Annotated in this window: 54 protein-coding genes (2 of these 54 running past the window's edge); 21 read left to right on the top strand and 33 right to left on the bottom strand. The window is 74.8% G+C overall.

What is annotated here, in order from left to right:
- Positions 1-1,332, top strand: the 3' portion of a protein-coding gene (locus OU787_RS06975; RefSeq protein WP_268658861.1) for a DEAD/DEAH box helicase. It extends 465 nt beyond the left edge of the window; 1,332 of the gene's 1,797 nt are visible here — the last part of the coding sequence; the start codon falls outside the window, past its left edge; the stop codon is at positions 1,330-1,332.
- 160 nt (positions 1,333-1,492) lie between these two features.
- Here the strand turns inward: OU787_RS06975 and OU787_RS06970 are convergent, their stop codons facing one another.
- The gene (locus OU787_RS06970) at positions 1,493-1,945 is read right to left on the bottom strand and encodes a MarR family winged helix-turn-helix transcriptional regulator (protein WP_030460123.1); all 453 of its coding nucleotides are present in this window, start codon (positions 1,943-1,945) and stop codon (positions 1,493-1,495) included.
- A gap of 109 nt (positions 1,946-2,054) precedes the next feature.
- Between OU787_RS06970 and OU787_RS06965 the strand changes: the two genes are divergently transcribed.
- The 4 genes from OU787_RS06965 (at position 2,055) to OU787_RS06950 (ending at position 5,377) form a co-directional block, all read left to right on the top strand.
- The gene (locus tag OU787_RS06965) at positions 2,055-2,567 is read left to right on the top strand and encodes a hypothetical protein (RefSeq protein WP_268658860.1); all 513 of its coding nucleotides are present in this window, start codon (positions 2,055-2,057) and stop codon (positions 2,565-2,567) included.
- Positions 2,568-2,715: 148 nt separating this feature from the next.
- On the top strand, positions 2,716-3,549 hold the full coding sequence (locus OU787_RS06960; protein ID WP_268658859.1) for a CPBP family intramembrane glutamic endopeptidase: 834 nt from the start codon (positions 2,716-2,718) through the stop codon (positions 3,547-3,549).
- Positions 3,546-4,721 carry a sensor histidine kinase gene (locus OU787_RS06955; RefSeq protein ID WP_268658858.1) on the top strand — a complete coding sequence of 392 codons (1,176 nt, stop codon included), beginning with the start codon at positions 3,546-3,548 and terminating at the stop codon, positions 4,719-4,721. Before OU787_RS06960 ends, OU787_RS06955 begins: the two co-directional genes overlap by 4 nt.
- The gene (locus tag OU787_RS06950; protein WP_030460127.1) at positions 4,718-5,377 is read left to right on the top strand and encodes a response regulator; all 660 of its coding nucleotides are present in this window, start codon (positions 4,718-4,720) and stop codon (positions 5,375-5,377) included. The genes OU787_RS06955 and OU787_RS06950 overlap by 4 nt, the downstream gene beginning before the upstream one ends.
- A gap of 12 nt (positions 5,378-5,389) precedes the next feature.
- On the opposite strand, the gene OU787_RS06945 is transcribed toward OU787_RS06950, so the two are convergent.
- From OU787_RS06945 to OU787_RS34535, 11 genes are all read right to left on the bottom strand, one after another.
- On the bottom strand, positions 5,390-6,118 hold the full coding sequence (locus OU787_RS06945) for a sirohydrochlorin chelatase (RefSeq protein WP_268661823.1): 729 nt from the start codon (positions 6,116-6,118) through the stop codon (positions 5,390-5,392).
- Between the two features lie 241 nt (positions 6,119-6,359).
- A complete protein-coding gene (locus tag OU787_RS06940) occupies positions 6,360-7,265 on the bottom strand; it encodes an ABC transporter permease (protein WP_268658857.1) in 906 nt (301 codons plus the stop codon).
- The gene (locus tag OU787_RS06935) at positions 7,252-8,055 is read right to left on the bottom strand and encodes an ABC transporter ATP-binding protein (protein ID WP_030460130.1); all 804 of its coding nucleotides are present in this window, start codon (positions 8,053-8,055) and stop codon (positions 7,252-7,254) included. Before OU787_RS06935 ends, OU787_RS06940 begins: the two co-directional genes overlap by 14 nt.
- Positions 8,056-8,183: 128 nt before the next feature.
- On the bottom strand, positions 8,184-9,353 hold the full coding sequence (locus OU787_RS06930) for an aliphatic sulfonate ABC transporter substrate-binding protein (RefSeq protein WP_268658856.1): 1,170 nt from the start codon (positions 9,351-9,353) through the stop codon (positions 8,184-8,186).
- Positions 9,354-9,579: 226 nt separating this feature from the next.
- A complete protein-coding gene (locus tag OU787_RS06925) occupies positions 9,580-10,899 on the bottom strand; it encodes a sulfate adenylyltransferase subunit 1 (RefSeq protein WP_030460132.1) in 1,320 nt (439 codons plus the stop codon).
- 3 nt (positions 10,900-10,902) lie between these two features.
- The gene (cysD, locus tag OU787_RS06920; protein WP_030460133.1) at positions 10,903-11,841 is read right to left on the bottom strand and encodes a sulfate adenylyltransferase subunit CysD; all 939 of its coding nucleotides are present in this window, start codon (positions 11,839-11,841) and stop codon (positions 10,903-10,905) included.
- Positions 11,838-12,404, bottom strand: coding sequence for an adenylyl-sulfate kinase (gene cysC / locus OU787_RS06915; RefSeq protein ID WP_030460134.1), 567 nt, complete (start codon positions 12,402-12,404; stop codon positions 11,838-11,840). Before cysC ends, cysD begins: the two co-directional genes overlap by 4 nt.
- 49 nt (positions 12,405-12,453) lie before the next feature.
- Positions 12,454-13,152: a phosphoadenylyl-sulfate reductase gene (locus OU787_RS06910; protein ID WP_030460135.1), complete on the bottom strand. Its 699-nt coding sequence runs from the start codon at positions 13,150-13,152 to the stop codon at positions 12,454-12,456.
- Positions 13,136-13,312 carry a hypothetical protein gene (locus tag OU787_RS06905; protein WP_198544995.1) on the bottom strand — a complete coding sequence of 59 codons (177 nt, stop codon included), beginning with the start codon at positions 13,310-13,312 and terminating at the stop codon, positions 13,136-13,138. Before OU787_RS06905 ends, OU787_RS06910 begins: the two co-directional genes overlap by 17 nt.
- Positions 13,309-15,033 carry a nitrite/sulfite reductase gene (locus tag OU787_RS06900; RefSeq protein ID WP_327059357.1) on the bottom strand — a complete coding sequence of 575 codons (1,725 nt, stop codon included), beginning with the start codon at positions 15,031-15,033 and terminating at the stop codon, positions 13,309-13,311. The genes OU787_RS06905 and OU787_RS06900 overlap by 4 nt, the downstream gene beginning before the upstream one ends.
- Before the next feature lie 180 nt (positions 15,034-15,213).
- On the bottom strand, positions 15,214-15,297 hold the full coding sequence (locus OU787_RS34535; RefSeq protein WP_318264789.1) for a putative leader peptide: 84 nt from the start codon (positions 15,295-15,297) through the stop codon (positions 15,214-15,216).
- A 172-nt stretch (positions 15,298-15,469) separates the two neighbouring features.
- On the opposite strand from OU787_RS34535, the gene OU787_RS06895 reads away from it, so the two are divergent.
- Positions 15,470-16,687, top strand: coding sequence for a YihY/virulence factor BrkB family protein (locus OU787_RS06895; RefSeq protein ID WP_030460137.1), 1,218 nt, complete (start codon positions 15,470-15,472; stop codon positions 16,685-16,687).
- Between the two features lie 37 nt (positions 16,688-16,724).
- Here the strand turns inward: OU787_RS06895 and OU787_RS06890 are convergent, their stop codons facing one another.
- Positions 16,725-17,060 carry a hypothetical protein gene (locus tag OU787_RS06890; RefSeq protein WP_268658855.1) on the bottom strand — a complete coding sequence of 112 codons (336 nt, stop codon included), beginning with the start codon at positions 17,058-17,060 and terminating at the stop codon, positions 16,725-16,727.
- On the bottom strand, positions 17,051-18,397 hold the full coding sequence (locus tag OU787_RS06885; protein ID WP_268658854.1) for a hypothetical protein: 1,347 nt from the start codon (positions 18,395-18,397) through the stop codon (positions 17,051-17,053). Before OU787_RS06885 ends, OU787_RS06890 begins: the two co-directional genes overlap by 10 nt.
- A gap of 470 nt (positions 18,398-18,867) precedes the next feature.
- Between OU787_RS06885 and rsgA the strand changes: the two genes are divergently transcribed.
- Positions 18,868-19,968: a ribosome small subunit-dependent GTPase A gene (rsgA, locus tag OU787_RS06880; RefSeq protein WP_268661821.1), complete on the top strand. Its 1,101-nt coding sequence runs from the start codon at positions 18,868-18,870 to the stop codon at positions 19,966-19,968.
- A gap of 105 nt (positions 19,969-20,073) precedes the next feature.
- Here rsgA and OU787_RS06875 read toward each other — a convergent pair whose 3' ends face one another.
- Both OU787_RS06875 and OU787_RS06870 read right to left on the bottom strand, forming a co-directional pair.
- The gene (locus tag OU787_RS06875; RefSeq protein ID WP_268658853.1) at positions 20,074-20,211 is read right to left on the bottom strand and encodes a hypothetical protein; all 138 of its coding nucleotides are present in this window, start codon (positions 20,209-20,211) and stop codon (positions 20,074-20,076) included.
- A gap of 290 nt (positions 20,212-20,501) precedes the next feature.
- The gene (locus OU787_RS06870) at positions 20,502-23,582 is read right to left on the bottom strand and encodes an AfsR/SARP family transcriptional regulator (protein WP_268658852.1); all 3,081 of its coding nucleotides are present in this window, start codon (positions 23,580-23,582) and stop codon (positions 20,502-20,504) included.
- Positions 23,583-24,135: 553 nt separating this feature from the next.
- On the opposite strand from OU787_RS06870, the gene OU787_RS06865 reads away from it, so the two are divergent.
- Entirely contained in the window at positions 24,136-26,157 is a 2,022-nt protein-coding gene (locus OU787_RS06865; protein ID WP_268658851.1) for an ATP-binding protein, read from the top strand.
- Positions 26,158-26,164: 7 nt separating this feature from the next.
- On the opposite strand, the gene OU787_RS06860 is transcribed toward OU787_RS06865, so the two are convergent.
- The 3 genes from OU787_RS06860 to OU787_RS06850 all read right to left on the bottom strand — a co-directional run bounded on the left by OU787_RS06860 (position 26,165) and on the right by OU787_RS06850 (position 28,872).
- Positions 26,165-26,704, bottom strand: a complete 540-nt coding sequence (locus tag OU787_RS06860) for a methylated-DNA--[protein]-cysteine S-methyltransferase (protein ID WP_030460143.1) — start codon at positions 26,702-26,704, stop codon at positions 26,165-26,167.
- Positions 26,701-28,287, bottom strand: coding sequence for an AlkA N-terminal domain-containing protein (locus OU787_RS06855; RefSeq protein ID WP_327059356.1), 1,587 nt, complete (start codon positions 28,285-28,287; stop codon positions 26,701-26,703). Before OU787_RS06855 ends, OU787_RS06860 begins: the two co-directional genes overlap by 4 nt.
- Before the next feature lie 78 nt (positions 28,288-28,365).
- On the bottom strand, positions 28,366-28,872 hold the full coding sequence (locus tag OU787_RS06850) for a MarR family winged helix-turn-helix transcriptional regulator (RefSeq protein WP_030460145.1): 507 nt from the start codon (positions 28,870-28,872) through the stop codon (positions 28,366-28,368).
- 243 nt (positions 28,873-29,115) lie between these two features.
- Here OU787_RS06850 and OU787_RS06845 point away from each other — a divergent pair, with 243 nt between their 5' ends.
- Positions 29,116-30,543 carry an MFS transporter gene (locus OU787_RS06845; RefSeq protein ID WP_268658849.1) on the top strand — a complete coding sequence of 476 codons (1,428 nt, stop codon included), beginning with the start codon at positions 29,116-29,118 and terminating at the stop codon, positions 30,541-30,543.
- Between the two features lie 126 nt (positions 30,544-30,669).
- On the opposite strand, the gene OU787_RS06840 is transcribed toward OU787_RS06845, so the two are convergent.
- From OU787_RS06840 to OU787_RS06830, 3 genes are all read right to left on the bottom strand, one after another.
- Positions 30,670-31,395 (bottom strand): DUF305 domain-containing protein, encoded by a 726-nt coding sequence (locus OU787_RS06840; RefSeq protein WP_268658848.1) that lies wholly within the window; start codon positions 31,393-31,395, stop codon positions 30,670-30,672.
- Positions 31,392-32,123 carry a DUF3105 domain-containing protein gene (locus OU787_RS06835; protein WP_030460148.1) on the bottom strand — a complete coding sequence of 244 codons (732 nt, stop codon included), beginning with the start codon at positions 32,121-32,123 and terminating at the stop codon, positions 31,392-31,394. Before OU787_RS06835 ends, OU787_RS06840 begins: the two co-directional genes overlap by 4 nt.
- A gap of 112 nt (positions 32,124-32,235) precedes the next feature.
- Positions 32,236-32,745 carry a hypothetical protein gene (locus OU787_RS06830; RefSeq protein ID WP_268658847.1) on the bottom strand — a complete coding sequence of 170 codons (510 nt, stop codon included), beginning with the start codon at positions 32,743-32,745 and terminating at the stop codon, positions 32,236-32,238.
- Positions 32,746-33,057: 312 nt separating this feature from the next.
- Here OU787_RS06830 and OU787_RS06825 point away from each other — a divergent pair, with 312 nt between their 5' ends.
- A complete protein-coding gene (locus tag OU787_RS06825; RefSeq protein WP_268658846.1) occupies positions 33,058-34,599 on the top strand; it encodes a protein phosphatase 2C domain-containing protein in 1,542 nt (513 codons plus the stop codon).
- A 35-nt stretch (positions 34,600-34,634) separates the two neighbouring features.
- On the opposite strand, the gene OU787_RS06820 is transcribed toward OU787_RS06825, so the two are convergent.
- The 3 genes from OU787_RS06820 to OU787_RS06810 form a co-directional block, all read right to left on the bottom strand.
- Positions 34,635-35,240: a TetR/AcrR family transcriptional regulator gene (locus OU787_RS06820; RefSeq protein WP_268658845.1), complete on the bottom strand. Its 606-nt coding sequence runs from the start codon at positions 35,238-35,240 to the stop codon at positions 34,635-34,637.
- Between the two features lie 109 nt (positions 35,241-35,349).
- Complete coding sequence (locus tag OU787_RS06815; protein ID WP_157852334.1) at positions 35,350-35,511, bottom strand: hypothetical protein; 162 nt, start codon at positions 35,509-35,511, stop codon at positions 35,350-35,352.
- An 85-nt stretch (positions 35,512-35,596) separates the two neighbouring features.
- Complete coding sequence (locus OU787_RS06810; protein WP_030460152.1) at positions 35,597-36,355, bottom strand: GntR family transcriptional regulator; 759 nt, start codon at positions 36,353-36,355, stop codon at positions 35,597-35,599.
- Between the two features lie 103 nt (positions 36,356-36,458).
- Here OU787_RS06810 and OU787_RS06805 point away from each other — a divergent pair, with 103 nt between their 5' ends.
- Entirely contained in the window at positions 36,459-36,695 is a 237-nt protein-coding gene (locus OU787_RS06805) for a hypothetical protein (RefSeq protein WP_157852336.1), read from the top strand.
- Positions 36,692-36,976 (top strand): hypothetical protein, encoded by a 285-nt coding sequence (locus OU787_RS06800; protein ID WP_268658844.1) that lies wholly within the window; start codon positions 36,692-36,694, stop codon positions 36,974-36,976. The genes OU787_RS06805 and OU787_RS06800 overlap by 4 nt, the downstream gene beginning before the upstream one ends.
- A 17-nt stretch (positions 36,977-36,993) precedes the next feature.
- On the opposite strand, the gene OU787_RS06795 is transcribed toward OU787_RS06800, so the two are convergent.
- Genes OU787_RS06795 through OU787_RS06785 form a run of 3 tightly spaced genes read right to left on the bottom strand, consistent with a single transcriptional unit; the run spans position 36,994 to position 40,534 of the window.
- Positions 36,994-38,040 (bottom strand): agmatine deiminase family protein, encoded by a 1,047-nt coding sequence (locus tag OU787_RS06795; protein ID WP_268658843.1) that lies wholly within the window; start codon positions 38,038-38,040, stop codon positions 36,994-36,996.
- Positions 38,041-38,070: 30 nt separating this feature from the next.
- Complete coding sequence (locus tag OU787_RS06790; protein WP_268658842.1) at positions 38,071-39,792, bottom strand: urease subunit alpha; 1,722 nt, start codon at positions 39,790-39,792, stop codon at positions 38,071-38,073.
- Between the two features lie 31 nt (positions 39,793-39,823).
- On the bottom strand, positions 39,824-40,534 hold the full coding sequence (locus tag OU787_RS06785; protein WP_030460161.1) for an urease subunit gamma: 711 nt from the start codon (positions 40,532-40,534) through the stop codon (positions 39,824-39,826).
- Between the two features lie 321 nt (positions 40,535-40,855).
- On the opposite strand from OU787_RS06785, the gene OU787_RS06780 reads away from it, so the two are divergent.
- Positions 40,856-41,281, top strand: a complete 426-nt coding sequence (locus OU787_RS06780) for an ATP-binding protein (RefSeq protein ID WP_232794953.1) — start codon at positions 40,856-40,858, stop codon at positions 41,279-41,281.
- 273 nt (positions 41,282-41,554) lie between these two features.
- Positions 41,555-43,756 carry a SpoIIE family protein phosphatase gene (locus OU787_RS06775; RefSeq protein WP_268658841.1) on the top strand — a complete coding sequence of 734 codons (2,202 nt, stop codon included), beginning with the start codon at positions 41,555-41,557 and terminating at the stop codon, positions 43,754-43,756.
- Positions 43,757-43,796: 40 nt separating this feature from the next.
- Here the strand turns inward: OU787_RS06775 and OU787_RS06770 are convergent, their stop codons facing one another.
- From OU787_RS06770 to OU787_RS06750, 5 genes are all read right to left on the bottom strand, one after another.
- Positions 43,797-44,804: a DUF2637 domain-containing protein gene (locus tag OU787_RS06770; protein WP_268658840.1), complete on the bottom strand. Its 1,008-nt coding sequence runs from the start codon at positions 44,802-44,804 to the stop codon at positions 43,797-43,799.
- Positions 44,805-44,950: 146 nt separating this feature from the next.
- Positions 44,951-45,751, bottom strand: a complete 801-nt coding sequence (locus tag OU787_RS06765) for a (2Fe-2S)-binding protein (protein WP_268658839.1) — start codon at positions 45,749-45,751, stop codon at positions 44,951-44,953.
- 94 nt (positions 45,752-45,845) lie between these two features.
- Positions 45,846-46,625 carry a hypothetical protein gene (locus OU787_RS06760; protein ID WP_051817195.1) on the bottom strand — a complete coding sequence of 260 codons (780 nt, stop codon included), beginning with the start codon at positions 46,623-46,625 and terminating at the stop codon, positions 45,846-45,848.
- 254 nt (positions 46,626-46,879) lie between these two features.
- Positions 46,880-47,737, bottom strand: coding sequence for a hypothetical protein (locus tag OU787_RS06755; protein ID WP_232795049.1), 858 nt, complete (start codon positions 47,735-47,737; stop codon positions 46,880-46,882).
- 245 nt (positions 47,738-47,982) lie between these two features.
- The gene (locus tag OU787_RS06750; RefSeq protein WP_268658838.1) at positions 47,983-48,576 is read right to left on the bottom strand and encodes a nucleotidyltransferase family protein; all 594 of its coding nucleotides are present in this window, start codon (positions 48,574-48,576) and stop codon (positions 47,983-47,985) included.
- Between the two features lie 131 nt (positions 48,577-48,707).
- Between OU787_RS06750 and moaA the strand changes: the two genes are divergently transcribed.
- The 7 genes from moaA to OU787_RS06715 all read left to right on the top strand — a co-directional run.
- Positions 48,708-49,727, top strand: coding sequence for a GTP 3',8-cyclase MoaA (gene moaA / locus OU787_RS06745; RefSeq protein WP_268658837.1), 1,020 nt, complete (start codon positions 48,708-48,710; stop codon positions 49,725-49,727).
- A gap of 120 nt (positions 49,728-49,847) precedes the next feature.
- Entirely contained in the window at positions 49,848-51,875 is a 2,028-nt protein-coding gene (locus OU787_RS06740) for a S9 family peptidase (protein WP_268658836.1), read from the top strand.
- Positions 51,876-51,990: 115 nt separating this feature from the next.
- Positions 51,991-52,923: a heavy metal-binding domain-containing protein gene (locus OU787_RS06735; RefSeq protein WP_051817193.1), complete on the top strand. Its 933-nt coding sequence runs from the start codon at positions 51,991-51,993 to the stop codon at positions 52,921-52,923.
- 132 nt (positions 52,924-53,055) lie between these two features.
- The gene (locus tag OU787_RS06730; protein WP_030461526.1) at positions 53,056-53,886 is read left to right on the top strand and encodes a heavy metal-binding domain-containing protein; all 831 of its coding nucleotides are present in this window, start codon (positions 53,056-53,058) and stop codon (positions 53,884-53,886) included.
- A gap of 87 nt (positions 53,887-53,973) precedes the next feature.
- Positions 53,974-54,405 (top strand): hypothetical protein, encoded by a 432-nt coding sequence (locus tag OU787_RS06725; protein WP_268658835.1) that lies wholly within the window; start codon positions 53,974-53,976, stop codon positions 54,403-54,405.
- Positions 54,406-54,648: 243 nt separating this feature from the next.
- Entirely contained in the window at positions 54,649-55,410 is a 762-nt protein-coding gene (locus OU787_RS06720; RefSeq protein WP_268658834.1) for an HNH endonuclease family protein, read from the top strand.
- Positions 55,411-55,454: 44 nt separating this feature from the next.
- Positions 55,455-55,695, top strand: the 5' portion of a protein-coding gene (locus OU787_RS06715) for a nuclear transport factor 2 family protein (protein ID WP_268658833.1). It continues 137 nt past the right edge of the window; only the first 241 of its 378 coding nucleotides appear in the window; its start codon is at positions 55,455-55,457; its stop codon lies off the right edge, out of view.

Below are 55,695 nucleotides of genomic sequence, written 5' to 3'. Positions count from 1 at the left end.
GCGGGCAAGCGGGCCTCGGCCCGCCGCCCGCTGGCCCTGGTGCTGGTGCCCACCCGCGAGCTGGCCCAGCAGGTCACCGAGGCGCTCGCCCCGTACGCCGGGGTGCTGAACCTGCGGATCACCACCGTGGTCGGCGGCATGTCGATCACCCGGCAGTCCAACCAGGTCCGGCGCGGCACCGAGGTGCTGGTCGCCACCCCCGGCCGGCTGGACGACCTGATCCAGCGCGGCGACGTGTTCCTCGACGAGGTGGCGATCACCGTCCTCGACGAGGCCGACCAGATGGCCGACATGGGCTTCCTGCCGCAGGTCGTCAAGCTGCTGGAACAGGTCGCCGAGGGCGGGCAGCGGATGCTGTTCTCCGCCACCCTGGACCGCAACGTGGACCGGCTGGTCAACCGTTTCCTCACCGACCCGGTCACCCACTCGGTGGACCCGTCGGCCGGGGCGGTCACCACCATGGACCACCACCTGCTCCAGCTGGAGCCCGCCGACAAGGCCGAGACCACCGCCCGGATCGCCGCCCGCGACGGCCGGGTGATCATGTTCGTGCACACCAAGCACGGCGCGGACCGCCTCGCCAAGCAGCTGCGCGCCAACGGCGTGGTCGCCGCCGCGCTGCACGGCGGCAAGTCGCAGCCGCAGCGCAACCGGGTCCTCGACCAGTTCCGCGAGGGCGAGGTCACCGCGCTGATCGCCACCAACGTGGCCGCCCGCGGCATCCACATCGACGGCCTCGACCTGGTCGTCAACGTCGACCCGCCGATCGACCACAAGGACTACCTGCACCGCGGCGGCCGCACCGCCCGGGCCGGCGAGTCCGGCACCGTCGTCACCCTGGTGCTGCCCGAGCAGCGCCGCGAGGTCAACCGGCTGATGAGCATCGCCGGGATCCGCCCGACCGTCACCAAGGTCCGCCCCGGGGACGGCGAGCTGGGGCGCATCACCGGCGCCCGCACCCCGTCCGGCGTGGCCGTGGTCCTGCCGGTCCCGGCCTCGGCCGTCCCCGCCCAGCCGCCGGCCGCGGCCGCGACCGGCGGCACCGAGAACGCCGGCGGCGGACGCGGGCGGGGCCGCGGGCGCGGCGGCGCGAAGCCGGTGGACGGCGAGGGCCGCCGCCGCCCGGCGAAGCGGGCCGACGCCGGCCTGCCCAAGGATCTCGACATGAGCGGCAACCCGCGCCGCCCCCGCCCCAAGCAGCGCCCCGGCGCCGGGAGCCCGCAGATGGCGGCCGGCTTCATCGGCAAGTCCTCCGGGCGGGCGAAGCCGGGCTCCGGCTCGAAGAGCGGCGCCAACTACGGGACGGGGCGCCAGCGGCGCAAGGCCGACTAGGGCTGCCGCTGGGCTGCTGCACCGCCGGCGCGGGGCGGCCGGGTGCCCGGGTCCTTCGGGGCTCCGGAGGCCCGGCGGGTCTGCGCCGGCGGTTTTTTCGGGGCTGCGCCGCCGTTGCGCGGCGCCGGTCCGCCGGCTGTCGGGCGGGCTCTACCGGGGCTCAGGACCCGGGGGCGGAGAGGTGGCGGACGGCGGTGACCAGCGGGGCCAGTTCGGGGCGCTGCCCGGCGCTGTCGAGGGCCTCGGTGAGGGCCAGGTCGTTGGTCGGGCGGGCCTGTTCGAGGAGGGCGAGGCCGGCCGGGGTGACGTTGGTGTAGATGCCGCGGCGGTCGGTGGGGCAGAGGTAGCGGGCCAGCAGGCCGCGGTCCTCCAGCCTGGTGACCAGGCGGGTGGTGGCGCTCTGGCTGAGCACGACCGCGTCGGCGAGCTGGTTCATCCGGAAGTGGCCGCCGTCGCCGTCGTGCTGCGCGGAGAGCACGTCCAGGACGGAGAACTCGCGGACGCTGAGCTCGTGTTCGGCCTGGAGGGCGCGCTCGACGTGGGCCTCGATCCGGCCGTGCAGGGCGGTGAGGGCGCACCAGCCGTGCGCCAGTCCGGGGTCCGGTCGGGTCATGGCCCGTGCTCCCTTCGTCGTGGTCCTGTTGGGGACAAGCTTAGTCGAGGTACGCAAATTCCCGCGCCTGCAAGTATGTGGCGGGGGAGCCGGAGGAAGGACGGCCGCAGTGGAACAGGGAGCACGGCTGGACGCGCAGGAGGCCGCGCTGGACGCGCTGCTGGCGGCGCTCGGCACCGAGGTCCGGACCGAGCCGGACCCGCGCGTCGACGCGCTGGCCGCCCGGGCCCCCGGCTACCCGCAGTACCACCGGATCGGGCACAAGCGGCAGGCCGCGTACCGGCGGCTGGCCGGGGACCGGGCCGCGGTCCGGGCCCACTACGGGGCGGTGCTGGACGCGCTGCTGGCCGACGACGACCCCTCCTCGCCGCGCTGGCTGGCCCAGGTGCTGGCCGTCGCGGGCGGCAGCCGGCGGCTCCAGCAGGAACTGGTCGCGGCCCTGGAGACCGGCGACCCGCTGCGCCGGGTCTGCGCGGTCGGCGCCTGGCGCTGGGCGGACGCCCCGCACCCGGACCTGGCGCAGCGCTTCGAGACCGCCCGCCGGGCGGCGGCCCGGGCCGCCGCCGACCCGTGGGAGCGCGGGCGGCTGGACCCCGACTCCGGGGCCGCGGCGGGCAGTTGACGGGTCGACGGCCCGTCCTGTCCCCCGTGCGAGCTACCCGCAGGTGTCCCCCGGGAGGTGACGATTTCCGTTCGCCGGTTGCCTAACGTTCGATGCAGCCGCGGCGCCCGGGCCGCGGACCGGACCGCAACCGAAGAGGGAAGTCGTCATGAAACTGGTGTGGCAGATCCTGGCCGTGGTGCTGGCCTGCGCGATCGGCGGGCAGAGCGCCACCGCGGTCCAGGACAACCCGTGGCTCTCGCTCCTGGTGGGCGGCCTGGCGGCGGTGCTCGCGGTGGCCGTCTACCGGTGGGTCGTGGGGCGCACCGAGCAGCGCCCGGTCACCGAACTGGCCCCCGGAGGAGCGTCCCGGGCCCTGCTGCGGGGCCTGGTGATCGGGACGGCGATGTTCGGGTGCGTGATGGTGAACATCATCCTCCTCGGCGACTACCGGGTCCAAGGCTTCGGTTCGCTGAGCGGGCCGATCGGGCTGGTCGGCTTCATGGCGGGCGCCGCCGTCACGGAGGAGCTGATGTTCCGCGGCCTGCTCTTCCGGCTGGTGGAGCGCGGCCTCGGGACGTACGCCGCGCTGGCGCTGTCCGGCGTGCTGTTCGGCGCGGCCCACCTGTTCAACAAGGACGCCACCCTGGTGGGCGCCGCCGCCATCGCGATCGAGGCCGGCGGCATGCTCGCCGCCGGGTACGCCGCCACCCGCTCGCTGTGGCTGCCGATCGGCCTGCACTTCGGCTGGAACTTCGCGGAGTCCGGCATCTTCAGCACCGAGGTCTCCGGCAACGGCAGCACGCACGGGCTGCTGGACGCCGCGACGTCGGGCTCCGCGCTGGTCACCGGCGGCGAGTTCGGCCCGGAGGCCAGCGGGTACGCGGTGCTGTTCGGCGCGGTGATGACGGCCGTCTTCCTGCGGCTGGCCCACCGGCGCGGCCGCATCGTCCCCCGGCGGCAGGCCGGGCGCGTCAACGCGCTGGCTACACTCGCCCGGTGATGAGCCTTCAGCGCGTCGGCCGGACGTGGCGCGGACTCCACGTCACCCTGCGCGACCTCCCGCTCGGGGCCCTGCTGGTCGCCGCCTCGTTCGTCCCGGCGCTGCGCGGCAACGGGACGGAGCTCGGCGACCTGCCGACCCGCGCCTTCGACGCGCTCGCCGTCCTGGCCGTCGGGGCCGAGGGCCTCTCCCTCGTGCTGCGCCGGCGTCTACCGGCCGTCAGCCTGGCGCTGGTGGCGGCCGGCTTCGCCCTCGACCAGCTGCGCGGCTACCACTCGTTGGCCGGCACCGCCCTGCCGCTCGCGCTGATCAGCGCGGGCTCCCACCTGGAACGGCACCGGCGCGCCGCCGTGGTCCTCCTCTCCGCGGCGTACCCGCCGCTGGCGGTGGCGCTCACCCGGCTCGGCTCCGGCACCGAGACGCCGACCGGGTTCGCCACCTTCTACCTGGTGCTCGCGGCGGCCTGGGGGGCCGGGGCGTGGCTGCGCTCCACCCGGGCCGCGGAGGACGGGCGCCGCGAGGCCGTCGCCGCCGAGGTCCGGGCCGCCGAACGCGCCCGGATCGCACGGGAGTTGCACGACGTGGTGACCCACCACGTGACCGCGATGGTGATCCAGGCCGAGGCCGCCCGCTACCTGACCGCCGACCCCGGGCGGCTCGAACAGTCGCTGACCGCCGTCAGCGACACCGGCCGGCTCGCCATCGCCGACCTGCGCCACCTGCTGGACCTGCTCAACCCCGACCACGGCACCGGCCCGGCGGCGGGCGCGGAGCCCAGGACACCGGTGGTCGGCCGGGTCCGCACCCTGGTCGAGCAGACCCGCCGGGCCGGACAGCCCGTCGAGTTCACCGAACAGGGCACCCCGCCGGCCCCGGCCGGCAGCGCCGACCTGGTCGTCCACCGGGTGGTGCAGGAATCGCTCACCAACGCCCTCAAGTACGCTCACGGCAGCCGGACTTCGGTACGGATACGGTACGGCGGAGAGGGGATCACCGTGGAGGTCAGCACGGACGGCACCGGCACCCGGGCCGCCGTCGCCACCGGCGGCGGACGGGGCCTGGCGGGCCTGCGCGAGCGCGTCGACGTCCTGGGCGGCGAGTTCAGCGCCGGGCCGGAACCCGACGGCGGCTTCACCGTCCGGGCGCACCTCCCCGCCGGGGCCGCCGCGTGAGCGCGCCGATCCGGGTCCTGGTCTGCGACGACCAGCTGCTGGTCCGCACCGGCCTGGTCACCATCATCGGCGCCCAGCCCGACATGGAGGTCGCGGGCGAGTGCGGGGACGGGCGCACCGGCGTCGAACTCGCCCGCGCGCTACGGCCCGACGTCGTCGTGATGGACATCCGGATGCCGGTCCTCGACGGACTCGAAGCCACCCGCCTGCTGGCCGGCATCGCCGTGCCCGACCCGGTCAAGGTCCTCGTGGTGACCACGTTCAACCTCGACGAGTACGTGTACGAGGCCCTGCGCGTCGGCGCCAGCGGCTTCCTCCTCAAGGACGCGCCCCCGGACCGGCTGCTGCACGGCATCCGCACCGTGGCCGGCGGAGCGGCCCTCCTCGACCCCGACGTGACCCGCCGGCTCGTCGGGCACTACGCCGCCCGGATCCGCCCCGCCGGGGACCCCGCCCGGGACATCCCGCTCACCCCCCGCGAACTCGAGGTCCTCCGGCTCCTCGCGGACGGCCTCTCCAACAGCGAGATCGCCGCGGCCCTCGTCATCAGCCAGGAGACCGTCAAGACCTTCGTCTCCCGCATCCTCACCAAACTCCAGCTCCGCGACCGCGTCCAGGCCGTCGTCTACGCCTACCGGCACGGCCTGGCAGCCTGAGCCGACGCACCGTCAGGCGGTGCGGGCGGCGGTTGCGTCGGTGGTGGCCGCGGCTTCGGCGTGGCGGGTGAGGAGGAGGCGGGCCAGTTCGGGGGCGGCGCCGAGGACCGGGGCGAGGTGGTCGGTGGCGGCGGCCGTCGCGGCGGTGGCGATCCGGTCGGGGAGGAGGCCGGGGGCCAGGAGGTACGGGGCGACGGCGGTGGTGCGGACGGTCGGGACGGCGCGGAGCTCGGCCAGGGCGTCGGGGACGGTCGGGGTGGTCGCGGAGGCGTAGGCCGTGGTGACGGCGGCCCAGCCCCGGGTGCGGCGCCACTCGGCGGCCACCGCGCGGGTGGTGGCGTTGGCGGCCGGGTCGGAGGAGCCGGCGGCGGCCAGCACCACGCCGGTGCGGGCCCGGACGGCCGGGTCGGCGACGTCCAGGCCGGTTTCGGCGAGCCGGCGGTCCAGGGCGGCCAGCAGCAGCGGGGAGGGCCCGAGGACGTCCGCGACGGGGATCGGCGAGCCCGCGGCACGCAGGGCGGCCGGGATGTCGTGCTTGGCGTGGAACGCGCGGTTCAGCAGCAGCGGGACGGCGATCGCGCCGGTCAGGCGCGGGGCGACCTGGGCGATCCGCGGGGCGCAGTGGTCCAGGTAGGCGGTGGTGACGGGCAGGTGCGGGGCCAGGGCGCGGACGGCGTCGGCGAGGGCCTCGACGGTGGCGGCGTGGCGGGGGTCGCGGGAGCCGTGCGCGAGGAGGAGCAGCGGCGGGACGGGCGTACGGCACGCGGGGGCGGTACCCGGTTGCGGGTGGTGGCCTTCCGCTGCGCGCAGTTCCCCGCGCCCCTGGCGGGGCGCGGGAGCGCTGGTGGCGGGGGGAAGGGCCGCTGCTGCGGGCAGGGCCAGGTCGCTGCGCTCCTGGCGGGGCGGGGAGAGGGGATGCGGCCGGGCCCCGCGCCCCTGGTGGGGCGCGGGGGTGCTGCGTTCCGGGCTGGGGGTCATGCGGTCAGCGGGAGTTGACGAGGAGGCCGCGGCTGCGCAGGACGCGGCGCTCCAGCGGGGAGAAGAAGAGCAGGTCGATGGCGACGCCGACGAACAGGATCAGCAGGATGCCGAGCAGGACGCCGGACATGTTGGAGAACTCGCGCTGGTTCTCCAGGTAGCGGCCGAGGCCGAGGCCCAGGTCGGGGGAGGCGGCGATGAGTTCGGCGGCCATCAGGGAGCGCCAGGAGAAGGCCCAGCCCTGCTTGAGCCCGGCCAGGTAGCCGGGCAGCGCGGCGGGCAGCAGGACGTGGCGGGCGCCGCGCAGACCGGTCGCGCCGAGGGTCTGGCCGGCCCGCAGGTAGATCGGCGGGACCTGGTCGATGCCGCTGATCAGGCCGTTGGCGATGGACGGGACGGCGCCGAGCAGGATGACCGCGTACATGGCAGAGTTGGTGATGCCGAGCCAGATGATCGCGGCGGGCACCCAGGCCACCGAGGGCAGCGACTGCAGGCCGGAGAGGACCGGGCCGAGCGCGGCCCGCACCGGCTTGATCCGGGCGACGACCAGGCCGATCGGGGTGCCGATGACGACGGACAGCACGAAGCCGGACAGGCCGCGCCAGACGCTGGTCCAGATGATCGAGAACAGCGTTCCGGCGTACCAGAGTTCGGTGAGCGAGTGCCAGACGTCGGAGGGGCTGGGGAGCTTGTCGGGGGTGGTGAGTTCGAGGCTGTAGGCGAGCTGCCAGACGGCCAGGACCAGCACCGCGCCGAGGACGGGCGGCAGGACCTTCTGGCGCAGCACCGCGGAGAGCGGGGTGCGCTGCGCCTGGACGGTCTCCAGGGCGTCGAGGCCCGCCTCGACGCTCGCGTTGTCGGCGGACTCGTCCTTGGCGAGGGGAACGGCGGCGGTGTCAGTGCTGGACATGGCGGCGGATCTCCCCACGCAGTTCTTCGGTGATCTCGATGGACAGATCCGCGACCCCGGCGGACTCGATGCGGCGCGGCTGCGGCAGGTCGATGCGCCACTCCTTGGCGACCCGGCCGGGGCGGGAGGAGAGCAGCACGACGCGCTGGGCGAGGCGGACGGCCTCGCGGACGTTGTGAGTGACGAACAGGACCGCGAGCTGCTTCTCCGCCCAGATCCGGGTGATCTCGTCGTGCAGGACGTCGCGGGTGATGGCGTCGAGCGCGGCGAACGGCTCGTCCATCAGCAGCACCTGGGAGCCCTGGGCGAGCGAGCGGGCCAGGGCGACGCGCTGGCGCATGCCGCCGGACAGCTCGTGGACGCGCTTCTTGTACGAGCCGCCCAGGCGGACGAGTTCGAGCAGCCGCTCGGCCTCGGGGCGGCGCTGCTCCTTGGGGACGCCGGCCAGGCGCAGCGCGAGTTCGATGTTGCGGCCCGCGGTGAGCCAGGGGAACAGGGCGTGGTCCTGGAACATCAGGGCGGGGCGGCCGCCGGGCACCTCGATGGTGCCGGAGGTCGGCTTGTCCAGGCCGGCCACCAGGTTGAGCAGGGTGGACTTGCCGCAGCCGGAGGCGCCGAGCAGGGTGACGAACTCGCCGGGTGCGACGGTGAGGTTGATGTCCTCCAGCACCGGTGCGGCGGTGCCGGGGCGGCCGAAGGTCTTGTGCACGTGCGAGATTCGGACGGCGGTGTCGCCGTCCGGGCGGCCCGCGCCGGGGGCGTCGGGCGAGGTGGTCAGTGCCGTGGTCACGGGCACCTCCTGCGGGTGTGGTTCCGGGCAGGGAAGGGATCGGTGTCCGGGGTCCGGCCCCGCGCCCGCCCGGTGAGTGGGCATCGGGTGGGCGGGCGCGGGGCGCGGACCTCGGGGCCTGGGAGGACTTACTCGGTGCCCAGACCGGCGTCGGAGACGGCGGGCTGGTTCGCGTCCTTCAGCACCTTGTTGAGCAGGGTCAGGTCGTAGATCCCGTCCAGGTTGGCCCCCGCGCCGGCGGAACTGGATCGGGGCAGCTTGAGCAGCCCGGCGGTGACGGCGTGGTCGGCCTCGGCCTGCAGGGTGTTCGCCAGCGGGTCGTCGATGAAGTCGATGTCCTGCCAGGCCGGGTCGAGGATCGAGGCGTCCAGCGCGTTGCCGGCGTCGGCCTTGATCTGGGCGTTGGCGACGTCCTTGGCCTGGGCCGGGTTGGCCTTGATCCAGGCGTTGGTCTTCACCGAGCCGCGCAGCACGGCCTCCACCACGTCCGGGTGCTCCTTGAGGAACTTCTGCGAGACGATGATGTTGGTGATGACGAACTTCTTGTCCGGCCAGACGTCCTTCTCGTTGAGCAGGACCTTCGCGCCGAGGGTGACCAGCTTGGAGGCGGTCGGCTCGGGCACCCACGCGCCGTCGATGGAGCCGGACTTGTAGGCGTCGGGGGTGACCTTGTTGTCGGTGCGCAGCACCTTCACGTCGCCGTCGCCGGTCTGGGCGTCGACCTTGTAGCCCTTCCCCGCCAGGTAGTTGAGCAGGGCGACGTCCTGGGTGTTGCCGAGCTGCGGGGTGGCGATCTTCTTGCCCTTGAGGTCGTCCAGGGTCTTGATCTTGTCCGGGTTGACCACCAGCTTGACGCCGCCGGAGGCCGAACCGCTGATGATCTTCAGCGACTTGCCGCCGGACTGGGTGAAGCCGTTGATCGACGGGGAGGGGCCGATCCAGCCGATGTCGATCGAGCCCGCGTTCAGCGCCTCGATCTCGGCCGGGCCGGCGTTGAAGACCTGGGCCTTGATCTGGGTGCCGCCCAGCTCCTGCTGGATGATGCCCTGCTTGAGGCCGACCAGCGCGGTGCCGTGGGTGAGGTTGGCGAAGTAGCCGATCTTCACGGTGTCCGCGGACAGTTTGGCGCCGCTCGCGGCCGGGGCGGCGGAGGACTTGTCCTCGCTCTTGGAGCCGTAGCCGCAGGCCGACAGCAGGCCGGCGGTGGTCAGCACGGCGACGGCCGCCACGGCGGCGCGTCTGGTCCGGCCCGCGCGGGGGCGTGCGGAGGTATGGGTGAGCTCGGTGCTCGGTGCCATGAGAGGTGTCCCGTTCGAAGGAAGAGGAATGGTCGTGCCTGACCGGGGCCGGGCCGCCTCCGCCGTGCCTGCTGTGGGGAGGAACGGCGGCGTGCGGGCCCGGTGACAGAGGCTCAGCGCCCCTGTCCGCCCCCACATCGCGTCAGGCCGCCCTGGCCGCTGCCGAGGACGCCGCTGCCGATGCGGCCGCCTTCCTTGTCCATGCCCGAGAACGCCTCGCTGGGCATCAGACCCAGTCCTCCTCTTGGGAAGCGTCGGTGGTGCTGACGGTGTCGAACGCCTCGCCCGCCATGCCGGCGGTGAGCGTGGTGCCGTCGGACGGGTCGATCAGGACGAACGAGCCCGTGCGGCGGTTGTCGGTGTAGTCGTCGAGGGCCAGCGGCTCGGCGGTGCGCAGCACCACGTGGCCGATGTCGTTGACGTTCAGCCCCTCGGCGCCGGGGCGCCGCTCCAGGGTGTCGATGTCGATCCGGTAGTCGATCTCCTTGACGAGGGCGCGCACGGTGCGGGTGGTGTGCTTGAGCAGCACCTTCGCCCCGACGTGCAGCGGGCGCTCGTTGAGGTGGCAGACCGTGGCCCGGACGTCCTTGGTGGGGACGGGGGCGGGGGCGGCCGCGATCAGGTCGCCGCGGGAGATGTCGATGTCGTCCGCGAGGCGGACCGTCACCGACTGCGGGGCCCAGGCGATCTCGGTGCTCTCGCCGAGTGCGTCGATCGCCGCGACGGTGGTGGTGTGGCCGGAGGGCAGCACCGTCACCGGGTCGCCGACCCGCAGCACGCCGGAGGCCAGCTGGCCCGCGTAGCCGCGGTAGTCGTGGAACTCCTCGCTCTGCGGCCGGATCACGTACTGGACCGGGAAGCGGGCCGGCTCGGCGCTCGGGTCGGTGCCGACCGGCACCGTCTCCAGGTGCTCCAGCAGGGTCGGGCCGCCGTACCAGTCCATGTTCGCGGAGGGCTCGACCACGTTGTCGCCGGCCAGCGCCGAGATCGGCACCGCCACGACGTCCTTGACCCCGAGCGAGGCCGCGTACGCGGTGAACTCCTCGGCGATGGCGGCGAACACCGGCTCCGCGTACGCGACCAGGTCCATCTTGTTGACGGCCAGGACCACGTGCGGGACGCGCAGCAGGGCGGCGACCGCGGCGTGCCGGCGGGTCTGCTCGACCACGCCGTTGCGGGCGTCGACCAGGACCACGGCCAGCTCGGCGGTGGACGCGCCGGTCACCATGTTGCGGGTGTACTGCACGTGGCCGGGGGTGTCGGCGAGGATGAACCGGCGCCGGGCGGTGGCGAAGTAGCGGTACGCCACGTCGATGGTGATGCCCTGCTCGCGCTCGGCCCGCAGGCCGTCGGTGAGCAGCGCCAGGTCGGGGGCCTCCTGGCCGCGCCGGCGGGAGGCGTGCTCGACGGCCTCCAGCTGGTCGGCCAGCACCGACTTGGAGTCGTGCAGCAGCCGGCCCACCAGGGTGGACTTGCCGTCGTCGACGGAGCCCGCGGTGGCGAAGCGCAGCAGCGAGGTGGCGGTTGCTTCCTGGGTGGTGCTCATTGCTTAGAAGTACCCCTCGCGCTTGCGGTCTTCCATCGCGGCCTCGGACATCTTGTCGTCGGCGCGCGTCGCCCCTCGTTCGGTGAGGCGGGAGGCGGCGATCTCGGTGATCACGGCCTCGATGGTGTCGGCGTCGGAGTCGACCGCGCCGGTGCAGGACATGTCGCCCACGGTGCGGTAGCGCACCAGGCGGGTCTCGACCTGCTCGGTCTCCTTCGGGCCGCCCCACTCGCCGGCGGTCAGCCACATGCCGTCGCGCTTGAACACCTCGCGGCGGTGGGCGTAGTAGATCTCCGGGAGCTCGATGCCCTCGCGCTCGATGTACTGCCAGACGTCCAGCTCGGTCCAGTTGGACAGCGGGAAGACCCGGACGTGCTCGCCGACCGCGTGCCGGCCGTTGTACAGCGACCACAGCTCGGGGCGCTGGCGGCGCGGGTCCCAGGCGCCGAACTCGTCGCGCAGCGAGAAGACGCGCTCCTTGGCGCGGGCCTTCTCCTCGTCGCGGCGGCCGCCGCCGAACACGGCGTCGAACTTGTTGGACTCGATGCCGTCCAGCAGCGGGACGGTCTGCAGCGGGTTGCGCAGCCCGTCGGCGCGCTCGCGCAGCACGCCGCGGTCGATGAAGTCCTGGACCGAGGCGACGTGCAGCCGCAGGTTGTGCTTGGCGACCGCGCGGTCCCGGTAGGCCAGCACCTCGGGGAAGTTGTGCCCGGTGTCGACGTGCAGCAGGGCGAACGGCACCGGCGCGGGCGCGAACGCCTTCAGCGCCAGGTGCAGCATCACGATGGAGTCCTTGCCGCCGGAGAACAGGATCACCGGCCGCTCGAACTCGCCCGCGACCTCGCGGAAGATGTGCACCGACTCGGCCTCCAGGGCGTCCAGGTGCGACAGCGCGTACGGGCTGTCCTCGGCCTGGACCAGGCGCTGCGTGGTGACGGTCATGCCAGTCCCCTTTCGGTCAGGAAGGCGTGCAGTTCGGCGGCGGACTCGGCCACCGACCGGCCCTGCGTCTGCAGGCGCAGTTCCGGCTTCTCGGGGGCCTCGTACGGGTCGTCGACCCCGGTCAGGCCGGAGATCTCGCCGGCCGCCTGCTTGGCGTACAGGCCCTTGACGTCCCGCTCGGAGCAGAGCTCGACCGGGGTGGCGACGTGGATCTCCAGGAACTCGGTGCCGTTCGCGGCGTGCCGCTCGCGCACCGCGGCGCGGGAGTCGGCGAACGGGGCGATCACCGGGGCGAGCACCTTGACGCCGTTGGCCGCCAGCTTCTCGGCGACGAAGCCGATCCGGGTGACGTTGGTGTGCCGGTCCTCGCGGGTGAAGCCCAGGCCCTTGGAGAGGAACTCGCGGATCTCGTCACCGTCCAGCACCTCGACCCGGTGGCCCTCGGCGCGCAGCCGCTCGGCCAGCGCGAACGCGAGGGTGGTCTTGCCCGCGCTGGGCAGGCCGGTCAGCCACACGGTGGCGCCGCGCTCGCGGCCCGCGGCCAGAGTGTCGGCGGTGGTCACGGTGGTTACTCCTGAAGGTCGGTGACGGTGGTTCAGTGGGGGGTGCGGCTCAGAGGTGGATGCCGCACTCGGTCTTGCCGGAGCCCGCCCAGCGGCCGGCCCGGCCCTGTTCGCCCTCGCCGGGCTTGGCGGTGCAGGACAGCGGCGAGCAGCCGATCGAGGTGTAGCCCTCCCACAGCAGCGGGTTCAGCAGCACCCCGTTGGCCTGCACGTAGGCGTCCACGTCGTCCTGCGTCCAGCGGGCGATCGGGGCGATCTTCACCTTGCGGCGCTTGGCGTCCCAGGCCACCACCGGGGTGTTGGCGCGGGACGGCGACTCGTCGCGGCGCAGGCCGGTCGCCCAGGCGTCGTACGCGCCCAGGCCGCGGTTCAGCGGCTCGACCTTGCGCAGCGAGCAGCACAGGTCCGGGTCCCGGTCGTGCAGGTTCGGCCCGTACTGGGCGTCCTGCTCGGCGACGGTGAGCTTCGGGGTCAGCGTGATCACGTTGACCGGCATGGTCGCGGCGACCGCGTCCCGGGTGCCGATGGTCTCCGCGAAGTGGTAGCCGGTGTCCAGGAAGACCACGTCCACGCCGGGCAGCGCGGTGGAGGCCAGGTGGGCGACCACCGCGTCCTCCATCGAGGACGTCACGCAGAACCGCTTGCCGAAGGTGTCGGCGGCCCAGCGCAGCACTTCCTGCGCGGTGGCCTCCTCCAGCTCGCGGCCGGCCTCGACGGCTATCGCCTCGTAGTCAGTGGCGGTCGTCATGTCCGTTACCCCCGTCGGTCGTTGACAGCAGTCCGAGGAACTTCAGCTGGAAGCCCCGGCGGCAGGCCCGGCATTCCCACGCGCCGTGGCCGCTCTCGGACGGGCGCAGGTCCTCGTCCCCGCAGTACGGGCAGTAGAAGGGCGCCGCTCGCTCGCTCACGACAACTGCTCCTCGGTGGCCCGGACCGCCCACTGGGCGAACCGCTCGCCGTCCTGGCGGTCGGCCTGGTAACGGGTCAGCAGGCGCTCGACGTAGTCGGGCAGTTCGGCGCTGGTGACCTTCAGGCCGCGGATCTTGCGGCCGAAGCCGGCGTTCTCGAAGCCGAGCGCGCCGCCCAGGTGGATCTGGAAGCCCTCGACCTGCTCGCCGTTCTCGTCGGTGACCAGCTGGCCCTTGAGGCCGATGTCGGCGGTCTGGATCCGGGCGCAGGCGTTCGGGCAGCCGTTGATGTTGATGCTCAGCGGCTCGTCGAACTCCGGCAGGCGGCGCTCCAGTTCGTCGATCAGGGTGCGGCCGCGGTCCTTGGTGTCGACGATCGCCAGCTTGCAGTACTCGATGCCGGTGCAGGCCAGCGTGCCGCGGCGGAAGGTGGACGGCTTGACCCGCAGGTCGAGCGCCTCCAGGCCGGCCACCAGCGAGTCGACCCGGTCCCCGGCGACGTCCAGCACGATCAGCTTCTGCTCGACCGTGGTGGCGACCCGGCCCGAGCCGTGCTCGGCGGCCAGGTCGGCGATCTGCTGGATCAGCTTGCCGGAGAGGCGGCCGACCTTCGGGGCGAAGCCGACGTAGAACTTCCCGTCGTTCTGCGGGTGCACGCCGACGTGGTCGCGCCACTGGTTGGAGGGCTGCTCGGGGGCCGGGCCGTCGACCAGTTCGCGCTTCAGGTACTCGTCCTGCAGCACCTGGCGGAACTTCTCCACGCCCCAGTCGGCGACCAGGAACTTCAACCGGGCCCGGTTGCGCAGGCGGCGGTAGCCGTAGTCGCGGAAGATGCCGACCACGCCGGCCCAGACCTCCGGGACCTCCGCCAGCGGCACCCAGGCGCCCAGCCGGACGCCCAGCTTGGGGTTGGTGGACAGGCCGCCGCCGACCCACAGGTCGAAGCCCGGGCCGTGCTCGGGGTGGACCACGCCGACGAAGGCGATGTCGTTGATCTCGTGCACCACGTCGAGCAGCGGCGAGCCGGAGATCGCGGTCTTGAACTTGCGCGGGAGGTTGGAGAACTCCTTGTTGCCGATGTACTCGCGGTGGATCTCGTCGACCGCCCAGGTGCCGTCGATGATCTCGTCGGCGGCGATGCCCGCCACCGGCGAGCCGATCACCACGCGCGGGCAGTCGCCGCACGCCTCGGTGGTGGACAGGCCGACCGACTCCAGCTTTTCCCAGATCGCCGGGACGTCCTCGATCCGCACCCAGTGGAACTGGACGTTCTGGCGGTCCGTCACGTCGGCGGTGCCGCGGGCGTACTGCTCGGACGCCTCGCCGATGGCGCGCAGCTGGGCCACCGTCAGCTGGCCGCCGTCGATGCGCACCCGCATCATGAAGAACTCGTCCTCGAGCTCGTGCGGCTCCAGGATCGCGGTGCGGCCGCCGTCGATGCCCTGCCGGCGCTGGGTGTACAGGCCCCACCAGCGCATCCGGCCGCGCAGGTCGGCCGGGTCGATCGACTGGAAGCCGCCCTTGGAGTAGATCGTCTCAATGCGCGTCCGCACGTTGAGACCGTCGTCGTCCTTCTTCAGCTGCTCGTTGGCGTTGAGCGGGGTGTAGTGGCCCATCGCCCACTGGCCCTCGCCGCGGTGGCGGGTCACCTTGCGGGCGGCGGGGCGGGCCGCGGGCGCGGCGCCGTCCTGAGGCTCGACCGTGTCGGGAGTGCGGGCCATGGTGTCAGTCCTTTGAGCGGCTTGGCAGGTGCGAGGTGCTGGCGGTCCCCGGACGCGCTCCGCTCCCACCTGCGGCGTTCTCGGGCAGGCGGCGGGAGAGGGTGACGCTGGGCCGGGCAGGGTCTTGCGCACATCCGCGACGGCGGGGATGGCGCCGGTGCGGTGCGGCGTACGAAGGGCTCAGGTCACCGGACAGATGGCGCTGGACACGCGAAGGAGGTCGACGTGGAGTCGGCCAACTAGGGTGGTTCCGGCGCTAGACATGGCAAGAGATTCGCACGGCGAGCGACTCGCGGTCCACTAACGTCCGAATGCTGGACTCCATCGTTCCGAATGGTGGGACCGGACCCGAGGCGGGGCTGCTCGCGGCCCCGCGGGGGTTCCGTTCCCGGCGGCGGCGCACGGGGCCCGCGGCCCGGGCCGATACCGTAGGGGCGTGCAAGCAGCAGGCAGTACCCCCCACCCGGCCGGAGGACCCGGGCCCGCCGGCGACCGACCCTCCCGCCGCCGCGGCGGACGGCGCCGCGCCGCCAAGCGGAACACCTGGTACGGCACCGTGTGGGCGCTGGTGAAGGACACCACCAACACCTGCGTCGAGTACCGCGTCACCGGACTCGCGGCGGAGGCGGCCTTCTTCACCCTGCTGTCGATCCCGCCGCTGCTGCTCTGCCTGGCCGGCACCCTCGGCTACCTCGACGACATCCTCGGGGCCGGCACCATCAACAAGCTCAAGAACGACATCGTCTCAGCAGCTGGGACGGTGCTCTCACCGAGCTCCATCGACGAGATCGTCCAACCCCTGCTGCAGGACGTCTTCGACAGCGCCCGGCCGGACCTGATCTCGATCGGCTTCCTGCTCTCGCTCTGGTCCGGCTCCCGGGCGCTGTACATCTTCATCGACACCATCACCGTGATGTACGGCCTCGACGGCAAGCGCGGCCTGGTCAAGACCCGGCTGATGTCGCTCGGCCTCTACCTCGGCGCACTGGTGATCGGTTCCCTGGTGCTGCCGCTGCTGGTCGCCGGGCCCGGCCTGCTGATCAACACCTTCCCGAGCTGGACCGGGGCGATCACCAGCTTCTACTGGCCCGCCGCGATCGTCCTGCTGATCGTCTCCCTCACCACCCTCTACCACGTGGCCGTCCCGGTCTCCACGCCCTGGCGCGAGGACATCCCCGGCGCGCTGGTCGCCCTGCTGGTCCTGGTGGTCTGCAGCGTCGCCCTGCGGCTCTACCTGGTCAGCTCGGTCGAGGGCCACTCCGTCTACGGCTCGCTGGCCGCCCCCGTCGCCGTACTGCTGTGGATCTTCGTGGTGGCGCTGGCCGTGCTCATCGGCGCCGCCATGAACGCCGCGATAGACCGCCGCTGGCCCACCGTCGAGACCGCCGACGCCCGCGCCGAGAACGAGCGCATCGCCGAGGACGCCGCCGTCCAGCGCGGCCGCGAGGCCGCCGCCCGCCGGGCCGCCGAACGCGCCGACCGGGCCCGCCAGTTCGGCCTCGCCGACGGCCACGACGAGGAACTCTTCGACGAGGACGAGGACGACGACGTCCCCAGCGAGTACCCGGAGCGCTGGGCCTCCTTCCTCCCCTACGGCGACGTCCGGCGCCGGATCGGCGGCGGGGGCGAGCGCCGCCGCCGCTCCGGGCCGTGAACGGCGGCCCCGCCCGCCGCCGTCGTTGCTGCTATTGCTACTGCTGATGCTGCGCGGCAGCGGACAGCAGGGCGTGCACCAGGGAACCGGCCAGCGCGGCCGGGTCGGGGGCGGCGGGGCCCGGGCGGAGGGTGAGCGTGCCGCCCCGGAAGCGGACCCGCACCAGGCCGTCCGGGCCGCGCAGCGCCAGCACCGCGCAGCCCGGGTGCCGCCGCCACACCTCCTCGTCCGACCCGTCCGGGTGCTCGCCGTGCAGCACGTCCGCCAGGTGCCGCACCCGGGCCGGTTCGTCCGTCCGGGCCGCCAGGTGCCGGTCGCACCGGGCCGGGACGCCCGGGGCGGCCGGGAGCCGGACCGTCACCGTCACCGCCATCGGCCGCCCCCGCTCCCTCTCCTGCTTCCGTTCCTGCTGTCGCTGTCGCTGTCGCTGCCGCTGCCGTCGGGCCGGTCGGGGCCGGTGAACAGCGGGGCGGGCGGGGGCAGCGGCGGTTCCGCGGCCGGGTGGGCCGGCTCGCCCAGGTCCAGCACCCGGTACAGCAGGCGGCGGATCCGGGGCAGAAACGCGCCCGGCTCGGAGGAGATCCGGGCCCCGATCGCCGCGTACGCCTCCGGCCGGTAGAGCCCGTCCGCGTACGCGAGCTGCCGGTCCAGCGGGTGCGCCGGGTCCAGCGCCGGGGCGGTGCGCGCCAGTTGGACGCCCGGCGAGTCCGGGTTGACGTTCCGGTGCGGGAACCGGGCCAGCAGGATCCGGGCCCCGGTGAGCGAGGCGTACAGCGTCACCGAGCCGTGGTCGCCGATCACGTAGTCGGCGGCCACCAGCAGCGGACGCCAGTCGGTCTGCGGGGCGACCAGCGCCACCGTCCCGCCGGACACCCCCTCCACCCAGCGGCGCACCTGCCAGCCGCCGTGCCCCGCCGTCACGTTGGGGTGCACCACCAACGCCGTCCGGAACCGTCCGGCGGGCAGCTCGCGCACCAGCCGGGGCAGCAGCGAGTCCAGCCCGCCGAACACCGAGTCCGGCCCCCAGGTCGAGCAGAGCAGCACCAGCCGCTCCCGCCCGCCCAGGCCCAGCGCCGCCCGGAACTCCGCCCGCCGGGGCAGCGCGGCGAGGATCCGGTCGTGGTCCCCGTCGCCGACCACCTCCGCGATCGGCACCACCTCCGGGCAGGACCGCTCCAGCGCCGCCAGGTCGTCCCGGTGCGCCAGCGCGTACGCCGCCGCGTTCGGGCGGCCCTCCCACAGCAGGTAGTTCCGGCCCAGGCCGGAGACCTCCCGCGGGCCGTTGCCGTTGCCGTTGCCGTTGCCGTTGCCGTTGCTGGTGCTACTGCTGCCGCTGTTGGCGTGCCGCTGCTCCCGGACGCCCGTCACCGAGCCCGCGGGCGGCAGCGCCCGGGCCAGCTTCAGGTGTCCGGCCCCGTGCGGCAGCCGCACCAGCGGGCCGCGGACCTGTTCGATCCCCTGCGAGCCGGCGGCCAGCACCAGGTCGAACTCGGTGGCCACCGCCTGCTCCCACGGCACCACCGTGCCGCCGAGCCCCATCAGGAACGCCGCCACCCCCTCGTTGAACGCGTGCGGCGCGACGGTGAACACCACCTGCACCCGCAGGTCCGCCGCCAGCAGCTCGCACACCTCGCGCAGCCGCTGCCCGTACACCACCGTGTGCACGACCGCCAGCACCCGCTTGCGGTCGAGCAGAGTCGCCCAGGACATCGGGCCTCCCCCCTTCCTTCCCGTTCTCCTCCCGGCCTTCCACCGGGACGGCGGGCCCCGTGCACCGCCGTCGGGGGAGGGATGTCCGGGCGCGGTGGCGGGACGGCTGGAGAACCCTTGCGCGGCTTGCGGAACCCTTGCGTCCGGCCATCGGACCCAACTTCCTTTCTTTGAAGGCAAGTTGACGGCACCTCACGGGCCGGCGGAAATTCGGTGGCGCGGGTGACGGGAGGGGACTACCGTGGCGTCCGCCGATCGAGCGCACCCCGGGCGGGGTGGGCGAGGCATGTCCGGAGAGGAAGGAGGTGAGGACCGTGAGGCCTGTTCTCGCAGGTGTTTTCCGCTGTGTTCAGAAGTCTGCCGAGTCCATTACCCCCTGGCCCCCGGCCCGCCGTCCTCCGGCGTCGCGCACCCGCTGACGCCCTCCGGCCGGGGCCGCCCGTTCCCTCGAAGGGTCCCCGTTGATCACCATGCAGGTCCCCACCCGCCCCTCCGCCCCCTCCCCGTCCGCCCACCCGCTGTCCGGGCTCGGCTGGACGGACGACCGGGCCGCCGCGTTCGCCCCGCTCGCCGCCACCGGGCTGCTGCCCGGCCGGATCGTCCGGATGGACCGCGGCAGCTGCGAAGTACTGCTCGTCGACCCCGGGAGCGGGGAGCCGGCCGTGCAGCGCGCCGCCACCCGCCCGGTCATGACGGCCGACACCGCGCACAACCCCTGCACGGGGGACTGGGTCGCGTTCGACCCGGCCGCCCGTCCCGCCCCCGCCCTCGCGGCAGTGCTGCCCCGCACCACCGCGATCATCCGCAAGGGCGCCCACAAGCGCTCCGAAGGCCAGGTCCTGGCCGCCAACGTCGACACCGTACTGATCGCCGTCTCGCTCGCCGCGGAACCCGATCCCGGCCGGATCGAGCGCCTGCTCGCCCTCGCCTGGGAGTCCGGGGCCGAACCGCTGATCGTCCTGACCAAGTCCGACCTGGTCCACGACGGCGACTTCGTCCGGGCGGACGTAGAGGCGATCGCACCCGGTGTCACCGTACTGACGGTCAGCGCCGAAACCGGCGAGGGGATGGACGAGCTGCGTGCCCGGGCCACCGGCTCCTGCGCGCTGATCGGCCAGTCCGGCGCGGGCAAGTCCACCCTCACCAACGCCCTCGCCGAGACGTCCGCGATGACGGTCCAGCAGGTCCGTTCCGTCGACGAGAAGGGCCGCCACACCACCACCGTCCGCGAACTCGTCCCGCTCCCGGCCGGCGGCGCCGTCATCGACACCCCCGGCCTGCGCGGCGTCGGCCTCTTCGGCGGCGAGGGCATCGACCACGCCTTCGCCGACATCAGCGCCCTCGCCGCCGACTGCCACTACACCGACTGCTCCCACCGCAGCGAACCCCGCTGCGCCGTCCGCACCGCCCTCACCGACGGCACCCTGCCCGAACGCCGCTGGGAGAGCTACCTCAAGCTCCAGCGCGAGAACGACTGGATCGCCGCCCGCACCGACGCCCGCCTCCGCGCCGAACGCGCCCGCCACCGCAAGCACCTCACCAAGACCACCCGCACCCGCCCCAAGCCCTGACCCCGCGCCTCCGGGCCCCGGGCCCAGGGTCGTACCAACGGCCCGGATCTGACGCCGCTTCAGGGAGGCATCGGATCCGGGCCGCTCCGTCACCGTGCGGGTGACTCAGATCCAGATCCAGACCGAGCCGAGGAAGCGGGCCTGCTCGGCCCCGCCGGGGCCGGGTATGGCGGTGCTGTGGACGCCGAGCTGGGCGGGGCTGGTGAGGAGACTGGTGGCGCAGGGATGCGTGCGGTGGTACACGTTCGTCGTGGTCCTTGGTCTGTCGATTTTCCAATGGGACAGACCCAACCTATCCCAATGACGGGATGTCGAGCGGTGCCGGGCGGTGGTACCAACGCCCCAGGGGGAACCGGCCGTCGATCTCACCGTGATGGCGCGATCCGGACGAGCGGCCGTACGAAACGGAGAAGAGTTTTGCCACTGATCCGTCAAATTCGAAAGTCTGCATACGCCGGAAAGCGCTGAATGCTCTCCGGTGGCCGTACGCACTGTTCTTCCGGAGCTGTCGGACGGAGCCGCGCCCGCGGTCCTCAGCCAGTCCGGACCGATCGCGGTCCCGACTCCTCGGGCGGGTGGCGGTCGCAGGCCGTCCCTACCGGGGTCGGTGGAGCGAAGGGATCCCCACCTGGCTCGTCCCAGTGCTCGGCGAGCCGGTTCAACCCCTGCAGGGCGGCGGCCTCCTCGCGGGGGGCGCGGATCGACCGGGCGATGCCGAGCGCCCCCGCGTAGGTCTCTCCGGCGGATTCCGGATTTCCGGAAAGGAGTAGGATCCGGGCTTTAAGGTTCATCGCCTCGGCCTGGCGATGGAGACTTCCGAGCCGGTGGAACGTTCGGAGTGAACCTTCGATCAGGCGCAGTGATCGATCGATTTCACCGGCGCCTGAAACGACCTCCGCAAGATTGAGTCTGGAGGCCGCGAGGTCGATTTCAGGAATTATGCCTTCGCCGTTTTCCGAGACGTACTCCAGGGAATCTCTGGCGGCCTCGTCGCCGATGTCGATCTGCAGTGCTCCGATGTTCGCGGTCACCCGGAGAACGGCCGACCGGTCACCGCAGGACCGGAAACCCGACAGCGCTTCGTTCAAGCTGCCCAGAGCCTGCTCGGGCTCGCCCAGCCAACTCTGCAGCATGCCGAGATTGGCGAGGGCGGCGGCCGTGGCGGCCGGGTCGGTGCCGAGGCCGCGAAGGATCTCCAGGGCTTCGCGCTGCAGGGCGAGTGCCTCCTGCAGGTCGTCCTGCTGCCAGCGGAGCTGGGCCAGGCGCCCCATGGCCTCGGCGGCGCCCCGGAGGTCGCCTACGGTGCGGGCGAGGGTCAGTGCGCGGTGGGCTGCGCGGTCGGCGTCTGGATAGCGGGATACTCTCAACGCATAGTGGGCGAGCGCCAGTTGTGCATGCATCTCGGGTTCGTCCGCGTCCTCGTCGCGCCAGTGCTCGGCGGCTGACCGGTGGGCGTCGACGGCTTCCCGCCAGAGGCATTCGGAATCCAGTCTGCCGTTCATGACGTGCGTCAGAACGGCGGCTGATCTCCGGTCGCCGTCGGCTCGCAAACTCTTTTCAAGATCGCTCAAGGATGCGGTTTCGATGGCCAGCCAGCCGGGTGCGGGAACCGTCCGGAGAATCTCGGGAGGAAGCTGCGGGTGTGTCCCGGTCGGCCCCTCCAGCAATGCCTCCAGTGGCATCCGGTAGCGTTCGGGGAAGGACTCCTGATCTGCCCTGTTTGCCATTGCAGTAAGGAAGTTGACACACCGTCTGATCGTCGCGGCCCGCTCCTGGGCGGATTCCTCCCGCAGCTCCTGGGCGGCCGCGTATTCGCGCACCAGCTCGTGGAAACTGAATCTTTCGACCGCGTGCTCGGTGAGCAGGCTGACCGCCAGCAGGTCCTCGATCAGGCGTTCCGCCCGGTCGACCGGGCAGTCGATGAGCACTGCCGCGGTCAGCAGGCCGAAGTCGGTGCCCGGGTGCAGGCTCAAGCGGCGGAAGGCGATCTGATGGTCGGCGGACAGATCGTGGTACGACATGGCGAGGGTCCGGTGGAGGCTGTCGGGTCCGTGTCTCAGTTCGCCGAGGCGGTTGCTGCGGGAGAGTCGGTCGGCGAGGTGGGCGAGGTCCCACGACGAACGGGAGCGGAAGCGGCCGGCGGCGAGGTGGAGGGCCAGCGGGAGATGGGCGCAGCGACGGGTGACGTCGGCGAGCCGGGCCCGGTCGTCGGCGCGGTCGGGACCGACCAGGCGGGTGAACATGGCGGCGGAGGCCTCGGGCGTGAGGGCATCGAGCGGGACGCTGCTGACGGCGGGCAGTTCGGCCATCCGGTGGCGGCTGGTGATCAGGACGAAGCAGGTCGGGGCGGCGGGGAGCAGCGGGCCGATCTGACCGGGGCCGGCGGCGTCGTCGAACAGCACCAGGGCGCGCCGCTGGGTGAGCAACTCGCGGCATTGGGCGAGGAGTTCGTCGGAGTCGAGGGGGATCCGCGGGGCCGGGACGCCGAACTGGCGCAGCAGGCCGGTGGCGGCGGCTTCGGGCGTCGGGTCGGAGCGGGCGGGGGAGTGGGCGGCGAGGCGGAGCATGAAAGCGCCGTCGGGGAAGTCCGGGCGCAACCGGTGCGCGGCGGCGAGCGCGAGGGCGCTCTTGCCGCAGCCGGGCTGGCCGCTGAGCGCGATCACCGGGAGCGCGGCAGACCGGTTGGACGTGCGGGCCGGCCACTCGCCGCGGGCGGCGGCGGTCAGCATCTCCAACTCGGTTTCCCGGCCGACGATTTCGGGAGCCGGCAGCAGGGTGGAGGGGCGCCGTTCGGGCTCGGGGGGCGGCGTGGTGGCGATCGGGGGCGCGGCCGGGCGGTCGATCAGGTCGGTGATGCGGTCGCGGCGCAGCATCCCCGCGTGCAGCCGGTCGAGGGCCTCGCCCGGGCTGGTGGCGAGGTCGTCGTACATCCGCCGCCGGATGCGTCGGTAGACGGCGAGTGCCTCGTCGATCCGGCCGCAGCCGTAGAGCGCGGTCATCAGGTGGGCGGCCACCCGTTCGTTCCACGGGCTCTGCTCGGCGAGTTCGGCGAGGTCCGGGACCAGGTCGGCGAAGTGGCCGAGGCGGAGTTCGACCTCGAAGCGGACCAGCGAGGCGGCGAACCTGCGGTCCAGCAGTTGACTGCGGACCTGCTGGGCCCACAGGCCGGGCAGGCCGGCGAGCGGTTCCCCCTGCCAGATGTCGTCGGCCCGGCGGAGCACGGCGAGGGCCCGCCGGTCGTCCCCGGCCTCGGCCAGGCTGCGGGCCTCGCGGGAGAGTTCGTAGTACAACTGCCAGTCCACCTGGTCGGTTTCGGCGTGCAGTGCGTAGGTGCCGGAACGGGAGACGATCTCGATCGGTGCGCCGTCCGTGCCGGTGCTCAGCTCGTTGGCCCTGCGCAGGGCCGCGCGGAGTCTGGAGAGGTAGCCGTACAGGGTGCTGACGGCGCTCGGTGGGGGTTCGCCGTCCCAGAGTCGGTCGGCGATGGAGGTGACCGACTGAGGGCGTTCCAGGTCGAGGGCGAGGCAGGCCAGCAGGGTCCTGGTCTTGCCCGAGCTGATGGGCAACGGCCGTCCCCCGGCCGAGAGTTCGACAGTGCCCAGCAGGTGGATCATCGCGGTGTTCCTCCTGTCGCCGGTTCCTCGGTCGCGCAGGAGGCGAGCATGGCACGGGTGCGGGTGCGCTGCTATAGCAGTCGAATGTTTCCCGGCGCCAGTTTTCCGGCATTGTTCCCGTGCAGTGCCAGGGTTTCTGGTAAGGGGCCCGGAGTCGGGACGAGGTGGGTCGGTTGCCCGCTGCCGGGGTTTCCAGGACCACCACCGAAGTGGTTGCCGGTCCGTCCCGGTGCCATGAGCTGGGCGATCGGGCATGACAGTTGATGCCCCGTCGGGAACACGCGCTGCTCGGACGGGGTCCCGCCGCTCTCCCATGCCTCGGAACGCGGTTTGCTCGGCAAGCGGATGCCCGGACCGGGCGGCCGGATCGGCAGCGGGCGGGCCGGCGGAGTGGGCGGCGGGCGGCCGCGCATCGATCCAGGGGAGGAATGAGCACGTGGAAGGCCCTCGCAACTCCATCACCGGCCAGGTCAGGATCGAAGGCGTCGCGCTCCAGACGGGCGACGTCCACGGGGGCGTGCACGTTCATTCGCACGCTCCGGCGCTGCTTCCGGTGCCTCGACAGCTTCCGCCCGCCCCTGCACGCCTCCTCGGGCGCGGGGCGGAGCTGGCCGCGCTCGACCGGGAGTTGCGTGCGCTCCCGGCTCCGGGCGGGCGCTGCCTGGTGCTGGCCGGGCCGCCGGGGGTCGGGAAGAGCGCGCTGGCCGGGTACTGGCTGCGGGCCCGGGCCGGGGAGTTCCCCGACGGGCTGTTCTACGCGGACCTCCGCAGCCACGCGCCCGGCGATCCGGCCGACCCGGCGGAGGTCCTGGGGGCGTTCCTGCGCGCGCTGGGCCTCTCCGGGGTGCCCGCCGAGCTGGGGGAGGCGGCCGCGCTGTGGCGGTCGGCGACCGCGCGCCGGCGGATCGGCCTGCTGCTGGACAGCGCCGCCACTGCCGCCCAGGTCCGGGCGCTGCTGCCCGGATCCGAGCACTCGGTCGCGGTGGTCACCAGCCGGACCAGGCTGACCGGGCTGGGCATGGACGGCGCCGGGTTCCTCCCGATCGGCCTGATCGACCGGTCCGCCGCCGTCGAACTGCTGGCGGAGCGGGTCGGCGCGGACCGGATCGCCGCCGAGCCGCTCGCCGCCGACCAGGTGGTCACCCGCTGCGCGGGGCTGCCGCTGGCGATCTGCGTGGTCGGCGCCCGGATGGCCGCGCGGCCCCGGCAGCCGCTGGCCGCGACCGCGGAGGCGCTGCGCCGGGAGGCCGACCGGCTGGCGGTGCTGCGCCTGGACGGCGAGACCGCCGTGCGCGGGGCGCTGGACGACTCGTACGGGGTGCTGGACCCGGAGGCCGGACGGCTGTACCGGCTGCTCGGGCAGCTGCCGGTGGCGGAGTTCACGCCCGGGGTGGCGGCGGCGGCCGCCGAGTTCTCCCCGGCGGTGGCCGACCTCACGCTCGACGCGCTCGCCGGGGTGCACCTGCTGGAGGAGCGCCGGGACGGCCGCTACCGGTTCCACGACCTGGTCCGGCTGCACGCCCGGGAGCGGGGCCGGGCCGAGGAGTCCCCCGGGCGGTGCCGGGCCGCGGTCCGCCGGGTCGCCGACCACTACCTGGCCACCGCGACCGCCGCCGAGCAGCTGATCACCCCCAGCCACCGCAACCTGGCCCGCGACTACGCCCAACCCCCTTGCCATCCGGTGGAGTTCACCGGCGAGTCGGCCGCCCTGGAGTGGCTCGACCGGGAGCGCGACCAGCTCGCCGCCGTCCTGCGGGACGCCGCCCGGCACGACGAGCACGGCCTGGTCTGGCAGTTGACCGACGCGATGTGGCCGCTGTTCCTCCGGCTGCGCCCGCTCGGCCTCCAACTGGAGGCGCACGAACTCGGCCTGCGGGCCGCCCGGCTGGCCGGGGACCGGGCCGGCGAGCAGCGGATGCTCACCTCCGGCGGACAGGCCCTGCGCAACGCCGGGCGCCCGGCGGACTCGGCCCACTGGTATCGGCAGGCACTCGAACTGGCGGTCGCCGACGGCGACCCGCGCGCCGAGTCGCAGGCCCGCACCGGGCTCGGCCACGCGCACCGCCAGCTCGGTGAACTCCCTTCCGCCCGGGGCCAGTTCGAGGAGGCACTGCGGCTGCGGACGGCGATCGGGTACCGGCGCGGGGTCGGCCTGCTGCGGATCGCGCTCGGCGAGGTCGCGGTGGACGCCGCGGACGAGGCCGAGGCCGTCCGCCAGCTCGAGGCCGCCATCGCGGACCTGACCGCCGTCGCCGACCCCTACGAGGTGTCCCGGGCACAGGCGATCCTGGGCCGGGCGCACACCGTCGCCGGACGGTACGGGCAGGCCCGGACCGTGCTGGAGACCGCGAGGGAAGGTTTCGCCACCGCGGGCGCGCCGCACTGGCAGGCCCGCACCGTCGAGTGGCTCGGCGAACTCGCCCTCGCCCAGGGCGACACCGCGCGGGCGCGGGAACGGTTCACCGCCGCGCACGAGGCGTACCAGCGGCTCGCCGCCCCCGACACCGCCCGGCTGGCCCGGCGGCTGGAGTCCCTGCCGCCCGAGGCCTCCAAGCCTGCTGCAGAAGGGAGTTGACGGGCCGTCAGAACAGCCGGTCGCCGCTCTCGTGGGCCAGCAGCCAGCGCTTGGCGTCGATGCCCGCGGCGAAGCCGGTGAGGCTGCCGTTGGCGCCCATCACGCGGTGGCAGGGGCGGACGATCAGCAGCGGGTTGGCGCCGACCGCGCCGCCGACGGCGCGCACCGCGCGCGGGGACTGGCCCGCGGCGTCGGCGAGTTGGCCGTAGGTGAGGGTGGCGCCGTACGGGATGTCGTCCAGGGCGTCCCAGACCTGCTGCCGGAAGGCGGTGCCGACGGGGGCCAGCGGCAGGTCGAAGGTGGTGCGCTCACCGGCGAAGTAGGCGGTGAGCTGCTCGACGGCGGGGGCCAGGGCGTCGGCGTCGGGCCGCCAGTGGGCGGCGGGCTCGGCGAGGGCGCCCTTCTGGCCGGGGGCGGTGACGGCGGCCAGCGCGAAGCGGCCGTCGGCGTCGAGGGGGCCGCTGAGCAGCAGGGTGCCGAGCGGGCTGTCCATGGTGGTGAACACGGTGGTGGGAGCGGTGGCGGGCGTGGCGGGTGCGGTGGTCATGACTGGTCCTCGCGGGTCTTGCGGGTACGGGGGGTGGCGGCGTGGTGGTCGGCCGCGGCCGACCACAGGTGGTGCAGGGCGTAGGAGCGCCAGGGCGCCCAGCGGGCGGAGCGTCCGGCGGCGGAGCGCGGGTCGCCCGCTGCGCCGAGGGCGCGCAGGCCGTCGCGGACGCCGATGTCGGTGGGGAGGAACACGTCCGGGTCGGCCAGGGCGCGCATCCGCAGGTAGCCGACCGTCCACGGGCCGATGCCGGGCAGGGCGAGCAGTTCGGCGGCGGCCTGCTCGCGGTCGACGCCGGGGTCGAGCCGGACGGTGCCGTCGGCGAGCGCCGCGCACAGCCCGAGCAGGGCCCGGCGGCGGGACTGCGGCATCGCCAGGTGCTCCGGGTCGGCGGCGGCCAGCGCGGCGGCGGTCGGGAACAGCAGGCGCAGCCCGCCGTCGGCGGCCGGCAGCGCGGTGCCGTAGCGCTCGGCGAGCCGGCCGGCCAGGGTGCGGGCGGCGGCCACCGTGACCTGCTGGCCGAGCACCGCCCGGACGGCGAGCTCGTGCGGGTCGACGTGGCCGGGCGAGCGCAGCCCGGGCCGGGCGGCCGCCAGCGGGGCCAGCAGCGGGTCGGCGGCCAGCCGGGCGTCCACCGCGTCCGGGTCGGCGTCCAGGTCGAACAGGGCGCGCAGCCGGTGCACGGCCGTGGTCAGGTCGCGCAGGTCGGTGAGGGTCAGCCGGCAGTCCAGCCAGCCCCGGTCCGGCCGGTCGCCGGGGGCGAGCCCGTCCACCTCGGCCAGGCCGTGCCCGTACGGGAGGGACAGGGTGCGCCGGTAGCTGCGGGTGCCGGGGCGCGGGCCGGGGACGACCTCCTCGACGCCCGGGACGGCCCGCAGGCCGAGGAAGTCCAGCAGGTGGCCGGTGTCGATCGCGCCCCGGTAGGCCAGCCGCAGGCCGAGCGTGCCGCCGCCGACCGGGGTGCGGCGGTGGCCGCCGTGCTCGGTGCGCAGCGTGGACGGGGTGCGGTCGTACACCTCGCGGATGGTGTCGTTGAACTGCCGGACGGAGGCGAAGCCGGCCGCGAACGCCACGTCGGTGACCGGTAGTTCGGTGGTCTGCAGGAGCAGCCGGGCGGTCTGCGCGCGCTGCGCCCGGGCCAGCGCGAGCGGGCCCGCGCCGAGCTCGGCGGTCAGCTGCCGCTGGAGCTGGCGGGCGCTGTAGCCGAGCCGGGCCGCCAGTCCGGCGACGCCCTCCCGGTCGACCACGCCGTCCCCGATCAGCCGCACGGCGCGGCCGACCAGGTCGGCCCGGTGGTTCCACTCGGGCGAGCCGGGCACCGAGTCCGGCCGGCAGCGCCGGCAGGCCCGGTAGCCGGCGCCCTGGGCGGCGGCCGCGGTCGGGTAGAAGGTGCAGTTGGTGCGCTTGGGGGTGGTGGCCGGGCAGCTCGGACGGCAGTAGATGCCGGTGGTCCGCACCGCCGTGAAGAACACCCCGTCGAAGCGGGCGTCCCGACTGTCCACGGCCCGGTACCTGGTCTCGTCGTCGATCACGCCTTCCAGTCTGCGCGATCGCGGGGACACCGACTGGCGGGAATCGGACATCGCCGTGGGCGCCCCTGACGCCGGGGTCGGACCGTCGGCGAGCGGGCCGTCGGCGGAGCGGGCCTCGGCGAGCGGGCCTCAGCGGAGCGGGTCGGTGCCCGCGAGGGAGTGGGCGAGGCGGTCGAGGCCGGGGAGGGCGCGCATGACGGCTTCGCGGTCGGTGGGGGTGAGGCTTTCGAGGGCGGTGGCGAGGCGGCGTTCGTGGGCGCTCTGCCAGTCGCGCAGCTGCTGGTGGCCGGCCTCGGTGAGGGCGATCCGGGCGGTGCGGCGGTCGCCCGGGTCGGGCTGGCGGTCGACCAGGCCGGCCTCCAGCAGTTTGGAGATGAGGCCGCTGACGGTGTTGGGGGCGAGGCGCTGGCGGGCGGCCAGCTCGCCGACCCGCAGGGGGGAGGCAGCCAGGGTCTGGAGCAGTTCGACCTGGGCCATCGGCAGCGCCTCCCAGGGGAACTCGGAGCGGATGGAGCTCCGCAGCGCCCGGCGCAGGCGGGTGATCACGTCGGTGAGCTGCTGCGCCCCGGCGAGCGTGTCGGCGCCCGCGGCCGCGGGTCCGGTCGGCGGCGGGAGCGGCTGGGGCTGCGAAGACATGGCGGACAGCGTAGCGTCCGGCCACCCGCGGGCTACCGGGTGTCCACCCGTCGACCGGCCGAAACACCGTGCCGGGCGGGGGGGAGGGATCGGTAAGGGAAACCGGGGAGCGGTAAGGGGAACCGGGGAGCGGTGAAGGGGAGGGGAAGGCGAGGGGAAAGGCGGCGGAAGAGCGGCGGGCGGATCGGTCGGGTCCAGAAACGCTCCTTGAGCGATTATGTCGGAAGCAGATATGTTCGCCCCATGGCTGAACCCGCGGTCGCCTCCCGGCTGCTCGACACCCTGCAACTGGCCGAACGCCCCCGCCCCCGGGCCGTCGCGCGCTGGCCGCACGCGCACTGGCTGGCGGTCGGCACCGTCTGCCTGGGCGCGTTCCTGGGCCAACTCACCGCCAGCGTCACCTCGTTGGTCTTCCCCGCGCTGGAAGGCCACTTCGACGCCTCGTTCGCCGCCGTCGAGTGGGTCTCGCTGGCGTACCTGCTGGTGCTGGTCGCGCTGCTCGCCCCGGTCGGGCGGCTGTCGGACCTGGTCGGCCGGAAGACGATGTACCTGGGCGGGTTCGCGGTGTTCGCGCTGGCCTCGCTGGGCGCCGGGCTGGCCGGGAACCTGGCGGTCCTGGTGGCCTGCCGGGCCGTGCAGGCCGTCGGCGGCGCGATGATGCAGGCCAACAGCGTCGCCCTGGTGGCCCGCGGCGTACCCGAACGGGCGATGCGCACCGCGCTCGGCGTGCAGGCCGCCGCCCAGGCGCTCGGCCTGGCGCTCGGCCCGACCCTCGGCGGGCTGCTGGTCGCGCACGCGTCCTGGCGCTGGGCGTTCTGGGTCAACGTGCCGATCGGCGTGCTGGGCATGCTGGCGGGCTGGTTCCTGCTGCCGCGCACCTTCCCCGACGGCTGCTGCCCGGCCCGGACGGCGGACCGCGAGGGACGCTTCGACCTGGCCGGACTGCTGCTGCTGGCCGGCTCCTCCACCGCGCTGCTGCTCGCCCTCTCGGCCGCCTCCGGCCTGCCGCTGCCCGGCTGGGCGGTCGCCGGGCTGCTGGCCGCGGGCGTCGCCGCCACGTTCGCCCTGGTCCGGCAGGAGCGCCGGGCCGACCGTCCGATCATCCCGCCCGGACTGGTCAACACCCCCGGCATCCGGGCCGGCCTGCTGGTCGCCCTGGTCGGCTACCTGCTGCTGTTCTGCCCGCTGGTGCTGGAACCCGTCGTGCTGGCCGGACGCGGGACCACCGCCACCGCCGCGGGCGCCGCGATCACCGCGCTGCCCGCCGCGTTCGCGCTCGCCGCCACCGCCGGCGGCGTGCTGCTGCCCGGCCGCTGGAGCGATGCCGCCCGCTGCCGCTGCGGCGCGCTCACCGCCGCCGCCGGACTGCTCGCCCTGGCCCTGCTGCCCGCCCCCGGCCCGTGGACCACGGCCGCGCCGCTGCTGCTCACCGGCTACGGCCTCGGGCTGCTGCTGCCCGCCAACAACGCCCTGGTGATGCGGGCGATCCCCGCGCAGAGCTCGGCCGTCGGCGGCGGGCTGGTCAACATGGTGCGCAGCCTCGGCACCGCGCTGGGCACCGCGCTCCCGGTGCTGGCCGTCCACCAGGCCGGTGCGGCGGCGGGCGGCCGCGCCGTCCTGCTGCTGCTCGCGGCGGTCGCGGCGCTGGCGGTCCGGCTCTGCCGGGGCTGAGCCGCCCGACCCGACGCCGGAGGGCGCCGTCCCGGGGGAAGCGAACCCCTGGGCGGCGCCCTCCGGCGCATCGGCCGCGCCCGGTGCCTACCGGCTCAGGCGGCCGGCTGCGCCCGTGCCTACAGCTCAGGCGGCCGGCTGCGCGCCGCGCTCGGCGAGCATGTCCGTCATCAGCTGGATCTCGGCGTGCTGCGCGTCGACCATGCCCTGGGCGAGCCGCTTCTCCGGGGCGTTGCGCCCCGCGTCCACGTACGCCTGGGCCATCTCGGCGCCCGCCTTGTGGTGCTTGATCATCAGCTGCAGGTAGTACACCTCGGCGTCCTGGCCGCTGAGCGAACGGAGCCGGTCCAGCTCGGTGTTGGTCGCCATGCCGGGCATCAGCGAGCCGTCGTGCGCCTCGTACGGGTGGTTCATCCAGGTCATCGGCTTGGCGGTGGTGCTCTGCGACAGGCCCCACTGGTCGAGGAAGCCCATCAGCATGCCGCGCTGGTTGGCCTGCGTGTTGATGATGTCGAACGCGAAGCCCCGCACCTCCTCGCTCTGGGTGCGGTCCCGGATGATGAACGACATGTCGATGGCCTGCTGGTGGTGCGTGGCCATGTCGCGGGCGAACCCGGCCTCCGCCGAGTCGGTGGCCGGCGCGGCCGGGGCGGCGGCCGTCGGGCTGCCGGACGCCGGGGTGCTGCCGGAGACCAGCGCGGGCACGCCGAGCCCCAGGGCGACCACGGCCGCGAGCGCCGCGGGCCACCAGAACCGCCGCCGCCCGCGCGGGGCGGCCGGCAGCTCCTCCTCGAACTCCTCGTGCTCCTCGAACTCCGGCTGCCCGCCGCCGTCGGCGGGGGCCGCGGTCACATCTGCCCCGAGCTGCAGCTCGCGCCCTGCTCCAGGGTCTGCGGGCCCTGCACGAACTTGGCGAAGAAGGTCTCGACCCGCGGGTCGCTGGCGGAGTCCACCACCAGCTGGTTGCTCCACGCGGTCAGCGTGATGGTGCCCGGCTCGTCCGGGTACGGGCTCATCAGGCTGTACGGGGTGGCCTTGACCTTGTCGCTGAGGGTCTTGATGTCCTCGGGGGTGGCCTTGCCGTTGTAGGTGACCCAGACCGCGCCGTGCTCCAGCGAGTGGACGGCGTTCTCGTTGCGGACCGGCTTGTCGTAGACGTTGCCCATGCAGGTCTGCCAGACCGGGTCGTGGTCGCCGCCGACCGGCGGGGTCTGCGGGTACTTCACCTCGGTCTTGACGTGGTTCTGGGTGAGCTTGCCGAAGGTCTGCAGGCCCGGGATGTCGGCCTTCGCGGCGTCGTCCTTGGCCTTCTGCGCGGCCTCGGCCGCGGCGGTGGCCGCCGCCTTCTTCTTGTCGCTCTTGTCCTTGGAGTCCATCACCAGCCAGCTGCCGCCGCCGATCATGGCGAGCAGCAGGACGGACGAGATGCCGATGGTGATCGTCTTGTTGCGGCGCTCGCGGCGCTGCTCGATGGCGCGCAGCTCGGCGATCCGGGCCCGGCGGTCGGCCTGCTGGGCGGCCTTGCTGCCCGGCTTGGGCTGCTTGCCGGTGGGGTTGGACTGCTTGGAGGCGGAACCCATGGATGTCTTCCTTGTCCCCGCCGTGGCTGGCACGGCGGTCTGCGGTGGGGTGGGGGCAGCGGAGCCGCCGACCTCCCCGCGCGGCGGGGCGTCGGTCGGCGGTGGGTTCCGCTCAGGACCGGTGAACCTGCAGGACGTGCAGGTCGGGCGCGTGGTGCGACCCGGTCGGTGCGCCGCAGACCGAAGCGGCGGGCGTCACCGGCGGGGCGACCAGGCGCGGCCGGACGGCCGTGCCGGGCTCCGGCGGCGCGTTCGGCAGGTGCGACTCCGGGCCGCAGAAGGGATGGCTGGAGCAGCCGTGGCCGGGCACCGGGCCGGGGTTGTCCGCGGTGCACAGGATGAACGCCGCACCGGGCGCCTCCCCGGCCGCGACCGGCAGCACCGCCGCCGGCCCGTGGTGCGACGCCGTCGCACCCGCCCGCACCGGGGTCGCCGTCCGGGACGCCCCGGCGGCCGGGTCCGCGCCGGGCGCCGTCCGCTGCGGCGCGGACGCGCCGGGGGCCTCCTGGCCGGCCGGCGGGGAGCTCAGCGGCCGGGCGCTCGCGGCGGTCGCCGCGCAGGGCAGCAGCGCGAGCAGCGCGGCCAGCAGCAGGGACCACAGCACCGCCACCGGACGGAGCACCGCGACTGCGGGCCCTCCGGGGCGAGTACGAGATCCTGGCGCGGCCATGCGCACATATTAATCAGCCGATCGGGTGAAGCGATGCCCCCCTTGGGCTCTCATTTTCCGGACGAACGCCCCGCCACCCCGTCCCCGAAGCCCCTGTTGGAACCCGTTTGACCCCGTACCGCCGCCCCGCCGCCACCGCCGCGCCACCCGTGGCCGGAACCCCTCCCCGGACGTCCGCGCGATGTTCCGAATCCCGGACACCGTCGTTGTCCTTCGGAAGAATGACGTGACGTCCGGCCCCCCTCACGGATCAGGAGCGGTCAGTTGAACGAGCAGGGCCCGCCCAGGCAGCCCCGTCCCGACGACGCCTGGTGGCACACCGTCTACGCGGGCCCCGCCGGCACCCTCCCCGACACCCCCGCCGCGAACACCGGCGCCGACACCGGCACCGTCGACGACTGGTTCACCACCGCCGCCGGACTGATCGCCCCGCAGCGCCGCCCCGAACAGGAGGCCCCGGCGCCGGAACCCGAGGCGCCGGGATCGGGGGCGCCGGAACCGGAGCGCGAAGCGGAGGCGGTGGAGTTCGCGCAGGCGCCGGTCGAACCGCAGCCGGGGCCGACGCCGCGCAGCTGGGCCGAGGCCGCCTGGCCCGAGCTCCAGCCGAACCTCTCGAAGGAACCGGCCGCCCCGGCCCCGACGCTGACGGATCTTCCGACGGCCCCGCCGGAACCCTCGCCGGAGCCTGAACCCGAGCCTGAGCCTTCGCTCGCTGACCCCGAACCCGAACCGGAAGCGGTGACCGGGCCCGAGCCCGAGCCCGAACCCGCGCCGACACCGGAGCCGACCCCCGCTCCGACCTCCGCCCCCGCGCCGACGGTCGTGGTGGGGCCCCCGCCGCCGGACCGGGCCGCGCCCTGGTCGGGGCGTCCGCAGGCGCCGGCCGTGCCGCACGTGGGGGAGCGGCCCCCGACGTACGCGCCGGAGCCGACCAGCCTGCCCGCCGCCGATCCGGCCGGGCTGGCGGCGCTGGTGCCCGACACCGCGATCGACGGCGCCGGGTTCGCGGGGACCACGCTGCGGGCGGTGTCGATCCGCGGGGATTCGGCCCGCTACCGGGGCGAGCCGCGCACGGACGCGCTGCTCACCGTCCGGTTCGGCGAGGGCGAGGAGGCGCTGGTGCTCGCGGTGCTGGCCGCGCCCGCGCGCCGGGCCAACGCCCAGTGGGGGTCGGTCGCGGCGGCCGAGTCGGCCCGGCAGCCGGCGGCCGCGATCGGCCGCAGCCGGGCCGAACTCGCCGCCGACCTGCGGGCCGGGGCCCGCGACCGGCTGCGCTACGGGTTGCAGCGGATCGCCCTCCAGGCGGCGGTGCAACTGCGCAGTGCCGCGGAGCAGGCCGCCCAGGACGGGGACAGGGACGGGGACGGGCCGGCCGGCCTGCCGCCCGAGGAGACCGCCTCGCTGCACTGCCTGCTGATGTCCGCGGACCCGGCGGCGACCCACCGGGCCGCGTTCGGCACCGGCCCCGGCGGGCTGTACCTGCTGCGCTCCGGGCACTGGATCGACGCCTACGCCGCGCGGCTGCTGCACCACCCGGACGGGCAGCCCCCGCTCCCGCCGGCCTCGATGCCCGCGCCCCGGCCGTTCCGCTTCCGCCTGGTCCCGGCGACCTCCGGCGACATCCTGCTGCTGTGCACCCCGGGCCTGGCCGCCCCGATCGCCGAGGAGCCCGCCGTGGCGCACTTCCTCTCCAGCCACTGGGCCCACCCGCACCCGCCGGGCACGGTCGACTTCCTCCGCCAGATCCAGGTCCGCGCCAAGGGCTACGCGGACGACCGCACCGCGGCCGCGGTCTGGACGGAGTAGGGCGGGGTAGGGCGGGGCCCGGCGGACGGCGGCCGCTACGCGGGCAGCCCCAGCAGGGCGCGCGCGGCGGAGCCGGCCTGGGCGAGGGCGTCCTCGCGGGTGGTGGCGGGCAGGCCGATGGCGAGCGGGATGGCGAGGCCGTCGAGCAGGGCGCGCAGTTGGGCGGCGCGGGCGGGGGTGGTGCCGGCGGCCGGGAGGAGGCCGGTGGCGCGGCCCTCGGCGAGGAGCGCGGCGAGGTCGTCCTGCCAGGGGGTCTCGATGTCGAGCTGGCCCTGGCGGAGCTCCGCGGTGCCGGGGGAGCGGCTCCACACCTCGATCCACAGGATCCACCGGGGGTCGCCGGGGCCCTCGGGGAGGTAGAGCTCCAGGTAGCGGTCGAGCCGGTCGAGGACGGGGACCTCGCGGCGGGCGAGTTCGCGGCTGCGGCGCTCGCCGAGCTGGGCCTCGCTCCAGCGCAGGGTCTCCAGCAGGAGCTGGTCCTTGCTGCCGAAGTAGTAGAGGAGGTGGCCGGCGCTCATGCCGAGCTGTTCGCCGAGGCCGGCCATGGTGAGCCGGGCGAGGCCGTGTTCGGCGATCGCGGTGCGGGCGGCGGCGTAGACCTCTTCGCGGGGGCGCGCCGGGCGGCGGGTGCGGGGCGCCATCCGTACTCCTCGGTGTGGTGCTGTGCGGGGTCCGGTTCCGGCTCCCGGGCGGGGAGGTCCGGTCCTCCTCCCCGTACGGGAAGTCTCCCGCACGGGCCGGGCGCGGGGTTCACCAGCCGCCGTGCTCACGGCTCTCGGTGGTCTCCCGGCGGCCGTCGGCGAGTCCGGCGCGGTAGGCGCGGCGGAGCAGGGCGGCGGCCCGGGCGGGGTCGAGGCCGGGGGCGAGGCGGAGGAGTTCGGCGGTGAGGTCGTCCAGGTTCTCGGGGGTCATGGGTCCATCACACCGCGCCCCTCCGCCGCCTGCCCGCCCGGACGGGGCGGTGCGCGGCGGGCGGCGGGCGGTGCGGCGGTCCGGTTCAGTCGCCGGGCGGGCGGCCGTACCGGGTGGACCAGTGCTCGCCGGGCAGGACGAAGTCGGCGGTCTCGACGGGCCGGCCGGTGGCCCGGTCGTAGTGGGTGCGGCGGATGGCGAGGGCGGGCGCGCCGGGGAGCGTGGTGAAGGTCTGCGCCTCGGCCCGGTTGAGGCCGCGGGCGGTGACCTCCTCGACGGGTTCGCCGACGTCGATGCCGATGACGGCCATCCGCGCGGCGACGCCGATCCCGCCGTACGGCCCGGCCTCGGGCAGCACGATCAGGGCCTGGCCGGTGACGGCCATCGTCTCCCAGGACTCGGCGAGGTACCCGGGGTCGCCGTTGACCAGGTAGACGTACGAGGTGTGCATCACCGGGTCGCCGGGCTCGATGCCGAGGCGCTCGGCGATCTCCCTGCTCGCGGCCTCGGTGGTGGAGTGGCTGCGCCAGGTGGGGGTGACGCCCTGCTGGGTGAGGCCGACGGTGTCCGGTCCGACGGCGCCGGCCGCGCCGCCGCGGCGGACCAGGGTGGGGCGGGGTTCCTGCGGCCGGACGAAGTAGCCGCGCCCCTGCCGGGCGAGCACCACGCCCTCCTGCTCCAGCAGCCGGTACGCGGACTGGCCGACGCCGTGCGAGAAGCCGTACTGCGCCCGGATCTCGGCCAGGGACGGGAGTTGACTGCCCGGCGGGTACTCGCCGGAGGCGATCCGCTCGCGGATCCGCTCAGCCACCTGGAGATACGCGGAGGGCCCGCTACCGGTCATGGGACGTTCCTCCGAGAGGTGTGTGGTCCGCCGATCGGTGACACAGTATCCGGTGGGGCACTACTCTACGTGTAGAGCATAGCCCTATGTGTACTCTGGGGGAGTGGTGCAGATCAGCACGCGTGCGTCCGACCTGCGGACGGCGATCGAACGGGCCTCGGGCGCGCAGGCCGACGTGCGGTTCGCCGTCGGCAGCACCAGGATCAGCATCCCCTGCCCACCCGACGACGCCCCGACCTGGAGCGAACTGCTCCAGGCGCTGCGCACCGCCGACCGCTGGGGCTCGGTCACCGCCGACGGACAGACCGTCATCTGGGCCCAGATCGAGGAGGAGCAGTGACCGCCGACCAGCCACAGCCCGGACCGCCCCCGGGCGGCCCCGAGCCCCACTACCGCCCGTGCCGCCGCTGCCCGCGCTGCACCACCGGCACGGGCCGCCCCCCGACCGCCGAACAGGACTGCTGGGACGCCTTCCTGACCGGCACCGTCACCGCGATGGCCGAACGCCGCCGCCGCGAACGCCACCACGAGGAGGCGCAGGCCGCCCTCGACCCGTCGCCGGGAACGGCCGCGGGCCGGAACCCGTCCTCTGCGGAGGTGGGTTCCGGCCCGCGGTGGTGACGCGGTGGTGGGCGGGGTCAGGGCTGGGGCTGCTGCTGGGTGATGCAGTGGATGCCGCCGCCGTTGGCGAAGATCTCGCGGGCGTCGACCAGTTCGACGGTGCGGCCGGGGTAGGCCTTCTCCAGGATCGCCTTGGCCTGTTCGTCGCGCGGGTCGTCGAAGGCGCAGAGGATGACGGCGCCGTTGGCCACGTAGTGGTTGATGTAGGAGTAGTCGACGGGTTCGCCGTCCTCGTCGAACAGGGCGGTGGGGGCCGGGAGTTCGATCACTTCGAGGGTGCGGCCGCGGGCGTCGGTGGCGGTGCGCAGGAGGTCGGCGAGCTCCCGGCAGACGGCGTGGTCGGGGTGGGCCGGGTCGGGCTGGGAGTGGACGACCACGGTGCCGGGGCGGACGAAGGCGGCGACGATGTCGATGTGGCCGCGGGTGCCGAACTCGTCGTAGTCGCGGGTGAGTCCGCGCGGCAGCCAGATCGCCTTGGTGGTGCCGAGGTGGGCGTGGAGCTCGGCCTCGACCTGTTCGCGGGTCCAGTCGGCGTTGCGGCCCTCGCCGAGCTGCACGGTGTCGGTGACCAGGACGGTGCCCTCGCCGTCGACGTGGATGCCGCCGCCCTCGTTGATCAGCCGGGAGGCGAAGCGGCGCGCGCCGGTCAGGTCGGTGACGTGTTCGGCGATGTCCTGGTCCTTGTCCCAGCGGGCCCAGGACTGGGCGCCCCAGCCGTTGAACACCCAGTCGGCGGCGGCGAGTTCGCCGTTGCCGTCGATCAGGAAGGACGGGCCGATGTCGCGCATCCAGGCGTCGTTCAGCGGCCGCTCGACGATCTCCACCTCGGCGGCGAGGTAGCGGCGGGCGTCCTCGCTCTCGCCGGTGTTGACCACCAGGGTGACCGGCTCGTACCGGACGACGGTGTTGGCGACCTCGGCCCAGGCGCGGCGGGCCGCGTCGAGCTGTTCGGGGCCGTCGAAGGTGGGGTTCGGGGTGGGGAAGGCCATCCAGGTGCGCTGGTGCGGGTGCCACTCGGCGGGCATCTTGAAGCCGAGCGAGGCGGGGGTGGGGGAGTTGCTCATGGGGTCAAGTCCTAGGCGGGGGAGGGTTGTTCAGAGGAAGTAGAGGCGGCTGAGCGAGACCGAGTCGGCGGGCGCCGAGCGCAGCGGTTCGCCGTCGAGCGAGACCAGGCCGGTGGCGGAGACGTCGACCCGGCCGGTCCGGCCGTTGCGGAGCATCGAGCGGGGGCCGATGCCGCGGGTGCCGCGCACGCCCACCCGGCGCCTGCGGGTGGGGAGTCGGTCGCCCGCGACGTCCAGGTAGGCGGAGTCGGCGGCGGCCTGGGCGACGAAGGCCACCGAGAGGTCGGCGGCGGTGGCCCCGTGCGCGCCGAACTGCGGGCCCAGGACGAGGGGTTCGCAACGGTCGGTGGAGGCGTTCGGGTCGCCGACCACGCCGTAGGCGGGGAAGCCGGCCTTGAGGACGAGTTGCGGTTTGGCGCCGAAGTGGTCGGGGCGCCACAGCACCAGGTCGGCGAGCTTGCCGACCTCGATCGACCCGATCTCGTGCGAGAGGCCGTGCGCGATCGCCGGGTTGATGGTGAGTTTGGCGATGTAGCGCAGCACCCGCTCGTTGTCGTCGCCGCCCTCGGCGGTCCCGTACGAGCCGGTGCCGTCGAGCGGGCCGAGTTCGGCCTTCATCTTCCCGGCCATCGCGAAGGTGCGGCGGACCGTCTCGCCGGCCCGGCCCATGCCCTGGGCGTCGGAGGAGGTGATGCCGATGACGCCCAGGTCGTGCAGCACGTCCTCGGCGCCCATCGTCCCGGCCCGGATCCGGTCGCGGGCCATCGCGGCGTCGCCGGGCAGGTCGGGCTTGAGGTCGTGGGCGGAGACGATCATGTCGTAGTGCTCGCCCAGCGCGTCCCGGCCGAACGGGAGGGTGGGGTTGGTGGAGGAGCCGATGACGTTCTCCACGCCCGCCATCTTCAGCACGTTCGGCACGTGGCCGCCGCCGCAGCCCTCGATGTGGAAGGCGTGGATGGTGCGGCCCTCCAGCACGGCGAGGGTGTCCTCGACGGACAGGCACTCGTTCAACCCGTCGGTGTGCAGGGCGACCTGGACGTCGTACTCCTCGGCGACCCGCAGCGCGGTGTCCAGCGCCCGGGTGTGCGCGCCCATGTCCTCGTGCACCTTGAAGCCGGAGGCGCCGCCCTCGGCCAGCGCCTCGACCAGCGGGGCTGGGTCGGAGGACGAGCCGCGGCCGAGGAAGCCGATGTTGACCGGCCAGGCGTCGAAGGCGTTGAACGCGTGCCGCAGTGCCCAGGGCGAGTTGACGCCCACGCCCCAGACCGGGCCGAACTCCTGGCCGATGATCGTGGTCACCCCGGAGGCCAGCGAGGCCTCCATGATGCGCGGCGAGAGCAGGTGCACGTGGGTGTCGACGGCGCCGGCGGTGGCGATCAGGCCCTCGCCGGAGACGATGGTGGTGCCGGTGCCGACCACCACCTCGACCCCGTCCAGGGTGTCCGGGTTGCCGGCCCGGCCGATCGAGGTGATCCGGCCTTCCCGGATGCCGATCGAGGTCTTCCGGATGCCCTGCACCGCGTCGATCACCAGCACGTTGGAGACCACCACGTCGCAGGTCTCCCGGACGGCGGCGGGCTTCAGGTGCAGGCCGTCCCGGGCGGTCTTGCCGAACCCGGCCAGGAACTCGTCGCCGGGGGCCTGCGAGTCGGACTCGACCCGGACGATCAGCCCGGAGTCGCCGAGCCGGACCCGGTCGCCCGCGCGCGGGCCGTGCACCGAGATGTAGTCGTGCGGGGTGATGGCGCTCATGCGGGGTCCTTCCGGGTGGTCGAGGGGGCGGTCACCGGGCGGGCTCCGCGTCGTCGTACTCGGTCAGGTAGCCGGTCGCCCGGGCCTTCGCCAGGGCGGCGTCCTTCGCGCCCGGCGCGTCCAGCGGGCCGTCCACCAGCCCGGCGAAGCCGATCGCCACCCGGGCCCCGCCGATCGGGACCAGGCCGACCTCGACCGTCGCGCCCGGGTCGAAGCGCACCGAGGAGCCGGCCGGCACCGCGAGGTGGGTGCCGTAGGCGGCGGCCCGGTCGAAGGCCAGGCGCGGGTTGGACTCGAAGAAGTGGAAGTGCGAGGTGACCGAGATCGGCACCGAGGCGGTGTTGTGCACCGGAAGCAGCAGGGTCTCCTCCACCGGGTCGTAGCCCGCCCCGGTGCCGGGCAGCGCCGCGCCCGGGGCGCCCTCGCCGAGCGAGCCCGCGCCGCGGAACGGGTCGGTGACCACGGCGAGGCGCGTCCCGTCCTCGAACACCGCCTCCACCTGCACCACCGTGACCACGTCCGGGACGCCCGGCAGCACGTCCTCGGCGCCCAGCACGGTGCGGCCGGCCTCGATCGCCTCGGCCAGCCGGCGGCCGTCGCGGGCCGCCTCGCAGACGGTGTCGGCGATCAGGGCCGTCGCCTCGGGGACGTTCAGCCGCACGCCCCGAGCCCGCCGGGCGCGGGCCAGTTCGGCCGCGGTGAAGATCAGCAGCCGGTCCCGTTCAGTGGGGGTCAGTCGCACGGTGCCTCGCTTTGCGGGGGTCGCGGAGGGATGGTCGGTACAGATGTTAGAACGTCGTTCAAACTTAGCACCGCCGACACCCTGGGCACACGGGCGACGGACCCGCGGGCCCGGTCGAGGGGCCGTCGACGGGCCCCGGAGGGTTTTTCGAGGGCTGAGTGGGCAAGAGGAGGAACGAGAGGGGGCAGCCGACCCGGCGGGGGAGCGGGCGGCGGCCGTTCGGAACTACCCCGGGGGCGTACGAGGTTGATGGACGGTCAGGCGAGGTTTCCGCGACAGCGGTCGGCCACGTGGCGGGAGGGGGCCGAGCACCGGGGGCCGGTGGCGCAGACGCCGGCGGCACATCAACCCGGGTGCGCACTGCACCGCCGGCTGCACGCCGCGCTCGACGCGGCGGACCTGCCGGCGGTGGGAGCGGTGCGCCGGCGGCTGCGGGCGGCACTCGACCACTGGGGCCTCCCGGCGGAGCTGTCCGACACCGCCGAGCTGCTCGCCTCCGAACTGGTCACCAACGCGCTGGTGCACACCGGCCGGGGCGCGGTGTTCGACGCGGTGCTGACCGGCGGCTCGCGGCTGCGGGTCGAGGTGCAGGACGCCGCGGGCGGCCAGGTGCCCAACCGCCGCGCCGCCTCCGAGACGGCCACCTCGGGGCGGGGCCTGCTGCTGGTGGAGGCGCTGGCGGACGACTGGGGCGTGCAGCTGCGGGCGGACGGGAAGACCACCTGGTTCGAGCTCTCCGCGGGCTGAACCGGGAATTGCGCCCACCCGCCCGCCATCCGCAGCCCACCGTCCGCCGGGCTCCGGCCGCGGGTCGGGGCGGCCCGGGGCGGGTGAATATGCCGGACGTGATCGTGTGCGATCGGTACCGTTCGGCCCCCTGCCATTGCCGCCTTGCCGAACATACGAGAGGGTAGTGAGAATGTGTGCCAGGAGGCACACGCAACCATCGCGGTCCGGCCGGCCCAGTAGGGGACACGGGAACAACCAGCGGCCGCCAGGCAAGGCACCGGCAGGAGAAGCATGGCCACAGAGCCCGAGGCGCCTGGGCCCGCCCGCCGCACCCCGCCCGCCCAGGCCACCAGGAACGAGACCCCCGCGAACCCGCTGCGCACCGCCGCCGGACCGGCGTCCGGCGGTCGGACCGTGCCGCCGCCCTCCGGCCGCGGCCTGCCGACCCGCACCGGCGACTCCAGCCCCGAGTGGCTGGAACCGGCGATGGCGGCCAACGGCATCGGCTCGTTCGACTGGGACATCCGCCGCGACGTGCTGGTCGGCGACCAGCGGGCCTGCGCGATCCTCGGCCTGGTCGGCCAGCCCTTCGACCGCACCTCCGCCTCCTTCCTGGCCCTGCTGCACCCCGAGGACGCGCCCGTGGTGCGCCGCCGGGTCGAGCGCGCCGTCGCCGAACTCGGCCAGTGCGGCGCCTACTACCGCACCGTCTTCCCGAACGGCGAACTGCACGCCGTGCGCTTCCGCGGCCGGGTGCTGGCCGACGCCTTCGGCCGCCCGTCCCGGATGGTCGGCTTCGTCTGGGACGCCACCGTCGAACTGCACAAGCGCGAGCGGGCCGACGAGCAGGCCCAGCTGCGCGAGCAGCGCTCCCGGTTCATCAAGGAGGCCGCCCGGGCGCTCTCCGAGGCCGTCACCGTCCGGGACGTCGCCCGGGTGTTCACCGAACTGCCGCTGCCGGGCCTGGGCCCCGACGGCCTCGCGCTGGCCTCGCTGGAGGCCGGGCGGATCGCGCTGCTCGGCTCCAACGGCTACCACAACGGGCTCAGCAACCAGTTCGACCGGATCCCGCTCGCGCCCACCCACCCCGCCGCCGAGGCGGTCCGGCAGCGCGCCCCGATCTTCGTCTCCAGCCGCGAGGAGTACCGCGAGCGCTACCCCGAGGCCTGGGACTGGGCCGAGGAGAGCGGCCGCTCCTCCTGGGCCTTCCTGCCGCTGATCGCCAGCGGCCGCCCCACCGGCATCTGCGTGGTCTCCTTCGACGACGACCGCGAACTCGACACCGACGAGCGCACCCTGCTCTCCACCCTCGGCGGCCTGGTCGCGCAGTCGCTGGCCCGGGCCCGCCTGCACGACGCCGAGCACGAGCTCGCCGCCGGCCTGCAGCGCGTCATGCTGCCCCGCACCGTCCCCGCCGTCCCCGGCGTCAGCACCGCCGTCCGCTACCTCGCGGCCGGCTCGGGCCTGCAGATCGGCGGCGACTGGTACGACGTCGTCCCGCTGCCCGGCGGGCACGTCGGCCTGGTGATCGGCGACGTCCAGGGCCACGACGTGCACGCCGCCGGCATCATGGGCCAGCTGCGGATCGCGCTGCGCGCCTACGCCGCCGAGGGCCACCCGCCCGCCGCGGTGATGGCCCGCGCCTCCCGCTTCCTGGCCGACCTCGACACCGACCACTTCGCCACCTGCACCTACGCCGAGGTCAACGTCGACTACGGCGTGGTCTACGCCGTCCGGGCCGGCCACCTCGACCCGGTGGTGCGCCGCGCCGACGGCACCGCGCACCCCGTCCCGGTCTCCGGCGGCCTGCCGCTGGGCGTCGACCCCGACGAGGAGTACCGGGTCACCCGGTTCAGCCTCGACCCCGGCGAGACGGTCGTGCTCTGCACCGACGGCCTGGTCGAGGCCCGCGGGATGGACCTCGACACCGGCTTCGCCCGGCTCTGCGAGAACGTCTCCGGCGACCTCCCCGGCATCGACGAGTCACCGCGCGAACCGCTCGAGGAACTCGCCGACCGGATCGCCTCCGGGGCCTCCGACAGCAGCGAGCGCGAGGACGACATCGCCCTGCTCCTGCTGCGCTGGGACGGCCCCGCGGGCGGGCGCGCCGCCCAGCAGCTGCGCCGCCGGATCGGCCAGGCCGACCTGGCCCGGATCGCCGAACTGCGCGGCGAGCTCCGCGACGCGCTGCGCCGCTGGGGCGTGCCCGAACTGATCGACACCGCCGAACTGCTCTCCTCCGAGCTGGTCACCAACGCGATCCGGCACACCGACCGGGACGCGATGTTCACCGCCCGCCTCTACCAGGAGCACGGCCGGGCCCGCCTGCGGGTCGAGGTCGAGGACGAGTCGGACCTCTGGCCGACCCGCCGCACCCCCGGCGAGCAGGCGTCCTCCGGCCGCGGCCTGATGCTGGTCGAGGCGCTCGCCGACACCTGGGGCGTGGAACCCCGCGGCACCGGCAAGCGGATGTGGTTCGAACTCAGCAGCTGACGGCCCGTCGGGCTCGGCAGCCGACGCCCCGTCAGGACCGTCAACCGAACTGCTGCTCCAGGTCCTTGAGCTTCTGCTCCAGCGAGTCGAGCCGGGGCAGCGTCACGGTGTCCTCCTCCGGGGTGAGGTCGATGCTGCGGTGGGCCGCCGGGGTGGCGGGCAGGCCGGCGGGGGCTATGGCGGGCTCCGTCGGGGCGGGCGGGAGGGTGGCGGCGGCGGGTTCGAGCTGGCGGGCGGCGCGGTGGCGCCAGCCGCTGCCCGGCTGGCGGCCGATCGCCCGGATCTCGGCCCGCTCCCGGCGGGAGGCCAGCCGGCGGCGCTCCCGGTTCTCGGCGGCCGTCCGCTTGTCGTCGCGCACCTCCTCGACCGCCTCGTCCAGGGTGCGCACGCCCTCCAGCAGCATCAGCGACCAGGCCGCGTACGTCTCGCGCGGGGCGCGCAGCCAGCGCACCACCCGGATCTGCGGCAGCGGGCGGGGCACCAGGCCCTGCTCGCGCAGGGCGGCGACCCGGGTCTGCTTCAGCGCCCGGTCGAACAGCACGGCCGCCGAGAGCGACATCCCGGCGAAGAACTGCGGCGCCCCGTCGTGGGCGCCGCCGCGCGGGGCGTGCACCCAGTTGAACCAGGCGGACGCGGCGGCGAACAGCCACACCAGCAGGCGGGAGCCGAGCGCCGCGTCACCGTGGCTGGCCTCGCGGACGGCGAGCACCGAGCAGAACATCGCCGCGCCGTCCAGGCCGAACGGGACGAGGTACTCCCAGCCGCCGGAGAGCCCGAGGTTCTGGACGCCGAAGCCGACCAGCCCGTGGAAGGAGAGGGCCGCGGCCACGCCGGCGCAGCAGAAGAGCAGCAGGTAGGAGGCGCCGCCGTAGAGGGATTCGGTGCGGCGGCGGCGTTCCTCGGCGCGCTCCCAGGAGGAGTCCGCACCGCTGTTGGCGGGGGCGGAGCCGGTGGTGCGGCTGCGGGCGAAGGCCAGCAGTGCGACGGCGACCACCAGGGCGGCCGTACCGGCGACGGCCCAGCCAAGCGGTATGTCCGACAGTCTCATGACCTGATCAAGCCTCGCTTTCCGCATCGTGATGGCGGGGACCATCATGGCGGAGAAAATCGGCGATCAAGGCGGGATCGGGGCCATTACCCCGATAGGGGGGAATTTCCGCCGGGATATCCCCCGGAAATGAATTATTGTCAGATCTATTTGGCGCGCGGGCAGCTGACGCAGAGTTCGGCCGGGCGCACCGTGTAGTACAGGCAGCAGCTGACCCTGGTCCTGGCCAGGCCGCCGCCCCCGGCGCGGAAGCCCGGGGTGCCGACGAACGGGGCCGCCGCCGCGTCCCCGGTCAGCAGCGCCTCCAGCGCGGCCACCGCCGCGGGCTCCTCGCCCAGCAGGCCCGCCGCGTACCAGAGGCCGTCCACCACGTCGTCGGTGACCAGCGCCCACAGGGTGCGCGGGCCGCGCCGGACCAGGGGGCGGAAGGAGTCGAGGACCGGCGCGAAGTGCTCGGCGAGCGCGGTGCGCAGGGCGGCGTCGAGCGCCGGGCGGTCCGGGACCACCAGCGCACCGGGGCGGCCGGCCGCCGGGTCGTCGGGCAGGCAGTGGAAGCCGGCCGGACGGGCGGTCAGCTCCCCGGTGGTGCGGTTGATCGAGACCCGGGACGGCGGCAGCAGCGGGACCCGGCGCTCCAGCAGCCAGGGCAGCGTGAAGGCCAGCGCGACCGGCCAGGCGTAGCGGTGCAGGCTGAACCCGGCGGTGACGTCCGGGCGGGTCGGGGCGCCGTACAGGTCGAGGCCGAGCCGCTCGTCGAAGGCGACCATCGCCGCCAGCGCGGCCGGATCCCCGGCCAGCGCCGCGGCGGTGGTCCAGCCCGGGCCGGTGCGCGGGGCCGCGTGGTGGATCCGCAGGTCCGGGAAGGACCGGCCCAGCCGCAGCCAACTGCCCCGGCAGGGAAGGGAGTCGAGGGACGGGGGGCACTGCTCGACCTGGTGGGCGGTCACGCGGGCTCCCTGGTGGTGCTCCCGGGGGCGGGCCCGGGCACGGCGAGGTGGACCTGCCCGGGCTGCTGCTCGGCCCGGGCAGGTAAGGCTCACCTTAGCTGATGTCGTGCCGCAGGTCGCGCGGTGCGCCGCCGTCCGGGGGACCCGGCTGCGCCGGGACCTGCGCCAACCGCCTCGCCAGCCACACCGGCACCCCGCCCAGCGCCTGCACCAGCCGGGCCGCCTCCGCCCGCAGCCGCTCCGCCTCGGCCGGCTCCGACACCTCCGCCAGCGAGGCCAGCGCCGGCGCCACCCCCACCGTGAAACCCAGCTCCTCGCGCAGCCGCAGCGAGGCCGCGAACCCCGCCTGGGCCCGCTCCCGGTCGCCCGCCGCCTGCGCCAGCCCCGCCAGGTGCCGCCAGGTCGAGGACCGCAGCAGCTCGTCCCCGCGCTCCCGGGCCCCCTCGTGCGCCCGGGCGTACGCGCTGTGCGCCGCCGCCGGGTCGTGCAGCAGGTTCTCCGCCACCAGCCCGCGCCGGAAGTCCAGCAGCGGACGGCCCGCCGCCCGCGGCGCCAGCAGCGCCGACGTCCGCCCCAGCGCCGCCTGCGCCTCGTCCAACCGGTCCCGGCGGCCCAGCACGCTCGCCACGTACGCCAGGAACCCCCGGGCGCAGGACGCCGCCGCCCGCGCCTCGATGCCCGCCACCGACGCCTCCGCCTGGCGCAGCGCGTCCTCCGCCCGCTCCCAGTGGTCCGCGGTGAACAGGCACTGCTCGATCAGCAGCTCGGCCCGCTGGAGCGCCGCGGCCGGGTCCCGCCCGGCCTGCGGGCGCAGCAGGTCGGCCGCGTCCTGCCAGCAGCCGCGCGATCTCAGCCGCCAGACGACGTCCGCCATGCCCCCCGGGGCAGTCCCGTGCACCGACAACGCCACCTCCTTGTGCGCGCCATGCAGCGACCCGCCGGCCCTCCCCAAGGGCCCGCGTCGTGGCGGCAATTCAACACGCGCGGGAGCTTGTGCACCAGATCACGAGCGCGAGGAAATCCGGAACGGCCCGATCCGGACGGTGCGCGGCCGACGCGGCGTCAGGGCGCCGGACCGGTCCCGGCCGGCAGGCGTCGGAGGGTGTCAGGAGGCGGTGGCGGCCCCGGTCAGGACGTCCAGCCGGTCTCCATCAGGGCCTCCGCGGCGCCGTTCGACGGCTGCGGGATGCCCGCCGCGTCCAGCGTGAACAGCGCGACCAGCAGCTGCTCGCCGCGCACCACGCTCTGCCGGGAGTAGCCGGAGACGGTGAACATGGCGGCCGCGACGTCCTCGCTGTGCAGGGTCTCCAGCCACAGGCACTCCACCGCCTTGACGTCGGCCGGCTCGGTCCAGGTGTCCACCTGGGCCACGATCCGGCCTCCCAGCAGGGTGGTCGAGTCCCGCTCCTGGCCCGGCGTCAGCTCCAGATCGGCGAAACCCAGCCACTGCAGGTAGCGGGCCGCCGTCAGCACCGCGTCCTGCGGGGTGCTGACCGGCTGCGGACGGAACGGCGGACGCAGCGCCCGGGCCGGGCCCGAACCCGCGGCCGGCGGGTCCGGCAGCACGGACGGCGCGACCGGCGGCACCGCCGTCGTGTACGGGCGGGCGGTCTCCACCGGGCGGGCCGATCGCGGACCGGCGCCCTGCAGCCGCGGCGCCCGGTCCACCGGCAGCCGGACCGTCGCCCCGCAGTCGCAGGTGAACTCCGGCTGCGGCCACTGGTCGCTGCGCCCGCAGTGCGGGCAGCGCATGCTCAGCCAGGAGTCCTCCCAGGACCGGAACCGCACCTGCACCGGCACCCCGCCGCGCAGCAGCGGCACCCGCAGCTGCGCCCCGCACGGGCACGGCAGGCTCGGCGGCTCGTACCGGTGCTCGGCCCGGCAGGCCGGGCAGCGCAGGTGGCTCGCCCCCGACGGCGAACCGGGAGGGAAACCGGTCGGCCCCGGGGCGCGGGCGGCGTCGGCGGCGTCCTCGGGCAGCGGCATGGCGGTCACCGTCCGTTCGGATCGGGAGGTGGAGCTCGGCAGGCGGAGCTCGGGAGGGGTAGGACTCCATCCTGGCCGATCGGCGCCCCGCCCGGCCCGGAATGAGGGATTCCTCCAGCGGAGTTGAGGTGGGGAAAAGGTGCGCGAACGGTCGCGCGCCGGGGGCGCACGCGGCCGCCGCGGGTGCCGGGGGCGGAAGTTGACGGTGCGTCAGTCGAGGCGCTCGGCGGGGGCCGGGCGCCGCGTCAGGCGATGCCCCAGCGGGGGAGGTCGGCCGGGGTGTCGAGGTCGTCCGGGACGGCCGCGCCCGTGCAGTCGACCAGGGCCACCGGGCGGGACGCCAGCAGGCGGCGGGCGCCCGCGTCGCCGGTGGCGGTGGCGCGGAGAAAGGGGAAGTGGGCGGCGCCGATCAGGACCGGGTGGGCCCGGCGGCCGGCGTAGGCGGCCGCGGCGAGGTCGGCGGGGCCGGTGTGGGCCGCGAGCAGGCGGCGGACCGCCTCCGGGGTGACGCCCGGGGTGTCCACCAGCAGGACCAGCGCCGCCGTCGTGCCCGGGGGCAGCGCGGCCAGGCCGGCGAGCAGCGAGGAGGCCATGCCGGTGGGCCAGTCGGGATTGTCGACGAGTCGACAGTCGTCGGCAACGTCCACCCGGGCCCGCACCTCGGCGGCCGCCGCGCCCAGCACCGCCACCGCCCCGGCGCAGCCGCCCGCCCGGGCCGTCGCCAGCGCGTGCTCCAGCAGCGGCCGCCCCCGGTAGGGGAGGAGCGCCTTCGGACGCCCGCCCAGCCGGGACCCGCCGCCCGCCGCCAGCACCAGGGCCGGCACCCGCAGTTCCGCCATGCCCGCCAGTCTGCCCCCGACCCCCGCCCGGCCGCCTTGGACGATCCGACAGGCCGCACCGGCCCGGCCGCCACCGCTCCCGGCCGTTCCGTCCCTGGACCGGCCCCCCGCCGCCCCCGTTCACTGGCCCCATGGCACCGCGCACCACTGACGCCCCCGCCGACGCCCCCGCACCGCTGGCCGACCGGTACGGCCGGGTCCACACCGACCTGCGGATCTCGCTCACCGACCGGTGCAACCTGCGCTGCACCTACTGCATGCCCGCCGAAGGGCTCGACTGGCTGCCGCGCGACCAGACCCTCGACGACGACGAACTGCTGCGCCTGGCCGGCATCGCCGTCCACCGCCTCGGCATCCGCACCCTGCGGCTGACCGGCGGCGAACCGCTGCTGCGCCGCGGCCTGCCCGGCCTGGTGGCCCGGCTGGCCGGCCTCGGCGCCGAACTCTCGCTCACCACCAACGGCATCGGACTCGCCCGGCGGGCAACGGAGTTGAAGCAGGCCGGACTACACCGGGTGAACGTCAGCCTGGACACCCTGCGCCCCGAGCGGTACGCGGCGCTCACCCGCCGCGACCGGCTCCCCGACGTGCTGGCCGGGCTGGCCGCCGCCCGGGCCGCCGGGCTGGCGCCGGTGAAGGTCAACGCGGTGCCGGTGCGCGGCGTCAACGAGGACGAACTCGTCGACCTGGTCGAGTTCGCCGTCGACGGCGGCTACCGGATGCGGTTCATCGAATCGATGCCGCTGGACGCCCAGGGCGCCTGGGACCGCGCCGCGATGGTCACCGCCGACGAGATCCTCGACGTCCTCGCCGCCCGCTGGCGCCTCGTCCCGGTCGGCCGGCACGGCAACGCGCCCGCCGAGGAGTGGCGGCTGGCCGGCACCGACCACGTGGTCGGCGTCATCGCCTCCGTCACCCGCCCGTTCTGCGGCGGCTGCGACCGGGTCCGGCTCACCGCCGACGGCCAGCTGCGCAACTGCCTGTTCGCCACCGAGGAGTCCGACCTGCGGGCCCTGCTGCGCGGCGGCGCCGACGACGCCCGGATCGAACGGGCCTGGCGGGACTGCGTCGCCCGCAAGGCGCCCGGGCACCGGATCGGCGACGAGGGCTTCGTCCGGCCGGACCGGCCGATGTCGGCGATCGGCGGCTGAAGGCGGGGGAGGGGGGCGGTCGGCGGCGTGCGTCCCGCTGGCGGGTGCGGGGCGACGGCCGGAATTCCGGCTGACGCCGGGCGGGCGGCGGGTCAGGATGTCCGGGTGCCGTCCTGACGAGTGAGAGGCAGCCCGCATGCCGGACCACCATCCCGCACCACAGCCGACCGAGCCGACGACCGAGCCGACGACCGAGCCGACGGCCGAGCTGACGGCCGAGCTGACGACCGAGCTGACGGCCGAACTGGTGGTGGACGCCGCCGTCCCCGTGGCACCGGCCCTCTCGCCGGACGGCCGCCTGGTCGCCTACGCGGTGGTCGGCACCGGCGGCGACGGGCGTCCGCGCGCCTCCTCTGGGTCGCGGCCGCCGACGGCGGCACGCCGCCGCGCAGGCTGGCCGACGGCACGGCCCCGGGCCCCGCCCCGAAGTGGGCGCCGGACTCGTCCGCCGTCCTCTTCACCGCCGACCACGAGGAGTCGGGCACCACCCGGCTCCAGCGGGTCCGCCCGGACGGCGGCGGGCAGGCCGTCGGGCCGGAGGTCCTGGCCGGGTGGCGCGGCGGCGTCGCCGACCACTGCCCGCTCCTCGACGGCCGCACCGTCGCCCTGCTCGCCGAGGACGAACCCACCGCCGAGGACGAGCGCCGCGCGGCCGAGCGCGACGACGCCAAGGTCTGGGGCCGGCACCTCCCCGTCGCCCGGCTGCGCCTGCTCGACCTGGAGAGCGGCGGGCTGCGCACGGTGGCCGGCCTCGGCGACCGGCACGTGGTCGGGCTGGCCCAGCGCCCGGACGGCGGCCCGCTGGCGGTGCTGAGCCGGCCCACCCCCGAGGTCGACCCCGGGGCCGGGACGGCGGAACTGCACCTGGTCGACCCGGAGTCGGGGACCGTGCACGACCTGGGGCCGGTCGGGTCCGAGGCGAGCTCCCCGGTCTGGTGGCAGCGGGACGGCGCCTGGCACCTGGCCCACCTGGCGGTGACCCCCGGGCACCTGGTCGGCGGGCTCGCCGTGCTCGACACCGTGCCGCCGGCGACCGGACCGGCCACCGGCCACCGCAACCTCACCGAGGGCCTGCCGGTCTGCCCGGCCGAGCTGGTGCAGGTCGCGGACGGCCCCCCGCTCGCGCTGTTCGCCGAAGGGCTGGACACCGCGCTGCACCGGCTCGACCCGGGGCCGCTGCGGTTCCGCCGAATGTCCTCGGCCCCCGGCCTGCTGGCCGGCCTCACCGCGAGCCGCTCCGGGGACACCGTCGCCCTGCTGGCGAGCACCGCGTACGAGCCCGGGAACGTCCACGCCGGACCGGCCGGCGGCGCGCTGGTCCGGCTCAGTGACACCCGCCCGGAACTGCGCGGGATCCGCTGGGGCGTCCAGGAGCGCCTGGGCTACCGGGCCCCCGACGGGCCGGAGTTGGACGGCCTGCTGGTGCTGCCGGCCGGCCGGACCCGGGCGGACGGCCCGTTCCCGCTGGTCACCCTGGTCCACGGCGGCCCCTACGCCCGCTCCGCCGACGCGTTCGCCCTCACCGTGGTCGACTGCGGCCAGTGGCTGGCGACCGCCGGGTACGCGGTCTTCCTGCCCAACCCCCGGGGCGGCTCGGGGCACGGCCACGCGTTCGCCGCCACGGCCGCGGGCGCGGTCGGCGGCGACGAGTGGTCCGACGTCCTCGCCGGGATCGACCTGCTGGTGGCGCAGGGCGTCGCCGACCCGCAGCGGCTGGGGATCTCCGGCTGGAGCCACGGCGGCTTCCTGGCGGCCTGGGCGGTCGCCCGCTCGGACCGGTTCAGGGCCGCCCTGGTGGGCGCGGGCATCAGCGACTGGGGCCTGCAGGCCGGGACCGGCGACTGGGGGACGCTCGACGCGGCGCTCGGCGGCAGCACCGGGTGGGACGGCCCCGGACCGCACCCGCACGACCGGAACAGCCCGATCTCGTACGCCGCCGCGATCCGCACCCCGGTCCTGATCCTGCACGGCGAACAGGACACCAACGTCCCGCTCGGCCAGGCGGTCCACCTGCACCGCGCCCTGCGCCACTTCGGGGTCGAGCACGAGCTCGTCGTCTACCCCCGCGAGGGCCACGGCCTGGAGGAGCGCGCCCACCGGCTCGACGCCCTGCGGCGGATCCGGGCCTGGTTCGACCGCCGGCTGTAGACCGGGCCGGGACGGGGGCCGGGGGGCTGCTGTCGCCGGGCCGGCAGCCGGGCGTAGGGTGCCCGGACGGGCCCCGGTGTCGGACCGGCGGGGCCGCAGGACGGGGGTGGGCGGCATGACGGGGGCCTGGGACGGTGCGGGGCTGCCGCCGGTGGCGGCGGCGCGGGTCGCCGAGGGGCGGGACGGCGGGACGTGGTCGTCGGCGCTGTCCACGGGCGAGTTCGCCGCGATCAGGTCGGTCGGGTTCGAGCCGGTCGGCCAGGTGATGGGGTCGGCGGTCTACCGGGTCGGCCGCAGCGGCCAGTACTGGGGGTACCACGCCTGCGGCTACCGCAGCGGGTGGTTCAACGGCGGCAACCCCGCGCCCGTCGCCCTGTCCGGGCAGGGCGCGCCCTCCGCCGCCCTGGTGCAGGTGCTGGACGACGCCCGGCGCGCCGCACTGGGCCGGATGACCGCCGAGTGCACCGCGCTCGGCGGGGACGGCGTGGTGGCGGCCCGGCTGACGATGGCTCCGTTCCCGGCCGCGCCGCACTGCCTGGAGTTCAAGGTGATCGGCACCGCGGTCCGCGCCGCGGGGAACGTCCGCCCGTACCGCCCTTTCACCTCGCACCTGGACGGCGCGGGCTTCGCCAAACTGATCACCGCGGGCTGGGTGCCGGTCGGCCTGCTGGTCGGCATGTCGGTCGGGGTGCGCCACGACGACTACCGGACCGGCCTGCAGCGGTTCTCCTGGTCCAACCAGGAGGTGGACGGCTGGACCGACCTGGTCCGGCAGGTCCGGGCCGACGCCCGGGCCCAGCTGCGCCGGCAGGCGGCCCGCTGCGGCGGCCGGGGCGTGATCCTCGCCGACCACGGCCTGCGGGTCTGGGAGGAACCCTGCCTGGCCAGGGACAAGCAGACCGACCACATCACCGAGAGCACCCTGGTCGGCACCGCCGTCGTCCGCTTCGCCACCGCCCCCGCCCGGCCGCGCACCCTCACCGTCATGCCGCTGAACGGCGACGGCGACCGGCTGCGCCGCCGCCTCGCCCAGGCGGCCCGCCGGTAGCGGCGGACCCCCACCGGACCGCACGCCACACCGGCGCCGTACACCGCGCACCAGCGCCGCACGCCATACCGGCGCCTGACACCGCACCAGCGCCGCACGTCACATCAGCACAGCCATGGGGAGACTGACCGGATGAACACCTTCGATCCCACCGCGCAGGGCGTGCCGGCCGACGCGATGCGGCGGCTCGCCGAGTTGCAGCCCGGCAAGCCGGGCTCGATCTTCACCAGCGACCTGTCGGTCAACGAGTTCCTGCTGGTCCGAGAGGCCGGGTTCCGGCCGATCGGGCTGGTCCTGGGCAGTTCGATCTACCACGTCGGGATCCAGCTCGGCCGCTGGGGCAAGAACCAGGAGCTGGAGACGCTCAGCCAGGCCATGTACCACGCGCGCGAGTTGGCGATGGCCCGGATGGAGGCCGAGGCCGCGACCCTGGGCGCGGACGGGATCGTCGGCGTCCGGCTGAGCGTGGAGGCGCGGGACTTCGGCGCGGACATCGCCGAGTTCATCGCCATCGGCACCGCCGTCAAGGCCGACCACCCCGCGCCCGGCGGCACCGACTGGCGCAACAACAAGGGCCAGCCGTTCACCTCCGACCTCTCCGGCCAGGACTTCTGGACCCTGATCCGGGCCGGCTACGCGCCGCTCGGCATGACCATGGGCACCTGCGTCTACCACATCGCGCACCAGAAGATGAGCTCGGTCTTCTCCAACCTCGGCAAGAACGTGGAGATCGAGCCGTTCACCCAGGCCCTGTACGACGCCCGCGAGTTGGCGATGGCCCGGATGCAGGCCGAGGCCGAGGCGCTGGGCGCCGAGGGGATCGTCGGGGTGCAGCTCAACGCGCACAACCACCGCTGGGGCGGCCACACCACGGAGTTCTTCGCCATCGGCACCGCGGTCCGCCCGCTGCGCGAGGACCACGAGATCGAACGGCCCACCATGGTGCTGAGCCTGGACGGCTGAGGCCCGGACCGCCGCCGCGCCCCGGACCCGTAGGCTCGCTGCGGACAGCGCGGGCGCACCCGCCGACCGACCGCACCGAGGAGTGACATGACCGACGGCCAGCTCGAACCGGCCGCCCCGGACGAGGGCTCGATCGACCTGCTGACGGCCGCCCTCCGCCGGGACGCCGCCGACCTGGAGGCGTACACCCGGGTGCTGGCCGGCGCGCTCGCGGACGCCCTCCCGGCGGACGCGGTGACGGTCGGGCGCCGGCGCGGCCTGGCCGACCGGATGGCCGGGCGGCCAGGCCGGATCGAGCGGCTGGACGTCTCGACCGACGGGCAGCGGCTCAGCCTGACCGTCACCGGGGGGCGGGCGGTGGCCGAGGTGTGCCAGGTGGTGCGCGGCGTGGTGCTGTCGCGGCGGCCGGTGCCGCTCGACGAGTGGACCCGGGAGCTGGCCGCGGCCCTCACCGCCCGGGCCCGCTCCGACGCCCGCGCCCGGGAGGCGCTGGAACGGCTGCTGCTCGGCGACCGGTGACCGGTGACCGGGGGCGGGGCGCCGGGGTCGGCGACCGGTGACGGGGGCCGAGGGCTGGGGCGCCGGGGCCGGTGACCGGTGATCTTCGGTCGGTGGCGGAGCGGGAACGGGTCAGGCGTGCGGCGGGACGATATTTGCCCGTTTTGTGAGGTGGGTCATGCTGCGGCCCGAACGGCTTGACCCGGCGGGGCGGGGCTGGTCTCCTGGTGGGCCGTCAGAGTCGCCCAGCCGCAGAGGAACACCGTGCGCTCCCGCCGTACCGCCGCAGTCGCCGTCCTGTTGCTCGCCCCGTTGGCCCTCGCCGGGTGCACCAGTGCGAAGAAGGGGCCCTCGGGCGGTGCGGGCTCCGGCTCCGGCTCCGGGGCGGTGTCGCAGGGCACGAACCCGCTGCAGAACCCGGACGGCACCAAGCCCGGCCTGGCGCCCGTCACCGCCGACGCCGACAAGAAGGCCGGACGCGACCTGATCGCCCAGGTCAAGACGGCCGACCCGGGCCCGAAGACCGGCTACGACCGGGACCAGTTCGGACCGGCCTGGACGGACAACGTGGACGGCGTGCCGATGGGGCACAACAACTGCGGGACCAGGGACGACGTGCTGGCCCGCGACGGCAAGGGCGTCGAGCACAAGGACGGCTCCGCCTGCGTGGTCACCGCGATGACCATCTGGGATCCGTACACCGGCAAGACCGTGCAGTGGACCAAGCAGCAGCCGTCGAAGATCCAGATCGACCACGTGATGCCGCTGTCCTACGACTGGCAGCAGGGCGCCTCGCAGTGGGACAAGGCCAAGCGGGTGCAGATCGCCAACGACCCGCTCAACCTGATCCCCGCCGACGGCTCGCAGAACGCCTCGAAGGGCGACGCCGGCCCGGCGACCTGGCTGCCCGCCAACACTGAGATCCGCTGCTCGTACGCGATCCGCTGGGCGCAGGTGTCGCTGAAGTACCAACTGCCGGTGACGCCCGCCGACAAGAAGACCATGCTCGCGCTGTGCGGCGGCTGAGGCGGGGAGCCGGGCGCGCCCGGAACGGCTGGTATTACTAGGACATGCAGGAAGAGATTGCACGCTCCGCGATCGACACGTTCATCTCCGCGTTCAACGCCTCGGACGACAGCTACGTCGCGGCTCTGCTCGCCCAGGCCCTGACCTCGGACGTGGTCTTCTGGGGGCCGCTGGGACGCAGCGAAGGGATCGCGGCGGTCGAGCGGTTCGTGCTGGACATCCGGCACCACCCGGCGGGGACCGGCACGATGGCGCGCTGCTCGGCGGTGGACGTGCCCGACGAGT

It is taken from the genome of Kitasatospora sp. YST-16 (assembly GCF_026802215.1).
Lineage (GTDB): Bacteria > Actinomycetota > Actinomycetes > Streptomycetales > Streptomycetaceae > Kitasatospora > Kitasatospora cineracea.
This window is presented reverse-complemented; position numbering and strand designations above follow the sequence as displayed.

Bases quoted from the DNA above. Each gene is read 5' to 3' on its own strand.
- OU787_RS06970 (WP_030460123.1), bottom strand. From the start codon at position 1,945: ATGACCCGACCGGACCCCGGACTGGCGCACGGCTGGTGCGCCCTCACC.
- OU787_RS06960 (WP_268658859.1), top strand. From the start codon at position 2,716: ATGAAACTGGTGTGGCAGATCCTGGCCGTGGTGCTGGCCTGCGCGATC.
- OU787_RS06940 (WP_268658857.1), bottom strand. From the start codon at position 7,265: ATGTCCAGCACTGACACCGCCGCCGTTCCCCTCGCCAAGGACGAGTCC.
- OU787_RS06930 (WP_268658856.1), bottom strand. From the start codon at position 9,353: ATGGCACCGAGCACCGAGCTCACCCATACCTCCGCACGCCCCCGCGCG.
- OU787_RS06925 (WP_030460132.1), bottom strand. From the start codon at position 10,899: ATGAGCACCACCCAGGAAGCAACCGCCACCTCGCTGCTGCGCTTCGCC.
- cysD (WP_030460133.1), bottom strand. From the start codon at position 11,841: ATGACCGTCACCACGCAGCGCCTGGTCCAGGCCGAGGACAGCCCGTAC.
- OU787_RS06910 (WP_030460135.1), bottom strand. From the start codon at position 13,152: ATGACGACCGCCACTGACTACGAGGCGATAGCCGTCGAGGCCGGCCGC.
- OU787_RS06900 (WP_327059357.1), bottom strand. From the start codon at position 15,033: ATGGCCCGCACTCCCGACACGGTCGAGCCTCAGGACGGCGCCGCGCCC.
- OU787_RS34535 (WP_318264789.1), bottom strand. From the start codon at position 15,297: ATGTCTAGCGCCGGAACCACCCTAGTTGGCCGACTCCACGTCGACCTC.
- OU787_RS06890 (WP_268658855.1), bottom strand. From the start codon at position 17,060: ATGGCGGTGACGGTGACGGTCCGGCTCCCGGCCGCCCCGGGCGTCCCG.
- OU787_RS06885 (WP_268658854.1), bottom strand. From the start codon at position 18,397: ATGTCCTGGGCGACTCTGCTCGACCGCAAGCGGGTGCTGGCGGTCGTG.
- rsgA (WP_268661821.1), top strand. From the start codon at position 18,868: ATGCAGGTCCCCACCCGCCCCTCCGCCCCCTCCCCGTCCGCCCACCCG.
- OU787_RS06870 (WP_268658852.1), bottom strand. From the start codon at position 23,582: ATGATCCACCTGCTGGGCACTGTCGAACTCTCGGCCGGGGGACGGCCG.
- OU787_RS06860 (WP_030460143.1), bottom strand. From the start codon at position 26,704: ATGACCACCGCACCCGCCACGCCCGCCACCGCTCCCACCACCGTGTTC.
- OU787_RS06855 (WP_327059356.1), bottom strand. From the start codon at position 28,287: ATGTCCGATTCCCGCCAGTCGGTGTCCCCGCGATCGCGCAGACTGGAA.
- OU787_RS06850 (WP_030460145.1), bottom strand. From the start codon at position 28,872: ATGTCTTCGCAGCCCCAGCCGCTCCCGCCGCCGACCGGACCCGCGGCC.
- OU787_RS06845 (WP_268658849.1), top strand. From the start codon at position 29,116: ATGGCTGAACCCGCGGTCGCCTCCCGGCTGCTCGACACCCTGCAACTG.
- OU787_RS06835 (WP_030460148.1), bottom strand. From the start codon at position 32,123: ATGGGTTCCGCCTCCAAGCAGTCCAACCCCACCGGCAAGCAGCCCAAG.
- OU787_RS06820 (WP_268658845.1), bottom strand. From the start codon at position 35,240: ATGGCGCCCCGCACCCGCCGCCCGGCGCGCCCCCGCGAAGAGGTCTAC.
- OU787_RS06815 (WP_157852334.1), bottom strand. From the start codon at position 35,511: ATGACCCCCGAGAACCTGGACGACCTCACCGCCGAACTCCTCCGCCTC.
- OU787_RS06810 (WP_030460152.1), bottom strand. From the start codon at position 36,355: ATGACCGGTAGCGGGCCCTCCGCGTATCTCCAGGTGGCTGAGCGGATC.
- OU787_RS06795 (WP_268658843.1), bottom strand. From the start codon at position 38,040: ATGAGCAACTCCCCCACCCCCGCCTCGCTCGGCTTCAAGATGCCCGCC.
- OU787_RS06790 (WP_268658842.1), bottom strand. From the start codon at position 39,792: ATGAGCGCCATCACCCCGCACGACTACATCTCGGTGCACGGCCCGCGC.
- OU787_RS06775 (WP_268658841.1), top strand. From the start codon at position 41,555: ATGGCCACAGAGCCCGAGGCGCCTGGGCCCGCCCGCCGCACCCCGCCC.
- OU787_RS06770 (WP_268658840.1), bottom strand. From the start codon at position 44,804: ATGAGACTGTCGGACATACCGCTTGGCTGGGCCGTCGCCGGTACGGCC.
- OU787_RS06760 (WP_051817195.1), bottom strand. From the start codon at position 46,625: ATGGCGGACGTCGTCTGGCGGCTGAGATCGCGCGGCTGCTGGCAGGAC.
- OU787_RS06755 (WP_232795049.1), bottom strand. From the start codon at position 47,737: ATGCCGCTGCCCGAGGACGCCGCCGACGCCGCCCGCGCCCCGGGGCCG.
- OU787_RS06750 (WP_268658838.1), bottom strand. From the start codon at position 48,576: ATGGCGGAACTGCGGGTGCCGGCCCTGGTGCTGGCGGCGGGCGGCGGG.
- moaA (WP_268658837.1), top strand. From the start codon at position 48,708: ATGGCACCGCGCACCACTGACGCCCCCGCCGACGCCCCCGCACCGCTG.
- OU787_RS06735 (WP_051817193.1), top strand. From the start codon at position 51,991: ATGACGGGGGCCTGGGACGGTGCGGGGCTGCCGCCGGTGGCGGCGGCG.
- OU787_RS06730 (WP_030461526.1), top strand. From the start codon at position 53,056: ATGAACACCTTCGATCCCACCGCGCAGGGCGTGCCGGCCGACGCGATG.
- OU787_RS06725 (WP_268658835.1), top strand. From the start codon at position 53,974: ATGACCGACGGCCAGCTCGAACCGGCCGCCCCGGACGAGGGCTCGATC.